Annotated in this window: 50 protein-coding genes (2 of these 50 cut by a window edge); 18 read left to right on the top strand and 32 right to left on the bottom strand. The window is 61.7% G+C overall.

Features of this window, described 5'->3' with window-relative positions; translation table 11 throughout:
* The 3 genes from FDW84_RS03010 to FDW84_RS03000 all read right to left on the bottom strand — a co-directional run.
* Positions 1-1,159, bottom strand: partial view of an ATP-binding cassette domain-containing protein gene (locus tag FDW84_RS03010; protein WP_138606405.1) — the start only. 1,232 nt of this gene lie to the left of the window's left edge; only the first 1,159 of its 2,391 coding nucleotides appear in the window; it begins with the start codon at positions 1,157-1,159; the stop codon falls past the left edge of the window.
* 76 nt (positions 1,160-1,235) lie between these two features.
* Complete coding sequence (locus FDW84_RS03005) at positions 1,236-1,658, bottom strand: VOC family protein (RefSeq protein WP_138606403.1); 423 nt, start codon at positions 1,656-1,658, stop codon at positions 1,236-1,238.
* Complete coding sequence (locus FDW84_RS03000; RefSeq protein ID WP_138606401.1) at positions 1,646-2,104, bottom strand: helix-turn-helix transcriptional regulator; 459 nt, start codon at positions 2,102-2,104, stop codon at positions 1,646-1,648. Before FDW84_RS03000 ends, FDW84_RS03005 begins: the two co-directional genes overlap by 13 nt.
* Positions 2,105-2,346: 242 nt before the next feature.
* Between FDW84_RS03000 and FDW84_RS02995 the strand changes: the two genes are divergently transcribed.
* The 4 genes from FDW84_RS02995 to FDW84_RS02980 all read left to right on the top strand — a co-directional run bounded on the left by FDW84_RS02995 (position 2,347) and on the right by FDW84_RS02980 (position 5,663).
* On the top strand, positions 2,347-2,808 hold the full coding sequence (locus FDW84_RS02995; RefSeq protein WP_138606399.1) for a CBU_0592 family membrane protein: 462 nt from the start codon (positions 2,347-2,349) through the stop codon (positions 2,806-2,808).
* A 97-nt stretch (positions 2,809-2,905) separates the two neighbouring features.
* Positions 2,906-3,481 carry a hemerythrin domain-containing protein gene (locus FDW84_RS02990; RefSeq protein ID WP_138606397.1) on the top strand — a complete coding sequence of 192 codons (576 nt, stop codon included), beginning with the start codon at positions 2,906-2,908 and terminating at the stop codon, positions 3,479-3,481.
* A gap of 257 nt (positions 3,482-3,738) precedes the next feature.
* Positions 3,739-4,623, top strand: a complete 885-nt coding sequence (locus FDW84_RS02985) for an NAD-dependent epimerase/dehydratase family protein (RefSeq protein ID WP_138606395.1) — start codon at positions 3,739-3,741, stop codon at positions 4,621-4,623.
* 191 nt (positions 4,624-4,814) lie between these two features.
* Positions 4,815-5,663 carry an aldo/keto reductase gene (locus tag FDW84_RS02980; protein ID WP_171046629.1) on the top strand — a complete coding sequence of 283 codons (849 nt, stop codon included), beginning with the start codon at positions 4,815-4,817 and terminating at the stop codon, positions 5,661-5,663.
* 651 nt (positions 5,664-6,314) lie between these two features.
* On the opposite strand, the gene FDW84_RS02975 is transcribed toward FDW84_RS02980, so the two are convergent.
* The 6 genes from FDW84_RS02975 to FDW84_RS02950 all read right to left on the bottom strand — a co-directional run bounded on the left by FDW84_RS02975 (position 6,315) and on the right by FDW84_RS02950 (position 11,519).
* Positions 6,315-7,298, bottom strand: a complete 984-nt coding sequence (locus tag FDW84_RS02975; RefSeq protein WP_138606391.1) for a hydroxyacid dehydrogenase — start codon at positions 7,296-7,298, stop codon at positions 6,315-6,317.
* Complete coding sequence (locus tag FDW84_RS02970; RefSeq protein ID WP_138606388.1) at positions 7,291-7,899, bottom strand: RraA family protein; 609 nt, start codon at positions 7,897-7,899, stop codon at positions 7,291-7,293. The genes FDW84_RS02975 and FDW84_RS02970 overlap by 8 nt, the downstream gene beginning before the upstream one ends.
* Positions 7,896-8,378: a universal stress protein gene (locus FDW84_RS02965; protein WP_138606386.1), complete on the bottom strand. Its 483-nt coding sequence runs from the start codon at positions 8,376-8,378 to the stop codon at positions 7,896-7,898. The genes FDW84_RS02970 and FDW84_RS02965 overlap by 4 nt, the downstream gene beginning before the upstream one ends.
* 2 nt (positions 8,379-8,380) lie before the next feature.
* Positions 8,381-9,373, bottom strand: a complete 993-nt coding sequence (locus FDW84_RS02960; protein ID WP_138606384.1) for a tripartite tricarboxylate transporter substrate binding protein — start codon at positions 9,371-9,373, stop codon at positions 8,381-8,383.
* A gap of 65 nt (positions 9,374-9,438) precedes the next feature.
* Complete coding sequence (locus FDW84_RS02955) at positions 9,439-10,944, bottom strand: tripartite tricarboxylate transporter permease (protein ID WP_138606382.1); 1,506 nt, start codon at positions 10,942-10,944, stop codon at positions 9,439-9,441.
* An 8-nt stretch (positions 10,945-10,952) separates the two neighbouring features.
* Positions 10,953-11,519, bottom strand: coding sequence for a tripartite tricarboxylate transporter TctB family protein (locus FDW84_RS02950; RefSeq protein WP_138606380.1), 567 nt, complete (start codon positions 11,517-11,519; stop codon positions 10,953-10,955).
* 164 nt (positions 11,520-11,683) lie between these two features.
* On the opposite strand from FDW84_RS02950, the gene FDW84_RS02945 reads away from it, so the two are divergent.
* Entirely contained in the window at positions 11,684-12,439 is a 756-nt protein-coding gene (locus FDW84_RS02945) for an IclR family transcriptional regulator (protein ID WP_138606378.1), read from the top strand.
* Between the two features lie 282 nt (positions 12,440-12,721).
* Here the strand turns inward: FDW84_RS02945 and FDW84_RS02940 are convergent, their stop codons facing one another.
* The 3 genes from FDW84_RS02940 to FDW84_RS02930 all read right to left on the bottom strand — a co-directional run bounded on the left by FDW84_RS02940 (position 12,722) and on the right by FDW84_RS02930 (position 14,733).
* Positions 12,722-12,964, bottom strand: coding sequence for a hypothetical protein (locus tag FDW84_RS02940; protein ID WP_138606376.1), 243 nt, complete (start codon positions 12,962-12,964; stop codon positions 12,722-12,724).
* 59 nt (positions 12,965-13,023) lie between these two features.
* Positions 13,024-13,278 carry a hypothetical protein gene (locus FDW84_RS02935; protein ID WP_138606374.1) on the bottom strand — a complete coding sequence of 85 codons (255 nt, stop codon included), beginning with the start codon at positions 13,276-13,278 and terminating at the stop codon, positions 13,024-13,026.
* 150 nt (positions 13,279-13,428) lie between these two features.
* Positions 13,429-14,733: a DUF1479 domain-containing protein gene (locus tag FDW84_RS02930; RefSeq protein ID WP_138606372.1), complete on the bottom strand. Its 1,305-nt coding sequence runs from the start codon at positions 14,731-14,733 to the stop codon at positions 13,429-13,431.
* A 120-nt stretch (positions 14,734-14,853) separates the two neighbouring features.
* Here FDW84_RS02930 and FDW84_RS02925 point away from each other — a divergent pair, with 120 nt between their 5' ends.
* Together FDW84_RS02925 and FDW84_RS02920 are read left to right on the top strand one after the other, a co-directional pair.
* Entirely contained in the window at positions 14,854-15,954 is a 1,101-nt protein-coding gene (locus FDW84_RS02925; protein ID WP_138606370.1) for an ROK family transcriptional regulator, read from the top strand.
* Positions 15,955-15,965: 11 nt separating this feature from the next.
* Complete coding sequence (locus FDW84_RS02920; protein ID WP_138606368.1) at positions 15,966-17,843, top strand: AAA family ATPase; 1,878 nt, start codon at positions 15,966-15,968, stop codon at positions 17,841-17,843.
* A 43-nt stretch (positions 17,844-17,886) separates the two neighbouring features.
* Here the strand turns inward: FDW84_RS02920 and FDW84_RS02915 are convergent, their stop codons facing one another.
* The 11 genes from FDW84_RS02915 to FDW84_RS02865 form a co-directional block, all read right to left on the bottom strand.
* On the bottom strand, positions 17,887-18,441 hold the full coding sequence (locus tag FDW84_RS02915; protein WP_138606366.1) for a heme-degrading domain-containing protein: 555 nt from the start codon (positions 18,439-18,441) through the stop codon (positions 17,887-17,889).
* 51 nt (positions 18,442-18,492) lie between these two features.
* Positions 18,493-19,515 (bottom strand): LacI family DNA-binding transcriptional regulator, encoded by a 1,023-nt coding sequence (locus tag FDW84_RS02910; RefSeq protein ID WP_138606364.1) that lies wholly within the window; start codon positions 19,513-19,515, stop codon positions 18,493-18,495.
* Between the two features lie 82 nt (positions 19,516-19,597).
* Complete coding sequence (locus FDW84_RS02905) at positions 19,598-21,046, bottom strand: MFS transporter (RefSeq protein WP_171046608.1); 1,449 nt, start codon at positions 21,044-21,046, stop codon at positions 19,598-19,600.
* Positions 21,047-21,051: 5 nt separating this feature from the next.
* Positions 21,052-22,680, bottom strand: a complete 1,629-nt coding sequence (locus FDW84_RS02900) for a GMC oxidoreductase (RefSeq protein WP_138606360.1) — start codon at positions 22,678-22,680, stop codon at positions 21,052-21,054.
* A gap of 5 nt (positions 22,681-22,685) precedes the next feature.
* A complete protein-coding gene (locus FDW84_RS02895; protein ID WP_138606358.1) occupies positions 22,686-23,900 on the bottom strand; it encodes a glycoside hydrolase family 88 protein in 1,215 nt (404 codons plus the stop codon).
* A 32-nt stretch (positions 23,901-23,932) separates the two neighbouring features.
* Positions 23,933-25,453: an aldehyde dehydrogenase family protein gene (locus FDW84_RS02890; RefSeq protein ID WP_138606356.1), complete on the bottom strand. Its 1,521-nt coding sequence runs from the start codon at positions 25,451-25,453 to the stop codon at positions 23,933-23,935.
* A gap of 25 nt (positions 25,454-25,478) precedes the next feature.
* Entirely contained in the window at positions 25,479-26,291 is an 813-nt protein-coding gene (locus FDW84_RS02885) for an enoyl-CoA hydratase/isomerase family protein (RefSeq protein WP_138606354.1), read from the bottom strand.
* The gene (locus FDW84_RS02880; protein ID WP_138606352.1) at positions 26,288-28,555 is read right to left on the bottom strand and encodes a GMC family oxidoreductase; all 2,268 of its coding nucleotides are present in this window, start codon (positions 28,553-28,555) and stop codon (positions 26,288-26,290) included. The genes FDW84_RS02885 and FDW84_RS02880 overlap by 4 nt, the downstream gene beginning before the upstream one ends.
* 30 nt (positions 28,556-28,585) lie before the next feature.
* The gene (locus tag FDW84_RS02875; protein ID WP_138606350.1) at positions 28,586-30,220 is read right to left on the bottom strand and encodes an acyl CoA:acetate/3-ketoacid CoA transferase; all 1,635 of its coding nucleotides are present in this window, start codon (positions 30,218-30,220) and stop codon (positions 28,586-28,588) included.
* A 16-nt stretch (positions 30,221-30,236) separates the two neighbouring features.
* On the bottom strand, positions 30,237-31,247 hold the full coding sequence (locus FDW84_RS02870; RefSeq protein WP_138606348.1) for a Gfo/Idh/MocA family protein: 1,011 nt from the start codon (positions 31,245-31,247) through the stop codon (positions 30,237-30,239).
* 10 nt (positions 31,248-31,257) lie between these two features.
* Entirely contained in the window at positions 31,258-32,277 is a 1,020-nt protein-coding gene (locus tag FDW84_RS02865) for a LacI family DNA-binding transcriptional regulator (RefSeq protein WP_138606346.1), read from the bottom strand.
* A 274-nt stretch (positions 32,278-32,551) separates the two neighbouring features.
* Here FDW84_RS02865 and FDW84_RS02860 point away from each other — a divergent pair, with 274 nt between their 5' ends.
* The 6 genes from FDW84_RS02860 (at position 32,552) to FDW84_RS02835 (ending at position 39,605) form a co-directional block, all read left to right on the top strand.
* Complete coding sequence (locus FDW84_RS02860) at positions 32,552-33,844, top strand: ABC transporter substrate-binding protein (protein WP_171046628.1); 1,293 nt, start codon at positions 32,552-32,554, stop codon at positions 33,842-33,844.
* Positions 33,845-33,925: 81 nt separating this feature from the next.
* Complete coding sequence (locus tag FDW84_RS02855) at positions 33,926-34,927, top strand: carbohydrate ABC transporter permease (RefSeq protein WP_205754718.1); 1,002 nt, start codon at positions 33,926-33,928, stop codon at positions 34,925-34,927.
* A gap of 2 nt (positions 34,928-34,929) precedes the next feature.
* Complete coding sequence (locus FDW84_RS02850; protein WP_138606342.1) at positions 34,930-35,838, top strand: carbohydrate ABC transporter permease; 909 nt, start codon at positions 34,930-34,932, stop codon at positions 35,836-35,838.
* Positions 35,835-36,833: a sugar kinase gene (locus FDW84_RS02845; protein WP_138606340.1), complete on the top strand. Its 999-nt coding sequence runs from the start codon at positions 35,835-35,837 to the stop codon at positions 36,831-36,833. Before FDW84_RS02850 ends, FDW84_RS02845 begins: the two co-directional genes overlap by 4 nt.
* Positions 36,834-36,846: 13 nt before the next feature.
* The gene (locus tag FDW84_RS02840; protein WP_240721342.1) at positions 36,847-37,494 is read left to right on the top strand and encodes a bifunctional 4-hydroxy-2-oxoglutarate aldolase/2-dehydro-3-deoxy-phosphogluconate aldolase; all 648 of its coding nucleotides are present in this window, start codon (positions 36,847-36,849) and stop codon (positions 37,492-37,494) included.
* Positions 37,494-39,605: an FAD-binding protein gene (locus tag FDW84_RS02835; RefSeq protein WP_240721341.1), complete on the top strand. Its 2,112-nt coding sequence runs from the start codon at positions 37,494-37,496 to the stop codon at positions 39,603-39,605. Before FDW84_RS02840 ends, FDW84_RS02835 begins: the two co-directional genes overlap by 1 nt.
* Positions 39,606-39,946: 341 nt before the next feature.
* Here FDW84_RS02835 and FDW84_RS02830 read toward each other — a convergent pair whose 3' ends face one another.
* The 5 genes from FDW84_RS02830 to FDW84_RS02810 all read right to left on the bottom strand — a co-directional run bounded on the left by FDW84_RS02830 (position 39,947) and on the right by FDW84_RS02810 (position 44,153).
* Positions 39,947-40,159, bottom strand: a complete 213-nt coding sequence (locus tag FDW84_RS02830; RefSeq protein ID WP_138606336.1) for a hypothetical protein — start codon at positions 40,157-40,159, stop codon at positions 39,947-39,949.
* A gap of 291 nt (positions 40,160-40,450) precedes the next feature.
* Positions 40,451-41,875 (bottom strand): aspartate ammonia-lyase, encoded by a 1,425-nt coding sequence (locus FDW84_RS02825; RefSeq protein ID WP_138606334.1) that lies wholly within the window; start codon positions 41,873-41,875, stop codon positions 40,451-40,453.
* A 25-nt stretch (positions 41,876-41,900) separates the two neighbouring features.
* A complete protein-coding gene (locus tag FDW84_RS02820; RefSeq protein WP_240721340.1) occupies positions 41,901-43,073 on the bottom strand; it encodes a M20 family metallopeptidase in 1,173 nt (390 codons plus the stop codon).
* Positions 43,063-43,734, bottom strand: coding sequence for a DUF1028 domain-containing protein (locus FDW84_RS02815; RefSeq protein ID WP_138606332.1), 672 nt, complete (start codon positions 43,732-43,734; stop codon positions 43,063-43,065). Before FDW84_RS02815 ends, FDW84_RS02820 begins: the two co-directional genes overlap by 11 nt.
* A complete protein-coding gene (locus FDW84_RS02810; RefSeq protein WP_138606330.1) occupies positions 43,731-44,153 on the bottom strand; it encodes a RidA family protein in 423 nt (140 codons plus the stop codon). The genes FDW84_RS02815 and FDW84_RS02810 overlap by 4 nt, the downstream gene beginning before the upstream one ends.
* Positions 44,154-44,278: 125 nt before the next feature.
* Between FDW84_RS02810 and FDW84_RS02805 the strand changes: the two genes are divergently transcribed.
* The 3 genes from FDW84_RS02805 (at position 44,279) to FDW84_RS02795 (ending at position 49,583) form a co-directional block, all read left to right on the top strand.
* Entirely contained in the window at positions 44,279-45,193 is a 915-nt protein-coding gene (locus FDW84_RS02805) for a LysR substrate-binding domain-containing protein (RefSeq protein WP_138606328.1), read from the top strand.
* Between the two features lie 648 nt (positions 45,194-45,841).
* Complete coding sequence (locus tag FDW84_RS02800; protein WP_240721339.1) at positions 45,842-47,206, top strand: MFS transporter; 1,365 nt, start codon at positions 45,842-45,844, stop codon at positions 47,204-47,206.
* A 73-nt stretch (positions 47,207-47,279) separates the two neighbouring features.
* Positions 47,280-49,583 carry an FdhF/YdeP family oxidoreductase gene (locus tag FDW84_RS02795; protein WP_138606326.1) on the top strand — a complete coding sequence of 768 codons (2,304 nt, stop codon included), beginning with the start codon at positions 47,280-47,282 and terminating at the stop codon, positions 49,581-49,583.
* Between the two features lie 393 nt (positions 49,584-49,976).
* On the opposite strand, the gene FDW84_RS02790 is transcribed toward FDW84_RS02795, so the two are convergent.
* From FDW84_RS02790 to FDW84_RS02775, 4 genes are all read right to left on the bottom strand, one after another.
* A complete protein-coding gene (locus FDW84_RS02790) occupies positions 49,977-50,408 on the bottom strand; it encodes a sugar phosphate isomerase/epimerase family protein (protein ID WP_240721338.1) in 432 nt (143 codons plus the stop codon).
* A gap of 800 nt (positions 50,409-51,208) precedes the next feature.
* Positions 51,209-52,540 (bottom strand): flavin-containing monooxygenase, encoded by a 1,332-nt coding sequence (locus FDW84_RS02785; protein ID WP_138606324.1) that lies wholly within the window; start codon positions 52,538-52,540, stop codon positions 51,209-51,211.
* 348 nt (positions 52,541-52,888) lie between these two features.
* Entirely contained in the window at positions 52,889-53,515 is a 627-nt protein-coding gene (locus tag FDW84_RS02780) for a TetR/AcrR family transcriptional regulator (RefSeq protein WP_138606322.1), read from the bottom strand.
* 91 nt (positions 53,516-53,606) lie between these two features.
* Complete coding sequence (locus FDW84_RS02775; protein ID WP_138606319.1) at positions 53,607-55,589, bottom strand: primary-amine oxidase; 1,983 nt, start codon at positions 55,587-55,589, stop codon at positions 53,607-53,609.
* A 115-nt stretch (positions 55,590-55,704) separates the two neighbouring features.
* Here FDW84_RS02775 and FDW84_RS02770 point away from each other — a divergent pair, with 115 nt between their 5' ends.
* Positions 55,705-56,184 (top strand): hypothetical protein, encoded by a 480-nt coding sequence (locus FDW84_RS02770; protein WP_138606317.1) that lies wholly within the window; start codon positions 55,705-55,707, stop codon positions 56,182-56,184.
* A gap of 334 nt (positions 56,185-56,518) precedes the next feature.
* Positions 56,519-57,671 carry the 5' portion of an amidohydrolase gene (locus tag FDW84_RS02765; RefSeq protein WP_138606315.1) on the top strand. The gene runs 521 nt beyond the window's last position, so 1,153 of the gene's 1,674 nt are visible here — the first part of the coding sequence; it begins with the start codon at positions 56,519-56,521; the stop codon falls past the right edge of the window.

The following is a 57,671-nucleotide window of genomic DNA, read 5'->3' as shown; positions in this document are numbered from 1 at the left end:
TCATCTTGGTGCGCTGGGCCTCGCCGCCGGACAGCGTGCCGGCAGGCCGATCCAGGCTGAGGTAGCCCAGGCCGATGTCGGAGAAGGAATCGAGCAGGTGCTGCAGGCCCTTGAGCAGGGGAGCGACGGAGGGGTCCCTCAGGTCCCGCACCCATGCTGCGAGGTCACTGATCTGCATCTGGCACAGATCGGCGATGTTCTTGCCGTTGATCTTCGAGGACAGGGCCTGCTGGGTGAGCCGGGTCCCGTTGCACTCCGGGCAGGTCTGGAACGTCACCGCCCGCTCCACGAACCGGCGCACGTGCGGCTGCATCGCCTCCGGGTCCTTGGACAGCATGGACTTCTGGATCTTGGGGATGACGCCCTCGAAGGTGAGGTTGACGCCCTCCACCTTGATCTTGGTGGGCTCCGCGTACAGCATCGTGTCCAGCTGCTTCTTGGTGAACTTCGCGATCGGCTTGTCCATGGGCAGGCCCATGCCCTCGAACAACCGCCCGTACCAGCCGTCCATGGAGTAGCCCGGGACCAGCAGCGCGCCCTCGTTAAGGGACTTTTCGTCGTCGTATAGCGCCGTGCGGTCAATGTCGCTGACGTTCCCCATGCCCTCGCACCGGGGGCACATGCCGCCCAGGTACACGGCCTGCTGGACAACGGCCTTTTCCACGCGCCCGGCCTTTTCAGTGGACATGACGCCGCTGGCCTTGCGGGTGGGCACGTTGAACGAGTACGCGGTGGGCGGGCCGACGTAGGGGTCGCCGAGCCGGCTGAAGAGGATGCGCAGCATCGCGTGCGCGTCCGTGGCGGTCCCCACCGTGGAGCGGGGGTTGGCGCCCATGCGCTCCTGGTCCACGATGATCGCCGTGGTCAGGCCCTCGAGGAAATCCACTTCCGGGCGGGCGAGTGAGGGCATGAAGCCTTGGACGAACGCGCTGTAGGTTTCGTTGATCAGCCGCTGCGACTCTGCAGCTATGGTCGCGAACACCAGCGAGCTTTTGCCCGAGCCGGAGACGCCCGTGAAGACGGTGAGCCGGCGCTTGGGCAGCTCGACGCTGATGTCCTTGAGGTTGTTCTCGCGTGCGCCCTGCACGCGGATCAGGTCGTGGGAGTCGGCGACGTGCAGCCCCGCAGCCTGGGTGTCCGTGCTTGTGTCCGTGCTCATCTGGTCTCCATCTGTCGGGGCCGGGGCGGGAAGGTGGGCTGCCTCCGCAGCCCCTCCCGCCGTCGTCGTTCTTCTTTTAAGGCTGCTGGTTGATGCGGACGGTGTTGCCGGCTGGGTCGCGGAAGGCGCAGTCGCGGATGCCATAGGGCTGGTCGATGGGTTCCTGGACGACATCGGCCCCGCTTGCCTCCACCTTGGCGAAGGTCGCGTCGACGTCGGGGGAGGAGAGGACGACCGTGGCGAAGGTGCCTTTGGCCATCATCTCGGCGATGGTGCGGCGCTCGCCATCGGTGATGCCGGGGTCCGCGGCGGGTGGGTAGAGCACGATGGAGACGTCCTTCTGGCCGGCGGGGCCAACGGTGATCCAGCGCATGGTGCCACGGCCCACGTCGTTGCGGACCTCAAAGCCAAGGGCGTCGCGGTAGAACGCCAGCGAGGCGTCCGGATCGGTGTGCGGCAGGAAACTGGAGGAGATAGTGATGTTGTTCATGGCAGTGATGCTATTTGCGGCGCCGGAACGGGCGCTTCTCTATTCCTGACCGGTCTGCTCACCTGTTTTTCGACGCACGCGGGGATGCCCGCCGTCGACCTTTCTGCTTCCTGTTTGTAGTCGCTGGGCGGCATTCCCGCGAGTTCGGTGAAGCGGGTTCTAAAGGTTCCCAGTGAGGAGCAGCCGACGGCGAAGCACACCTCGGTGACGGAGAGGTCGCCTTTGCGGAGCAGCGCCATGGCGCGTTCTATGCGGCGGGTCATGAGGTAGCTGTAGGGCGATTCACCGTAGGCAAGCTTGAAGCGGCGGCTGAAGTGGCCGGCCGACATGTGGACGGCCTTGGCAAGTGATTCGACGTCGAGCGGCTGGGCGTACTCACGGTCAATCCGGTCCTTGACGCGCCTCCATTGGGTCAGTTCGCGCAAGTAAGGGTCGGAGGGCGGGCGGCTGGTCACAGCTTTGATCGTGCTATGCGGAGGGGTTCTTGTCCAGAGTTTCGAAGTGGGTTGGTGCACCGGGTTTCCGCGTCCGGTTTGCTGGTCCGGACGGCTCCTGCCGGCGGGGTATGATTATGCCGCTGGCCAGCATGAGGTCCTCGCCCGAACAGGGCTCGAGTCAACGCAGCATCCGGCAAAAACCCTTGAATCACTATCCAATCCCCTGCCCGGATACTGCGCGGGACCCTCGAAAGGACGCCATGGAACTGCTGTGGGAAATTGCCGGCTGGGCAGGGGCGGCTGCGATCCTCAGTGCCTACCTCTCCGTTTCCATGGGCTGGCTGAAGGCCGGCAAGGGCTTCCAGACCGCGAATCTGTTCGGGTCTGTCGCTTTTATTATTAACGGCACGGTCCATGGGGCCTGGCCGTCCGTAGTGACCAACGTGGCCTGGTTCCTTATTTCCGCGGTTGCCCTGGTGCGGATGCGGTCTGCCGAGGCTCCGCCGGCACCTGCTGATGCTTCCCACGTTCAGTACCCCGGAGTCCCTGACTCCACAGGCCAGCTGGCCGTCGTCGAGGTTCTTACCGGTTCCATCCCTGTGGTCCCTGCCAGGCCTGCCGTGTCTTCCGTGCATGGCCTTGCTTCCGTGCACTCGGTGGCGCCCATGCATGTCGTGGCTCCCGTGCATTCCATGGCGGACGGGCAGCGCCTGGCCCACTAAGGGCAGCTGCGAAAGTCTCTGGATCGGGCTGGTGGTGCGTGGTACTTTGACCGTCTTACGTCGCTCGCAGGGAGCGATCCAGCAGGAGGGACAGGTCATGAGTGATACCAATTCCGCCGGAACGAACGTGGACGTCGTGGACATCCTGACCAGTGACCACCAGGACATGGTGGTACTGATCGGGGAGATCAAGGGCGCGGCCGATGGGACCGAACGCAGGGATCTTGCCGACACCCTCATCGCCGAGGTAATGCGCCATGCCGTCGCCGAGGAGATGTACGTCTACCCCGCCATCGAGGACCACGTGCCCAACGGCAGCGAGGAAGTGGAGCATGACAAAAAGGAACACGACGAGATCGTCAAGCTGATGAAGCAGCTGGAAAAGGCGGAGCCTTCCGACCCGGCTTTCATGGCGACGGTCAATGAGCTTGAATCGCTGCTGACCCACCACGCGAACGACGAGGAGTCTGAGCAGTTCCCGAAGCTCCGTGCCCACATTCCCCGCGAAAAGCTGGTGGAGATCGGCGAGAAGGTGGAGAAGGCCAAGAAGCTGGCACCCACCAGGCCCCATCCCAGCGCCCCGCATTCTGAGCTGTTCCACAAGACTGTTGGGCCCGGCGTCGGGATGGTGGACCGCCTCCTGGACAAACTGCAGCACCGGCGGACCGACTGAGGCCGTCGGCACTCCTGGGCGCCAGGTGGCCCTTGCCGGAGTCGCACCTTGGTTGTGGGTTGTCCTGTTCTCCTCATGAAGCCTGCCTTGTCCGCAGGGCAGCTCCGGCGTTGACCCTGGCCCACTCCCCGCATATAGTTTAGCGAGTAAACTAATAGGCGCCGTGGGGCTCATAAGCTAGGCTGGCGGCGCGACCTGAAGTTGCCCGGTACCTGCTCATCCCTGTACCTGCACAGCAGTACCATCGAGGAGACATCATGAAGGTCCTTATCACCGGTGCCCACGGAAAGGTTGGTCGGGCCGCTACCCAGGCCATGATCGACGCCGGGCACGAAGTGTTCACCACCGACCTCACGCGTCCCGGCTTCGAGCGCAAGCCTGAAGGCACCCCGAGGTACATGATGGCCGACCTCACGGATGCAGGGGAAGCGTACTCCGTCGTCCGGGGAGTGGATGCCGTAGTACACATAGCTGCGATCCCGGAACCCACTGGGCATCCGCCTCACGTCGTCCTCCAAACCAATCTCATGGCGACTTTCAACGTTCTTGAGGCCGCCATTCGATTTGGCGTGGAGCGCTTCGTTTATATCTCCAGTGAGACTGTCCCCGGGTTTTTCTTTCCAGAGCGTGATTTCCTTCCTGACTATGCGCCGGTGGACGAGGAGCACTCGGTCCGCCCGCAGGACCCCTACGCGCTCTCCAAGCACTTTGGCGAGCAGCTTATGGACGCCGCAATCGCCCGCTCTGACATCCGTTGCATTTCCATTCGGCCCAGCTGGGTCCAGTTCGAGGGCAACTACGAGACAAACCTCGGACCGCAGGTCCGTGACGCGTCGGTCCTGAGCCCCAATCTATGGAGCTACGTCGATGTTTACGACCTCGCTGACGCCATCGTGTTGGCCGCCGAGTCAGGCCTCCCCGGACACGAGGTCTTCTACATTGCTTCTCCTGATAATGTGGGCGGCCACGACTTCGCCGAGATCCTCAGCAAGTACTACGGTGACAAAATCGAATTACGCGGCCTTGACCGTGCCGACGCTTCGGGCATCTCCAGTGCGAAAGCCCAGCGGATGCTCGGCTGGACGCCGAAGCGCTCCTGGCGCGACTACCTTGACGCCGAAGGACATATGATCAACCGCTAACCTGCTCAGCGGGAGACCGGGAGTCTCCAGAGACTCTTCCGCCGCTCTTTTTCGGGCAGCATTCACCGGGAATTAGGTGGGGCTGGAGTACAGGTGGACCGGTCATTGCGTCCTGCGCTGCCCGTCGGGCCGTCGCGATGTTTTTGGGGCAGCCGCACAACGAAAACCAACCCAACCAACGGAAGAAATCGATGACGTCCCGCACCCAAGCCACAAACGTGCCGACCGTAACCCTCAACAACGGCGTCCGGATCCCGCAACTTGGATTCGGCGTATTCCAGGTTCCACCGGAAGAGACCCAGCGCATTGTTGAGGATGCTTTGGAAGCTGGCTACCGGCACATAGACACAGCTGCCGCCTATCGAAACGAGGCTGGCGTCGGGGCAGCAATTGCCGCATCGGGGATCCCTAGGGAGGAGATCTTCATAACGACCAAGCTGCGCAACGGCGAGCAGGGCAACGCAAAAGAAGCGTTTCACAGCAGTGCCCGGGCTCTGGAGGTCGACTACGTCGACCTCTACCTGATCCACTGGCCCGTACCGTCCCAGGGGCTCTTCGTTGAGGCGTGGAAGCAATTGGAAAAGCTGTACGCTGACGGCGAGGTCCGTGCCATCGGCGTCTCTAACTTCCTAGCCGACCACCTGGACACGCTCCTGGCAGCGTCGGACGTTGTTCCGGCCGTCAACCAGATCGAAATTCACCCCACATTCCAGCAGGAGGAACTGTACGGAAGGAACCGCTCCCTCGGCATCGCGGTGGAGGCGTACAGCCCCCTGGGTCAGGGAGCGGACCTCATGGCAGCTCCAGTGCAGTCACTTGCGGGTAAGTATGGGGCCAGCCCGGCCCAGATATTGCTGGGATGGCACCTCGCGCAGGGCACAATCGTCATCCCGAAATCAGCGGATTCCACACGCATGCGGGAAAACTTGGCAGCCGTGCGTCTCACGCTCACCCCGGCCGAAATGGCGGACATAACAGCCTTGGAGTCAGGCTCCCGTGTCGGCGCGGACCCAGCCTTAGCCGCGCACAGCCAAATGTAGGCGGCGGAAAGAGGGTCAGAAAGCCGCATGGCAATGAGGAGCGCCGGCCAGCGAGACGCGAGGACAGCGCCAGGACCGGGCGGCTGGGCCGGCAACTGTCCCAAAGCTTCATGGCACCCGGCCACCACGTCGACCGGGTGGTGACGGAAGGCGATGAAGTCGAAGGAAGAAGCAATTGTCTAAAGGTCCTTGGAAATTTGCTCCACAGGCTGCGGGACAAATGCCAAGCACACTACGCCAGCTCCCGCGGCGCTGGGCTGTCAGGTTGAAATCTAAGACTGTTCCGTGGGCATGTGCAGGAACCGGTTTTCGCACTCTATTCTGACGGTCTTTCCAATGCTGTCTGACGTCAGGTTGGGGTGTACTGAATTGGACAAGAGGGGGATTAGCGCAGGCTTGGCATCACATCGGCGGTTCGCTTTGACTGCTGATCATGGCCCGGGGGCTGCCGCCTTCACCTGTATGTGCGGATCGCCTTCGCGGCCGTAGCCTCCGGCACGGTCAGCGGTTACAAGCTGTAGCGTCCTGACCGTTGCCGGAGGCGTTTTTGTCTTACTGCCCGTACCCTTAATTTGGCCCACGGACGCGATCCCGTCCCAATAGTGCTAGCGCCCAGGATCACTTAACCTCGGCGTTTCGGGACCACTGTGGTTATGCGGCCAACCTTGAGTGCTCCGGTGCGTTGACTGATGCGGTGGGGATTTCTCCGCTTAGGGCCTGGCAGACGCATTCTGCAGCGTCCATGGCGACTCGGAGGAGGGATTCCTCGGTCTGGCCGCCGATGTGCGGGGTGATGATAACGTCAGGCCGGCCGTAGAAGGGGTGCCCAGCCGGGAGCGGCTCGGTTTCGGTCACGTCCAGGGCTGCGCCGCCAAGGTGAGACTTTTCCAGGCTTCGAAGGAGCGCCTCTTCGTCGATGATGCCGCCCCGGGCAGTGTTGATTATTACCGCGCCCTTCTTCATCGCCCTGAGCTCGTTTTCACCGATGAGGTGGCGTGTTTGCGGCAGCAGGGGAACATGCAGGCTGACGGCATCCGAGATGGCCAGCAGGTCCTTCAGGGACATCGGTGTCGCGCCCTTTTGCCGGATGTCGTCATCGCCCAGGACCGGGTCGTAGGCGATGACATTAATCCCGAATCCGTCAATGGCCACACGGGCCAGGGCTGTGGCAATCCTTCCGAAGCCGACGAGCCCAAGGGTGCTGCCCTGCAGTTCGTGCCCGATCAGCTGCGGCCTGGATTCGGCACCACGGCCAAGCTGGTTTGCGCGGTCGGCGATGACCAGCTTGCGGCGCAGCGCGAGGAGCAGCGCGATGGCATGCTCAGCCACGGAGACCAGGTTCGAATTTGGCGTATTTGTTACCACGACTCCCGCAGCTGTTGCAGCGTCCACGTCAACGCTGTCAACGCCCACGCCGTGACGGGCGATGATCTTCAGCCGGGGGGCAGACGCGATTTGTTCGGCGGTAATTTTGCCGGTGCGGATCAGGATTCCTTCGACGCGTGCTGCCACATCCTTGAAGGGAACCGCTGCTTCCCCGTAGCCGAACACGACCTCGGCCTTACGGCCGAGCCTTGCGATAGCCAAGTCGTGGATGGGGTAGGGAATCCAGACGAGCGGTTTGTGATCAGTCATTCGGCTTCAGTTCCTTGTACTTGGCGCGTGAGGCTTCTTCCTGGGCTAGGCGGTCGTGGCATGTGGCCAGGACTTCCTCTGCCCTCGCCGGGGAAATGACGGCAAGCCCGTCGGTATCGCCGACAATGAGGTCACCGGGGGAGACAACCACACCTCCCACGGAGACCGGCGCACCTACACGGAACGGGCCGTTCTTCCAGGGGCCAGCGGGAATTACTGAACGGGCGTAGACAGGTACGCCAATCTTGGCGATGTCCAGTACGTCGCGGATGGCACCATCGATGATGAGTGCCGCTACCCGCAATGCCCTGGCTTTTTCGGCTACCAGGTCACCGATCAGGGCGCGGGCTTCATAGCCGCCCCCGTCGACGACAAGGACTTGCCCCGGGCGGATGTGGGAGAGGGCCTGGTGGATGCCGAGGTTGTCCCCGGGAACGGTGAGGACGGTGAAGGCCTCTCCGGCGAATGGCTCGCTGTTCCACATCGGGTGCAGGCCAGCGGGCAGGCCAAACCGCTCCTGGGAGTCTCCGATGATTGTCGTGGGAATAGCCCGGAAGCTTGTGGCCAGGTCAGCGGACCCGGCAGAAACCGTTGTAGTCATTGTGAGTCCTTTGCGGAGGGTAGTGGATGCTTGAGGTCGTTCCCGGGACGGGCTTTAACGGCCAGGACCGGGATATGACTGTGCAAGAGCAGTGATTGTGCCGTACTGCCCAGAAATAGCTTGCCGACCGGTGACCTCCGGCGCAGACCGATGACGAGCATGCTGGCTCCGCATTCATCGATGGTTTCAAGGACGGCGTCCACAGGGTCCGCGCCGCGGGCGAACTGGCGTACGGTGACAGTTACGCCCTTCTCTGAAGCGTCCTTGACGAGCGACTCCAGGTCTTGGTCTGAGGCGACTTGGGAGTCCATGTAGGCTCCGCCGTGGGAGGAATTGACCAGCACCAGTTCGCTGTTGGTTTTCTTCGCTTCGGTGATGGCCGCGTTGAATGCGGCCCTTCCCTCGTCCGTTGGAACATAACCGACGACGATTGGGGTGCCCTGCCTTTCCTGGCCGGCAGATGCAGTATCAGTGGTCATGGCTACAGGTCCGCCTTGACGCGCTCCAGTACGCCTGAGAAGGAGCTTTCCGTTTCGTCCCACAGCTTCTTGAACTCCGCATGTCCGAGGAAATCCGGGGTGAGGTTCATGTCGCGCAGCTGCTTGATGGTTTCTTCGTCATCCATGACGTCCCCGATGGCGTCGGAGATTTTGGCGACGACATCGTCGGGGGTGCCGCCGGGAACGACGAAGCCTCGGCTGGATGCCAGTTCGAAGTCGTAGCCCTGTTCCTTGAAGGTCGGCGCATCGGGGAGGAAATCGTTGCGCTCGGCGGAGGCGACGCCAAGTACCCGTGCCTGGTTGTTGGCCACCATGTCCTTTACGTCGCCGACGTTGGTGATGAGGATTTCGACGTTGTTCCCCAGGAAGGCGGTCGTGGCCGGGGCCGCGCCGTCGCTGAAGTGAACGGGAGCGAACTTAGTTCCCGACATTTCTTCGAAGAGAACCTTGGCAACGTGGTCCTGGGTCGCGATGCCTGAGGTTGCGACGCGAAGTTTACCTGGGTCTGCTTTGGCAGCGGCCACTAGTTCCTCGAGCGACTTATAGGGACTGTTGGGGGAGACGACGAACACCTGGGGGTCCTGGACGTAAAGGGCTACGGGTTTGAAGCTGTCGCCCTTGTAGGAGGCTCCGCGGTCCGGGTCGAGGTAGGAAAGGAGGGTGCCGGCAAGGCTGACCGTTCCGACGGTGTAGCCGTCGGCCTTTGCGGACACCAGTGCGGAGTTCCCGACCTGCCCACTGGCACCTGCCTTGTTTTCGGCGACGACCGGTTGCCCGAGCTTGTCTTCCAGTCCTTTAGCGATCAGACGGGCGCCGACGTCGGTGGAGCCGCCTGCGGCGAAGCTGATGACCATGTTCATCGGCTTAGTGGGGAACTCGCTGGCCCCTGTGGTGGTTGTCTGGGGCTGTGCGCAGGAGCTCACGAGCAGTGCTGCGACGAGCGCCGTTGCTGCCGCTGCGATCTTTTTCTTCATGGGAGGGTTTCCTTTGCTGGTTGTACTGAGGTGTGCTTTGAGGTGGAGAGGGCGGACAGGGTGGCTTATGCTGCTGCGTCCATGGGCAGATGTGCTTTGCGTTTGAACTTCGAGCCGAAGATCGATCCGGTGAGGATGACCGCGGCAATGATGAGGAAGATCAGGGCGATGGGACGGGTGGTGAAGACCGAGAAATCGCCGCCGGATATCTGCAGGGACTCCCTCAGGGCGCTTTCCATGACCGGGCCAAGGACGAGTGTCAGGACCAGGGGTGCAAGTGGTATGTCCAGGCGGCGGAATATGAGTCCGACAATGCCGAAGAAGATCATGATGAAGACGTCGATGATGCTGTTGTTTACCGCGTACGAGCCGATCACGATGAAGCCAAAAATCAATGCGCTCAGTACCGAGTAGGGAATGGCCAGCAGCCTGGTCCACAGGCCTACCAGCGGTACGTTCAGGAGCAGCAGGAGAGCATTGCCGATGAACAGGCTGGCGATCACGGTCCAAATGAGGGCCGAGTTGTCCACGAACAGCCGGGGCCCGGGGGTGATTCCGTTCTGCAGAAAGGCACCGGCGAGAACTGCAATGGCCGGGGATGCGGGGATGCCGAGCGTGAACAAGGGAACGAATGCTGCGTTGGAGTGTGAGTTGTTCGCCGTTTCCGGCGCTGCCACACCTTCAATGGCACCAGTGCCCAGTTCGTGGCGGAAGCGGGAAACTTTGCGTTCCGTACTGTAGGCCAGCAACGATGAGATCGCCGATGTCACTCCCGGGACGAGCCCGATAACCGAGCCGATGAGAGTGCCCCTGCCAATTGCCGGCGCAGCTCGGCGGATGTCTGTTCCTGTAGGGACAAGTTGACGGAGGCGGGGCGCGGCTGGCCGTGCAGCGGTTCCGCCGGCGTTATAGAGCATTTCTCCTAGCCCGAAAATCCCGACGAGAACAGGAACGATGCTGATGCCGTCCAGCAGGTGTTCACTGCCGAAGGTGAACCTGGGGGCACCGGCCACCGGGTCGATGCCGATCATGGCAATGAGGAGGCCCAGAACGGCGGAGATCAGTCCCTTGACCAGTGACCGTCCAACTAAACCGGCCAGCAACGCGATGCCGACGAGGATGAGGCAGAAGAACTCCGGTGGGCCGATCATCAGGCCGAGCTGTGACAGGGGCGCGGCGGCAATCACCAAGGCGAGGGTCGCGGCCGTACCGCCGATGAATGATCCGATGCCTGCTGTGGTCAGCGCGACGCCTGCCCGGCCCTGCCGGGTCATCTGGTAGCCGTCGATGCAGGTGATCGCCGACTCCCCTTCACCCGGAATGTTCAGCAGGACGCTGGTGATCGTTCCACCGTAGGCCGTGCCATAGAAGATCGCAGCGAGCATGATAATCGCCGAAGCTGGCTCCATGCCTACGGTCAAGGGCAGCAGGATGGCGATACCTGCGGTGGCGCCAATGCCGGGCAGGATCCCCAGTGCCGTGCCGATCAGACACCCGATCAGTGCGTAGAGCAAATTTTCCGGCGTCATTGCAAAACTGAAGCCCTGCATGAGGGAGTCGAAAGTATTCACGGCTGCTCCTAGAAGCCCAGGGACTGCAGGAAGCCGATGGAGGCCGCCGGCAGGTTCACTGTCAGAACTCGGGTGAAGAGAACAAATACGCCGAAGCTTCCGACGACTGACACCAGGGCGGTCAGCAACCACCGCCTGCGGCCCATGACCCGAAGGTGAAAGACGAGGAAGAACAGCATGCTCAACTGAAAACCGACAAGGGGCATCAGCGCGGCCAGCACCGCGAGGCTGACAACGATGGCCGCGATGTTCTTCGGGCGCAGAGGCTCGTGAGGCTCTTCAGGGATGATCAGGTCAGCAACCGAGGACGTGTCCGGCTCTTCCGAGGTAGCCCCGTGCCGCCCACCGCGAATTTCCTGACCGATCCAGAGAAGCGACAACAACACGAGCAGGCTGCCCAGGACGAGTGGGAAGAAGCCAGGGCCGGGCCCCAGGCGCACCCAGAATCCCATCCCCGTGGAGCTGACAACCACCCAGGCGCCCAATGCCGCCAGGACAGCGGGAAACAGCAGCCGGGGCAAGGCCTGACCTGTCGGCGTCCGCAAAGCGCTTTCAGAGTTCTGGGTTATAGACATAAAGCACTTCCTGCAATCGTCATTGACGCGCTTCCTGAATTCTCATAGGATGATATAACTTCTCAAAGAATGACTAAACAAGAGTATGAGTGACTCGTCTCACTGTCAACGTGAGTCGGTGGGCGGGTGATCTACTCTTGACGCAGGGAGCAGAAGGTTAAGGGATGAGCGAGCAAAAAGAGCCGGTAACAATGAGGTCCTTGGAACGGGCCATTGACGTGCTTGAAGTCCTCGAAGACGCAGGCAGGGCTCTTCGGCTGGTGGATATAGCTGACCGCGCTGGCCTCCACGTCGCCACAACACAGCGGCTGCTTGGGGTTCTTGAAGGACGTGGCCGCGTCGAGAGAGACGGCAAAAACTATCGCGCAGGCGTAAACCTCATCTTCGGAGCCCACGCTTATCTAACGACAAGCCCCCTTGTTGCCGCTTCCCGGCCGGTGCTCCAGGAACTAGCCGAGAGAACGGGATTAACCGCCTCGCTCTTTGTCCGGACAGGGGCGCACCGCGCTGTTGTGGCACGGGTGCACGGATTACGTCCCTTGCGCTACGAACTACCTATCGGAGCCAAACTTCCTCTTCATCTCGGTGCCGGGAAAACACTCGCAGCTGACCTAACTCCGGCAGAACTGACACACCTTTTGGACCAGGTAGGTCCAATGACGGACGCGGAAGGGAGAACCATCAGCCCAGAAGCCTTCCTTGCAGACTTGGGAAACATCAAACACCAGGGGTTTCAGGTCGCAGTTAACGAACGGCAGCTCGGATCGCTTTCCGTTTCGGCACCAGTCCGCAGCAGTCAAAGCGGCGCCGTGGTTGCCGCAATCACCATCGGCGCGGCAAGCGAAGATGTCTCGGACGATGAGATCAGCGGATTGAGCATCGAAGTCCGACGAGCCGCATCAGCCGTGATCGTCCCATAAAGAGCTCTCAGCAAATCACGGAGGCCGTCTGGCGGCCTGCCAGGCCAATTTATGGAAGAGTCTCGCAGCCAGATGCAGGACCGCCCCGTTAGTGGTTAAGAGAGCGGGTGGGGGCGGTTGCAGCCTGCCTCCCGGTCGGAGCAGCCCCTGATGCACCGGTTGAGGTGCACTCATCGTGATCATGCTGAGGCAGCTTGATCCTCAAAGGCGCGACGGGAGTGGCGTTCATTCCCGTACACAGGGGGCTAACCAGCGCAGTCGTGGTGCTCGTCGGGTTGTAGATCAGGCGAATGCGCTGTCGAGGGCAATGATGACTGATCCAAGCGCCATGATGCACCATACGGCGAGTCCAATTTGCTCGAACACCAGAGTCATGTGGCGCTCAGTGGGCAATGTATCCGGCAGGACCCGTCGGATAACCGCTATCTGGCGGATCATAAAGCTTTTGGCCTGCAGCCGGGCGATTGAACGCCTGAAGACGAGGCCGGTTGCGGCAGTGAGGGCAATAATCAGTGCCAGTTCCATCGAGAACTCTTTTCTAAGGGGGTCGTGCAACCCTCCCGGTCGGTCATTCCGCCCGACACTCAGGCTGCGAGTTGCCCCTCATGCGAAAGTGTCTGTGTGTGATGAGCCTGGTCCCGTTCCTGAATCGTGCCGTACGGGACATCGGCAGTGAGTGCGACCGAGAAACGGCAGAAGTCATGTCGTGTGAGGACAATGCCTAGTTTTCGGTCCATTGACGCCCGGAACTTTGCTGTGGTCAGTGCCCGGTCCAGTTCGTAGTCCCGCTCTCGAACAGTCGTCACAACGAAGTCTGCGATGAGCATGTCGTTCGTCATCTTCAAAACCTTCTTTTACTTTGGTGTCCTGTGCAGCGGACGGACGAGACCTTCCTGGGACCGCTGCGCCAGAACGAGGTGCTGGTGAAGCCTGGAGCGTCCAGCCGGGGTTTGGCTGGACGCTCCGTTAGTGCTCAGTCAAGCCTGCTGCTACGGGCGGACGGACGCTGCCTGCTCAGACTGGCGGGCCTTCCGGGTAATTCCAAGGCCACGGGCGCCAATTTCATTAAGGTCTTCTTCTTTGAACCGGTTGGCCCACTCAACCTCGTAGTCTTCCTTCGGAAAGTCCGTCGGGCTTTCGCCGAGGCGGAACCGCTCAGCAACATCGGCGGCGTACTTGGCATTCTTTTCGCACATTGGGGCGGCGGGAATGTAAATGACATTTCCCCAGCCCTTCTGGTTGGTTACGGGCTCGACGCTGTGGATGACGTCGGAGTGCCACCAGACGGAGTCGCCGGGCTTCACGTCCGGAATGCCCGAGACGGCGTCCATGAGCAGCGGGTGCCACTTCTCGTCAACACCCAGGGCCTTGCCTTGTTCGGCCCCACAGAGGGAGTCTTCCGGAACGTCGGAGAGCAGCGGGCGGATGAGCATGTACGCCATGGCCGCGGGAATGGGTACCACGTGGAGTACGCCCTGGTCGTGTTGCATTTCAGACATTGCCAGCCAGCCCTGGAAGCTGCGGAACACGCTGCACATGGTGGATGAGGGGTACTCGTCCACTTCGGTGCGGTAGGCGGCGTCCCACGGATCGTAGGACTCAAAGTCGCCGTGGAAGAGGCTGGAGAACACCTGCTGGTAGGCCGGCGTGAGCCAACGCTCCACCGAGCCGGAGTCGGTGTGGGCGCCGAGTCCGTTGGAGTTGGCTCCCGGCGGGCGTCGGCGGATCCGGTCCGGGTACATGGCGTCCTGGTCCGGGTCGAACCAGGTCACGCCCTGGGATTCGCTCTTCCACTGGGCGTTCATGAAGCTCTGCACTTTGGCGGTGTGTTCGTGCTGGCGTGCTTCCATCTGCGCAGGGGACCAGTAGATGGGATAGATCTCCGGCTTCGAGGCCTTGAGGTTGCCGAAGAAATTGTCGGCCGGCCCGCGGTACTTCTTGTCGAAGTCGTTGCTGTCTACGTAGTCCACCAGGGACTGGTCCCATCCGGTAGCAGTCTCCTCGGATACCTGGCCGCGGATCACGGCACAGCCACGGCGGTGAATGAGGTCGAGTGTTTCCTGCGGGACTGTGCCGTTTTCGATGTCCGAGTACTGGACGATGGGCCAGACGCTCTCGCCGCGGGCCCTGGTCTTCACGATGTCCTCGACTTCGGCGCGGACAAAGGTTTCGATTTTCGCGAACAGCGCGTCAACGTCGCCGATCTGCGCGCGGAGTTTTTTCTTGACTGCCTTGATAGCTGCAGGGTAGTCCGCCGGTGGATTTACCCAGCTGGTCTGCTCCGTCTCAGTCATGTCTTTTTCTTCCTCTAGTGCTTGCGTGGGATCAGTAAGGATTGATTACTGAAAGACTATGGATCAACTGTAACCCCAAAGGTATGATTCAGTAAAGGTCCCTAACTGAGAGAATTTCTGATGGTCACAGTTCAAGAGTTGCCACGGCACGGGGTGCTTGCCTCTATCACCGAGGGGCAGTTTCTTTCCGCTCTTGCCAGCGCCCCCGAACCGCTGTCCCGGGCGGAGATTGCAGAGCAGACGCGTATCTCCAAGCCTGCGATTTCCGAGGCTGCCAAGAGGCTGACCGAACACGGAATCATTTCGACTACCGGAACGCGCAGAGGTGGCAGGGGAGGGGTAGCGACGCTCTTCGAGATCAACGGCCGCCGTGCACACTCGGTCGCGTTGGCGCTGGCACCGAGTAAAATCTCGGTCCGTGCCGTCGGAATGGACAACAAGCCCGTATTCGATGCCGAACACGAAGTGAATCTGGACATCGCCCGTTCTGATGTCATCGCCATCGCCAAGGATCTGCTGGCGAAAGCGTCTGAGGCGGCCGACTCACCGTTGGAGGCCATTTGTGTATCAGTCGCCAACCCGGTCGATCCCAGGACCGGAGATACGGTGTCGCTGGAGAATTCGGCATTCGCGGCCGGGCGCTTCAATGCCGTCCAGGAACTTGGTATTCGAGCTCCCAGCATCGTTGTGGACAACGATGTTAATTGGGCCACCCTTGCTGAGCGCCACCTGGGTGCAATGGCGGGGGAAGACAACTTTGTGTACATCTATATGGGCGACGGCCTGGGTGCTGGTCTGTTCCTGGGTGGCGCTCTACAGCGCGGACACCGCGGACTGGCTGGTGAAATCGGCTACCTGCGCGACCTGGATGGACTGGACCTGACCCAGGGGCTGGCAGCACACGGATTCGGGCGGGGGGCCTCCTACGGCTTGGATTCCAGGGCTGTAACCGGACCTCCCGCGTCTCGTCCCAGCGCTGACCTGGAGCTGGCAATGCAAAGGGTCGCCCACCACGTGGCCAACATCGTCACTCTGCTCAATCCCCGGGCAGTGGTGCTGGGCGGTCCCCTGACCAAGCAAAAGGCCGTTCCAAAGCTCATCGAAGCGCAGGTCGCCAGGTTGGTCATTAGCCCCGTTGAAGTGACCACGGGAAGTTTCGCTCCACTCGACGGAGCTGGCTTTGAGGCGCACCGGTTGGCCCGGCGTGCATTCGGGTTTTGAAAGAAGACGACATGGAATTGCCTCTGACGCCCTCTCGGCACGGTAAGACCGGGCGCGGTATCCGTGACGCCCTTCCCCCGTGGGTGCGCGAGGTGAGGGTCCTGCTTCCCGTGACGCGGCAGTTCATCCTGACCGGGAACATTGAGGACTTCCATGTCGTCACCTCGGCCGGGCAAACCCAGTTGCAACCCGCTGCAGCCCTCGTCATCGATTGCTGTAAGGCCAACGGTTTCGACCTGATCTACTCTTACGACCCGGTCGACGGCATTGCCTTGGAATTCGAACGATCCGAAGGAACAGCGGAGAAGTTTTTCAGCCCGACCCACCTGGAACGCTCGACTTCAGCCACCCTGGGAAAAATGGCCGATTTGATGCGAAAGGCCATGCTCGGCAATGAACAGCGGGTGGCGATTCTGATGCGTTTCGCCGCCAGGACGTGGCGGGACGAGCAGCACGCCGGCCCTGATCTTCGTGTGCTCTTGACCTTGGCCGAAAAGCTGGCCCATGCTGAGCCGGAGGTGCAGCCGCCGCTGTGCCGGCCCGAGAGTGTCGCCGGCACTGTCTTTTGGCTTGCGGGACAGGACGTGCCGGCCCCACGGTGGCTGACCGAGGGCGACCAGGTGCAAACCGTCAGCGTACCCAAACCCGAACTTGGCCTCCGGCGCGCAGCCGCACTTGCCCTCCTTCCCAACCTGAGGGGCTTCGGAGAGCTCCCGCCGGAACAGGTCGCCGCGGCGGCGAATACCTTCGCCAGGCTCACTGACGGTATGAGGCTCAGGGACTTGAACCATATTGTCCGGCTTGCTGTTGACGCTGACGTGCCCGCGGCGAACATCGAGGAATCTATTCGAAGTCTCCGCTTCGGAGTCTCCGAAAGCCCCTGGAGGGATCCGGATCTGTTGCGGCGCATTGCCGATGGGGAGGCTTTGGTCAGTTCGCGGGTCTTGGGCCAGCCCGCCGCGGTGCGACGGTCACTGGACGTGCTCGTCCGGGCCGCGACGGGGCTGACTGGCGCCCATACCGGCGGGGCGACGGTAAATCGGCCTCAAGGCATCTTGTTCTTCGCTGGACCTACCGGTGTCGGTAAGACGGAGCTGGCTAAGGCTCTGGCCGAACTGCTGTTCGGCGTGGAGGATGCCTATACGCGCTTTGATATGAGTGAGTTCTCGGCCGAGCATTCGGAGGCACGGCTTATCGGTGCACCGCCGGGCTATGTGGGGTTTGGTGCCGGTGGCGAGCTGACGAACGCGGTCCGGCAGAAGCCCTTTTCGATCCTCCTGTTCGACGAGATCGAAAAGGCGCATCCGCGGATCCTGGATAAGTTCCTGCAGATTCTTGAAGACGGCCGCTTGACCGATGGCGCCGGGGATACCGTGTATTTCAGCGAGACGGTGATTATCTTTACGTCCAATCTCGGCACCTACCGGGCGGCCGGGGCCGAACCGGCCACTCATGCACGTGTCGCACGCCGCGGCGACCCCTACGAAGTCACCCAGGACCGGGTGCATGAAGCCATCACGCATCACTTCACGGAGGAACTGCAGCGCCCGGAGATCCTCAACCGGATCGGGAACAACATCGTCGTTTTCGACTTCATTTCCGAACCTGTTGCCCGGACGCTTGCCGCGAAGTACGTAGAGGCGGTCATGAATACGATGGATGCACGGTTCGGGCACCGGCTTTCCGTGGCCCCGGCCGTTGCTCAGACCGTCACGGAGGCGGCGGTAGCCAACCTGGATTTTGGAGGCCGGGGGGTCAGCTCAGCGGTGGAGACAACCTTGGTCAATCCTCTGGCCCGGGCCTTGGTCCAGGTCCCCCCGGGGGAAACAGTTTCGCAGGTTGCTGACCTCCGACGAGGGGCGCACGGGTGGGAAATAACATTGTCCTAACGGCCTGCGCGGTGGCTGCTGCGCAGCATGTGACCGCGCTGGCCTAAGGGTTTTGGTTCAGGAAGACCCGCAGCGCCTCCACGACGAGATCGTGGTCTTCTTGCTGTGGCAGGCCGGAGACCGTGACCGTTGCGACAAACCCGGTTCCGTTCACGTGAATCGGGAAGGCACCGCCATGGGAGGCGAAGAGCGTCTGGTTGAACCAGCCATGGTCTTCCAACCGCCCACCGCCAAGGCGACCGCGGAGTCCTACCAGCAGGGACGGTTCGCAGTAGCGTTCCGTTGTTCTGCTTTTCCGCTCGATCCACGCGTCGTTGTCCGGTGTCGCTCCGGGAAGAGAGACGTGAAAGAGGATGTGCTGGGGTTTGCGGATGTCGATGGCAACGGGCAGCGCCCGTGATGTGGCCAGATTAACAAGCAGCAGGCCCAAGGCAAGGGCTTCGCCCTGGCCAAATTTGCTGAAACGCAGCATCTGCTTTTCAATTTCTATCTGTTTAATGAGGCCACGGAGCGCCGCCTCTGGCTGTTCGCCCGGGAAGTCGGGATCAAATGCGGGCGTCGGTGTCGGCTCTGAGGTGGTGCTGACCTGTGTGTTCATGGGCTGTCCTTTAATGTCAGGGCGCCCACTATTGCCCTGACTGGGCAGGGGCTAACTTCGGGGGCGCCAGGTTGCTGTGGAGGATCGGATTTTAAGTTGCGGTTCGATGAGTGCCAGCTGCGCGGGGATGTCGGCGTTGCCGTCCGCCAACCGGGTCAGGAGCATTTCGGTACCTTTCGTTCCGACCTGCTGGGGGAACCCTGCCACGGACGTCATGGGCGGCACCTGACCGGCAGCAATCCGGGTGTCGTCGAAGGATGCGACCGCGATGTCACGGCCGGGTTCGAGACCTCTGCGCCGCATCTCGTCGTAAACGCCTTGGGCGACGATATCGCTGTAGGCAACGACGGCGTCGGGCAGGCTTCCCTGGTCAAAGAGTCGGCCAAGGGCTGCGGCGCCGCCTTCGGGGCTGACCGTACTGCGAAGCTCCTCGGTGCTCCATAGTTGGACTCCGCGCTCTTCGAGCGAAGTGCGAAGGCCTTTTTCCCGTTCAATGAAGGAGGGAGCCAAGCGCCCGCCCAGGAATGCCACGGTTTTGCTGCCCAGGGCAGCGAGGTGATCTCCGAGTATTCCCGCTCCCTTGACGTTGTCGCTGCCAACGTAGTCGAACCCTGTGAAGTGGCGGGCGAGAAGGACGATGGGAACGTTGGCAGCGTTGACTTGCTTGCGGAGGCGGTCAGGGTCGGTATCCAGGGCGGGAAGGATCAGGAGGCCGTCGACTTGGCGTTCAATCATGGAGGCCACTATTTCGTGCTGCCGTTCCTGAAGGTCGCGGCTGTAGCCGATGAAAATCGTGTAGCCGGCATCGTGGGTGATCTGGTCTACGGCCATGGCCAGTTCAGCGAAGTAGGGGTTGATGATTTCGGTGACGATCAGGCCGATCGTCATTGTCCTGCTCTGGCGAAGGTTTGCTGCTTGCCGGTTGTACACGTATCCGAGCTCATGCATGGCTTCGCGGACCTTTTCCGCAGTTGATTCGGGGATCCGGGAGCTGCCGCGCAGGACGAGCGATGCGGTTGAACGGGAGACGCCGGCGGCTTTGCTCACGTCTTCGAGGGTGATGCGCGGGGCCATGCTGTTCCTGCCGTGAATGTCGATAGGCGGAGGAGGAAGTCTCCGCCTATCGACATTATCAACCGTGCGGCCGGTTGAAGTTTTACCTTGCCGCCGGTGCTGCTATTTCGGAGTGGAGGGCGTCACGTGGGTCTTCGAGGTTCCGTCCGCCGGTCTCCGGGGTGAAGAAGGTCGCGATGATGGTGATTACCGTCAGCAGTGAGAGGTACCCGGCAATGGGGAGCCATGCGCCGGACCCGGCGTGCGGGACAGCCGATCCGCCTTCGGCGGTGACAGCGAATGACATCAGCCAGGCTCCGATCATGGGAGCAATGCCGCCAGCTATAACTGCTGAGCCTTCCCTTGCGACAGATACGCCCAGGTAGCGCTGGCGAGATCCGAAGAGTTCACACATGAGGGCGCTTTGGGATCCAAACATGCCCCAGGTGCCCACACCCAGCCCGATGGAGACGACGACAATTGTCAGCAAAGTGTCGCCGAAGCTGAGCGCGTACCAGATGGGAAACGCAGCAAGCAGTTGGAAGATGGCGAACGCCCGGTAGGTGCGCACGCGCCCGTACCTGTCGGTGAGCCAGCCTGCCAGAGGCACGACTGCTGCGCCGACGGCTGCAGCGAAGACCAACGAGAGGGCTCCAATGGGTCCCTTGATACCGATGGCTGCGCTGGAAACAAAGGCGACGGCGAGGGCTTGGTAGATGGAGGAACCTCCGTTTTCGGCCATGCGGAGCCCGATGCCCAGCAGCACCGACTTGCCTGAACGTTTCAGGAGGTTCCGGAGGGGTTTGTCGGTGACCTGTTCGTGGGGTTCGAGCTTCGCAAAGGTGGGAGATTCCTTGAGCCGCAGTCGGATGTAGATGGCGACGACAAGGATGACGACGCTGGCCAGGAAGGGTACGCGCCAGAGCCAGGTGTCAGTGATTTTGACTGCCTGGTTTGTATTGAGCAGCAGGAAGTAGACCAGAGCGGCGGTGACTGTTCCCATTTGGACACCGAGGAAGGGTAGGGAGGCGATGAATCCGCGGCGCCGGACGGGAGCATATTCGGTCATCAGGATTGAGGCGCCCGCCATTTCTGCGCCTGCTCCGAGTCCCTGCAGCAGGCGCAGGACGATGAGGAGGACGGGCGCGAGGATCCCTACGCCGCCGCTGTACCAGTCACCGGGGGAGCCGTTGTAGGTCGGCAGCACCCCGATGAGGGTGCTGGCTCCGCCCATGAGCAGGATGGTGGTCAGCAGGACGAATTTGCGGCCGAGCCGGTCGCCCAGTCGGCCGAAGATGATTCCGCCCAGCGGGCGGACCGCGAAGCCGAGGAAGTAGGTGCCGAAGCTGAGGATCAGACCGGTGGCCGGGTTGCTGCCGGGAAAGAACAGGGGGCTGAATACCAAGGCTGATGCGAGGCTGTAGAGGGCGAAGTCGTAGTATTCGAGGGCGCTGCCGAGCGAGCTTGCCCAGGCGGCTCTGGCAAGGTCGCGGTTTGAGACTTGGGGTGATTCGTCCGCTTGGGCGAGTGTTTGTTGGTGTTGGGGGGTCACGCGTATTACCTGTCGTTGGTTGTTGGCTGCCTGTTGTCGGCGGTCATCGTTGTGGGGGAGGTCGTGCCGGTGGCGAGGAGGCTGTCGGCGACTCGGAGAGCGTTGGCTGCGATGGTCAAGGCGGGGTTCAAAGCTGCTGAGGAGGGGAAGAAGGAGCTGTCCACGATCCATAGGTTGTTCAGGTCATGGGCGCGGCAGTCCGGGGTGAGGACACTGGTGTGGGGGTCGTGCCCGGCCACGGCAGTGCCGCACTGGTGGGAGTTGGTTTCGATGCCCATCCGCTCTGTGAAGATCACCGGATAGCCGGCCTTCCTGACGGCCTTGCTGATTCTTTTCACCAGTTCTTTGTGTGGCCCGAGGTTGTTTGGTTCCCACCAGACATGGATTTTGCCGTCGATGACGCTGATTCCGTTGTCCCGTCGCGGCAGGTCCTCGGTGGTGAGGTAGATATCTATGCTGCGGTCCGACATCGCCTTCAGGATGGGATTGGGCGCCCAGCTGCGGGCCATCTTGAGCATGCTGGCCCGGAGTTTACCGAGCATTTGCAGGTTTCCCAGGGGGTACTTGTTGGACGGGCCTGCTTCGTACCAGTCGTTCAGCCCCAGGGTTTTCTGCCACAGTGTGCGGTTGACTTTAAAAGGGTTGATGCCGATAAAGAAGGTGCTGTTGTGCACCATGTAGTTCCGGCCCACCAGCCCGGACGAATTGGCCAGCCCGCGCGGGTTCTCCGGGGTTGCTGAGCGCAGCAGCAGGGCGGCCGAATTCACGGCTCCAGCGGCGAGGATGAACTTGTCGGCTTCGATGCGGATGACCCGGCCGTTGTTCTCGGCCAGCGCAGCGAGAATTGTCTGTCCGTCGGGTGAAGCGACCAGGCGGGTGACCTTGGTGTCGGTCATCAAGGTGACATTGCCGCTTGCGAGAGCCGGATCAACGGTGACCTTCTCGGCGTCAGCTTTTAGCCCGGCCTCGTTGGGTGCACCGTCGCTCGTGGCGCATAGGGCACGCTTTTCGGGTGTGTCGGCGTCCAGGCCGTTGGCCATCCGGAACGGGTGCAGGCCCTGCCTTCGGAAGGAGTCCGCGAGGTCCTGGATTGCCGGTTCGTGATCCAGGGCGGGGTAGGGGTAGGCCTTTGAATGCGGCGGCTCAGTGGGGTCTTCGCCGATCTGCCCGTGAACCTGGAACAGTTCCTCTGCACGGGTGTAGTAGGGCTCGAGGTCCGCGTAGCTGAAGGGCCAGGCTGGGGATGTCCCGTCCTGGTGCTGCGTTTCTTCGAAGTCGCTGGCTCGAAACCTGGGCAGGCAGGCTCCGTACACTTTCGTGTTTCCGCCGACCCAGTAGTAGACGCCCGGCTTGAATCCGGCTCCTGTGCGCCCGTTGTACCAGGTGTCGGCGTTCTTGTAGCGGCCCTTGAGGTAGACCTCGTTCAGGTCGGAGTTTTCCGGTTCGGATGGAAGCCGGTGGCCGCGTTCGATGACGAGGATCTTAGCCCCGGAATCCTTCAGGGCGTAGGCCATCGTTCCTCCGCCCATTCCGGAACCGATGATGGCGACATCGGTGCGAATTACCTCGTTAGGGGTAACCGGTTCTGCCGGAGGTTGAGGCATCGGCGCCTCATCAATAGTTGTGTATCCCATAGCAATCACGGGCTCCTGTGTGTTTCATCGAACTGCTGTATCTGGTCAATGGCGTCGAGGAACCAGTAGTCACCCCACATGACCGATTCGTCGACGCCGAGGTTTTTACCCTCGTGGTAGCTGCCGTGTTTGAGGACGCCTTCCCATTCCTCCTCGGGAGAGGCCAGGAAGTCCTCCCCGGTCAGGCGGTGGAGGATGCGGATGGCGTAATCGGCGTAGTGCGTGGCTTTCGTACGGTCCTGGACGAGGCCGGCGAGTTGCCACATACCGCCGGCTGCGGCTGCCGCGGCCGACGTTTCGTACGGCCGATCTGGCGCCGGCTCTTCCCAATCGTTTGGTGGAATGAGGCGGTCGCCGGTTTTATCGATGTAAAAGTCGGCGGCGGCGACGGCCGTTTGGAGGAAGCGGCGGTCCCCGGTGAAGCGGTAGACGGTACCGAAGCCGTAAAGCGCCCAGGCTTGCCCGCGGGCCCAGGATCCGTCGTCCGAGAACCCCTGCTGGGTGGTCTGTTTGAGGAATGCCCCGGTCTGGAGGTCGAACATGCCTTCGTGCGAGGCGGATCCGTCACCGCGGATCAGGTACCTGCGGGTCGTAAGGCAGTGGTTCACGGCCTTACGGGCCATGTCCTGGTCGCCGGTCTGCTGTGCGGCGTAGAGGGCCATGTGAATGTTCATCATGATGTCAATAAACAGACTGTCCGGCTGCCGGAAGCTGGGCATGTAGCGCCCGACCTCACGGTAGCGGCTGGCCGTGGTGCGTCCTGCCTCGACGACAACATCGCTCTTGGTGGTGTCGCCGGTGGCTTCGAACCAGCGCCGGTAGGTGGACCAGAACAGGAAGCCCAAGTCATGGACGGTGTCATCGGTCTTTCGGTGTTCGATCAGTTCCGAGTAGTGTTCAGCAGCAGCGCGGAAGCGGCCCTGTTCGCTGGCGTCGGCCCGGCGTGAAAGCATCCACAGCTGGCCTCCGAGGAACCCTTCGCACCAGTTTGTCCACGCTTCTCCGTCCACTACCCATTTTCCGGCTTCGGTGTAGAGGGGGAACCGGTCGGGATGCTTAGCGGTCAGGCCGGCGAGTTTGGCCGAAGCGGTCTTCCATGCCCGGCCCGCGGAGCTTCGAAACTCCGCGGGCACTCCATATCCTGTCGGCAGGATCAGCGGCAGCATGGCAGGCAGGACGGTACCGGCTTGCGCGGTGGAGGATGCGGCAATCGCGGTCATGTCATTGTCCTGTGATACGCGAAGTGGGAGTTTTACCGGCGGGGAGCGTCCGGTGCGTCTACCCAGCGGCTGTCCCGGGCACCGACCTGAAGCTGAATGGTTTTCAGTTCACTGAATTCGGCCAGCGCCTGGCGCCCCAGTTCACGCCCGATGCCGCTCTGCCCGTACCCGCCGAACGGCACCTCGGGGTAGCCGTCCATCCAGCGGTTGACCCAAACGGTACCTGCGCGCAGGTCCCGGGCGGCGGTGAGGGCTTCATTGATGTCGTTGCTCCAGATTCCTGCGGACAGGCCGAAGGATGTGGAGTTGGCGATGCCAATGGCTTCTTCGAGGGTGTCAAAGGGAAGGACGGACAGTACAGGGCCGAAGATCTCGTCAGTGGCAATGGACATTTTGGCAGTGACGTCGGTGAAGACCGTCGGCTGGTAGAAGCGCCCACCACCCAGTCCGTTGTCGAGGCGTCCACCGCCGGTGAGCAGGTTTGCTCCTGCTTCGCGGCCCTCGGCAACGTAACGTTCGACGACAGCCAGCTGGGCGTCGTTGACGAGGGATCCAACCAGGGTGTCGGACTTGAGGGGGTCTCCCACCCGCATGTGCTGGGCACGGTCGACCACGGCAGCGGCGAATTCATCGGCGATCGACCGGTGCACGATCAGGCGGCTGCCGGAGTTGCAGCACTGCCCGACGTTGAAGTAGCCGCCGAAAACGCCCGCGTCGACCGCGGCGTTGAAGTCCGCGTTGGCCGTGACGATCTGCGGGTTCTTGCCGCCCAGTTCCAGTTCGACCTTTTTCAGGTCGCGGCCGGCGGCCGCGGCGATGCCTTTGCCGACACCCGTGGAGCCGGTGAAGCTGATCATGTCGATTCCGGGGTGCTCCGCGATGGCAGCACCGACGACCCGGTTGCCGGTCACAATGTTGACCACGCCTGCCGGGAACCCGGCTTCCCGAATGAGCTGGCCGAGCATGACGGTGGTTGCGGAGGTGCTTTCGCTGGGCTTGATCACTGCAGTGTTGCCGGCGGCGAGTGCGAAGGGCAGCTTCTGGCTGATGATGAGCAGCGGGAAGTTCCACGGTGTGATCATGCCGATCACACCGATGGGTTCGTGGACGACCAGGGCCAGGGTGTCCGGTCCCAGGGCGTTGTGCGCGTCTCCCTGGGTGTTGCGGGCCAGACTGGCGGCGTATTCCCACAGCTCAGCTGTGCTGGCGACCTCATTGCGGGACTGGGTGATGGGCTTGCCGGTTTCGAGGGTTTCGGCCAGGGCGAGCTGTTCGGCGTCACGGCGGACCAGGTCGGCGACCTTCAGCAGCAGCTTGGAGCGCTGGGCTCCGGTGGACTGGCGCCATCCGTGATCTAGGGCCTGCCGGGCGGAGGTGACGGCGCGGTCGACGTCCTCCTGGGTGCCCTTCGGGAAGGAAGTGACTTCGATTTCATGGGCGGGGCTGAGGCGGGTGAACGTCTCACCGGAGCTTGCCTGGGCGTCCTCGCCGTTGATGATCATGGGACGGTAGGTGGGTTCCACGTCCGCGAGGGTGTAGTTCTTGGTTTCCATGTCGGTGTGTCCTTAGTCCGTTGTTCTAGTTATCGGTGAACTGTGCGGGGCGCTTGTCGCGGAATGCCGCAACGCCCTCTGCGAGGTCCTGTGTTGCCGCGGCCAGGCCTCCGGCCAGGGCTTCCAGCACGCGGGAGGGGGCGCCGTCGGCCGCAGCGTCAATCAGCTGCTTACCCAGCTGCACCGCCAAGGGCGCGCCGGTGAGCAACTCCTCGCTCAGGCGTGCAACGGTGTCCTCGAGTTCGGCCTTGGGGGCCGCCGCCGTGGCCAGTCCCCAGGAGACTGCCTCGTCGCCGGTGAGTTGCCGCCGGGTCAGGACGAGCTCCTTGGCCCGTGCCCTGCCGGTCAGCTCGGTGGCCCGTTCGGTGCCGCCCCATCCGGGGACAGTGCCCAGGCCCGTTTCGGGAAGTGCGACCTTCGCTTCTGCGGCGATGACGCGGAAGTCGCAGGCCAGAGCAAGTTCCAGGCCCCCGCCGAAGGCAAGACCATCAATGACTGCGATGCTGGGCTGGCGCAGGCGGGCCAGGGCATCAAATGCCCTGTGCCCGGTGGCGATCCAGTCCCGCCACATCCCGGCCGCTGACAGGTCGGCGAAATGGTTGATGTCGGCGCCGACGCAGAAGACCTTGTCCCCAGCGGTACGGACGATGACCAGCCGGGCTTTTGAGGCGCCCACTTCACGGACGGCCGTGTCGAGGTCGTTCAGGAGTTGCAGGGTGAGGGCGTTCAATTTGGACGCCCGGTCGATCAAGATCGTGGCGGTGTTTCCGTCAGGGGAGTATTCGACGGTGACCTGGCCGAGGTTCGGGCCGGCAGTGGTTGCGGTGGTGGTGCTCATGACTGGTCCTTTCGCTTGCCGCCGAGTTCACCGGCGAGGTGTTCGGCGGCCCGCATCACCACGGCCCAGATGGTCAGGGTCGGGTTGATTCCGGGGCAGCTGGGGAAAGCGGCACCGGAATACATGAACAGGTTGGGGGTGTCGTGCACGGCGAGGTGCTCGTCCAGGACCGAGCCTGCGGGGTCATTGCCGAAGCGTGCGCCGCCGAGGTCGTGGCTGGAGCCCACACCGGTGAAGTACGGCCCCTGCCAGGTCTTAGTGGCGCCCATGTCCTTCAGGAGCCCGGTGGCCTTGTCAGCCATCCAGGACGCCAGCCGGCGCTCGTTCTCACGCAGCCGGTAGGTCACCCTGACCAGTGGCATGCCCAGACCGGATGAGTCCCGGTGCCGCGGGTCAAGCTCGAGCCGGTGTGAGGCGTAGGGCAGCGCGTCAGGCTGGATCCGGATCACTCCCTGCTGTGACCAGAGCTTGAGGTGGTCGCGGTACTTCGCGCCCCAGCGGGGGACGTCCTGGGGCAGGGTTTCGCGGGAGATCTGCAGGGGCAGGGCCTGCTGTTCGGCGCCCAGGGTGGCCCCTCCGATGAAGCCGTGGTTCAGGGACCGGAACTCGGGGGAGAGGAAGTCATCGAGTACGACGCCTTGGGCGGCCGGGCCGGTGTGGCGGTTGAACTCGGTGCCGGGGAAGAGGGCGTCGACGTGGCCGAACATTTTGGTCATGTAGTGCATGCCCAGCTGTCCGCTGTTGTTGCCGAGGCCGTTTTCATGTCGGGAGTCTGCCGAGAGGTACATGAGGCGCAGATTCTCGTAGGTGTAGGCGGAGAGTATGACGGCGCGCGCGTACTGCCGGCGCACCCTCCCCAGGGGATCGACCCATTCGACGCCGCGGGCGGCGCCGGATTCGTCCATGATGATGCGGGTGACCCGGGAGTGGGTGCGCAGCTCGAAGTTGCCGGTGGTGATGGCGGCGGGCACGGGCCCAAGGCCGGGGTGCCAGCGGTCGCCGCGGAAGGATCCGAGCCCGTTGTTCCAGGCGCTGTAACCGGTGGCAGGGTGGCCTCCGTAGGATTCGGTGGTGTAGCCGACGGGAACGGGATGCGGGTGGAGTCCCGCGGCGCGGGTGGCGTCGGTGAACTTGTTGCCGAGGATGAACGGCCGGGTCGCCGGCAGCGGCAGCGGCTTGCTGCGTTTGATGAAGGGGTTGGATTCGTCTCCGGCGATACCGATCAGGTGCTCGAGCTTGGTGTAGAAGGGTTCGAGGTCGTCATAGCTGACCGGCCAGTCCGCCAGGGTGCAGTCTTCGGGCAGGGCGCCGGGCCCGTAGAGGCCGTCGTAGTGGCTCTTGGGCGCGAACTGCCAAGGGTGGAAGCGGCGCAGCCAGGACCCGTAGTGCCCTGCGGACCCCCCGACCCCGTTGACCATGCGGCCCAGGGAGAAGGTAGCTTCGCGGCTGTCCTCTTCTTCTGCGCTTTCGCGCCAGCGGGGGGTTTCCTGCTGGAATTTCGGCCCGAGACCGCCGCGCGTGTAGTAGGCGTGCTCGAGCTCGTCGGGGAGGAATTCGTCCAGGGGCCGGAAGGGGCCCGCTTCCAGGCCGACAACGCTGAGCCCGGCTTCGGCGAAGACCTGGGCGCTGAGTCCGCCCATGGCGCCCACGCCGACGAGGAGGACATCAACCTCGTCGGTCATCTGCGGGTTGACCGCGTTCTCATAACCCAGCTGCTTGAGCTTGTGCCCTTCGGTGTCGCGGGGAATTTCCTTCATCGCGTCGGCGAGGGTTTTGATGACCCCGCCCTTGGTGACATGTTCGGTGCTGAGATTTTCCTCGGCAGAGTTTTCAAGCCACACGCCAGGGTGCTTGAGGAACTTCCAGCCCGCGGCGTCCTTGTTACCGCCGTGGGCGGGGTCGGCGAACAGGCCTTCCTGAGTGTGGGCGATCACCAGTCCGAAGAGATCCCGCTGTTCCTTCACCGGCAGCTGGTCGCTGAGCTCGCCCTGTTCCAGCAAAGCCAGCATGTCGGTACGTTCCTCGAGGGTCAGGGAGGCGAAGTTCCGCCCGTGCTTGTCCTCGGCATAGCGGTCCAGCGCGCCGAAGAGCCACTGGTACTTGGGCAGCTCCTTTCGGCCGTAGCCTTCCAGGGTCAGGTCGAGGTATTCGGTGACTCCTGCGTCGCGGACGTCCGGGCTGTTCCCGTCGGAGGGGAACATGGCCTCGAACAGGGCATCGGCGAGTTCGGTTTCGTAGGGGGTCAGGATGCGGAAGCTTCTCATCGCGGTAGGTCCTTTCAGGGGTGCCGGGCGTCAGTGCACGGCCAGTGACGAGGCGCGCTGTTCGATCCGCTCGTGCAGCGGCAGCGTCGGAAGATGGATGCCGGCGGGGGCGTCGGCGAAGAGGGCGAGGTCCATGGTGCGCAGGTCATCCGCGACGATGAGTGGGAACTCGCTGCGGTCCAGGACGTCCTTTTGGAGGTCCACACCGGGGGCGATCTCAGTGACGACAAGCCCGGCTTCTGTCAGTTTCAAGACGGCGCGTTCGGTGATGTATGTGACCTTTTGGCCCCGGGCCAGGGCCCGGGGGCCGGAGAACGTTACGGCCGAGACGTCGTTGACAAGCTTCGTGAAGGGCCCGTCGGCCCGGATGTCCAGGCCGTTCGGGCCGGCGGCGATGTCCCGCCGCCCCGCGGTAAAGGCTCCCATGAAGACAATTTCGGGGGCCGATGAAGTGATGTCGGCGAAGCCCCCGACTCCGGCAGTGACGTGCCGCTTTTTCGGCAGGTGGTGGACGTTGACGTTTCCGTGGCGGTCGATTTCCAGGAAGGAAAGCAGTGAACGGTTGAAACCTCCGCCCTGGAGGAGGGTGAACTGGTCGATGCTGGGCATGATCGCGTCCGGGTTCTGTGCGCAGCCGAACGCGAAGTCCAGCAGCGGGACGCCGCCGACGGCGCCTTGCTCGATGACCCAGCTGACTTCCCGGCCCTGGTTTTCCTCGACCAGGATGTGCGGGACGAGAGCGGAAACACCGAACCCAAGGTTGACGATTTCGCCTGCTTTGAGCTCCTGCGCGGCCCGGCGGGCGGTGATCTTTTCAATCGAGAAGCCGACGTGCGGCAGTGAACTCAGCGGCTTACGGAGTTGTCCGGAGATGGCCGGGTCGTTGAAGGTAAGGGTGGTCTGCAGCTGATCTTCGGCGATCACGATGGCGTCGACGAGGATGCCGGGAACCTTTACCTGCTGCGGGTGCAGGCTGCCGGCTTCGGCCACGCGCTTGACCTGGGCGATCACGATTCCGTCGTTGTTGTGGGCGGCGTAGGCGAGATCCAGTGCTCCCAGCGGGGATCCTTCGTCTTCAAAGGTCAGGTTGCCGTATTCGTCGGCTGTGGTGGCACGGATGATGGCCACGTTGGGGACGACTGCCGGGAAGAACAGCCATTCCTGTCCGGCGACGGTGGCCGTTTCGACGTGCGCGGCCGGGGTTGTGGTGTTCATTCGTCCGCCCTGAAGGCGCGGATCGATAAAGGTGTCCACCCCTACTTGGGTGAAGACGCCCGGCTGGCGTGCCGCGGCGGTGCGGTGCATCTGGTAGATGACGCCGGAGGGGAAGTTGTAGGCCTCCACCTGTTCACCCTCGATCATCTGCCAGATTCGGGGCGGCTCGGCGCTGGAGGGGCCGGACGGGTAGGACCCGGCAATGACTTTGTGCAGCAGCCCTGGCTTTGCGATGTGGTCGATTCCTTTGACCCCGTACATGTCCCCTGCGGCGATCGGGTGGATGGAGGTGAGGTTGGACGGGTGGCTGGTCTCTTCGAACCGCTGACCGATCCCTGCCAGGACGCTGTCCGGGCAGCCCAGGGCGCTGGAGGAGCTGACGGTGATGACGTCGTCGTCATTGATGAGGTCCGCTGCTTCGCGGGCCGAGAGGAGCTGTACCTTCTGCATGGTGTTCTTCCTGGTCTTAGTTGATGTGGACTGTGCGTCCGGTAGTGGCTGATTCCTCGGCGGCGAGGGCAACCTTGAGAGCCACCAGGCCGTCCCGGCCGGTGGCGGTAGGGGTCCCGGTGCCTTCGACCGCAGCGGTGAAGGCGCGCAGGCCGATCACATAGAGGTCATCGGAGCAGTCGACTTCGACGTCGCGGATGCCGGTCTTGGTGGTCAGCAGGACCTGTCCTTTGGTGTCCTGGGTCATGGCGTCGATGACTTTGATAGTGCCGTCGGTGCCGTGGACTTCCAGGCAGGTTTCGGCGTAACCCACGGTGAAGGAGTCATGGGTCTGCGCCAGGACAGGAGGCTTGCCGTCCTGCTCGTAGCGGATGACGGTCATGGCCGCGTCCGCCTGACCTCCGGTGTTCCACTCGGCCTGCTGCACGGCGACAGCGGTGACGGCGACCGGGTTTCCCAACAGGGGGTTCAGCACGGATGCGTCGTGGCAGGTGATGTCCAGGATCACGCCGCTGCCCGGGGTGCTTTGTCCGAGCCTCCAGCCGCGAAGCCGTTGGGGCAACAGGACGGCGTGGGCTACCTTCGCCGACAGGACAGTCCCAATGGCACCGTCGGTGACAAGCTCGCGGACCTTGGCGTGCAGGGGACTGCCCGGAAGGTGATGGTTGGCCGCCAGGACCAGGCCCAGTTCCTCAGCCAGCTTCACCATTGTTTCCGCTTCGTCTGCAGTCAATGCCAGCGGCTTTTCGCACAGCACGTGTTTGCCGGCGCGCAGGGCCCGACATGCCTGGTCGAAGTGCTTGTCATTGGTGGAGGAGATGTAGACGGCGTCGATGTCCCAGCCCAGCAGCTCGTCAAGGTCAGTCGTTGCGTAGTGCAGGCCGTGGACTGCAGCGAACTCGTCAGCCCTTCCTGCGGATCCGCTGACGACCCCCTCGACGTGTCCGCCGCTGGAGCGGATAGCGTCGATGACGCGTGTTGCGGCGATGTCGCTGGCGCCGATCAGGCCCCATTTCAGTGTTGACATGGTCTTTCTCCTAAGTTCGTGGTCGCCATTGGGCGGTGGAGGCGCGGACCTTCAGCGCCGGTTCTATGAGGGATCGCTGAGGTGGCAAGGAAGAATCACGGATCCGGTTCAGCAACAGCTCCGCCGCCTCCCGGCCGATCAGTTCGGGGTAGGTGGACACGGATGTCAGCGGAGGCAAAAGAAGTTCGGCCATGGCGATGTCGTCAAAACTCGCCACTGCGACGTCACGGCCCGGTTCAAGGTTTCGGCGGCGCAGTTCGGCGTAGATGCCCAACGCGACCGCGTCACTGTAGGCGACGATGCAGTCAGGCCACATCCCCTGATCAAGGATGCGGGCGACGCCCAGAGACCCACCGGCAGCATTGTTGGTCGTGGCCGCGTTGACCGTCGCGTCAAAATCGACTCCGGTCCCGGTAAATCCCGTTTCCAGACCTTTGACGCGTTCCTTCCTAGCCGAGGAGTGCTCGGGCCCGCCGACGAGCACTGCGGAGGTGACGCCGAGAAACCCCAGATGTTGAGCGAGTTGTTGTCCTGCGCCAAGGTTGTCGGTCCCGACGTAGTCCAGTTCTTCCGAAAAATAACGAGCCAGCTGAAGGACCGGAACATCGGACCGGTCGACGATGCCGCAAACTGGCGTCAGTTCGGACCCGGTGGCCGGCAGAAGAAAAATGCCGTCCACCTGCTGCTGCACCATGGTTTCGATCTGCACGTACTGGCGTTCGACATCGTCGCGGCTGTAGCCCACGAACAGGGTGTACCCGGCATCGTGTGCTGCTTCCTCGATGGCCATGGTCAGTCCCGCGAAGTAGGGGTTGCGGATGTCCGTGACTATGAGGCCAAGTGTCATCGATTCGTTGCGCCGCATGTTAGCGGCGTGACGGTTGTACACGTATCCCAGTTCAGCCATCGCCAGCCGTACCCGGTCTGCGGTGGCTTCCGGGATGCGGGAGCTCCCTCGGAGGACTAGCGAAGCGGTAGATCGAGATACTCCCGCTGCCCTGCTGACATCATCAAGGGTTACCTTTTTCACTAGTTTCCACCTCCTTGGGGCCGCTTTCGCGATGTCTCTAACATGTCGCAGGTCACAATGCTACACCGATCTACTAACGTTTCAAGAGCGAGATAACCGCAGGAAGACGACGCTAGACGCGTCAGGCGCGGAATTTGCTAGTCACCGGCCGGGCGTTACAGCAATATCTACAAGAAGTTGTTGCATCGATCTACTGGATTATGTAATCTGGACCACAACGCAGGCTGACGCTGACCCTGTGCGGCGGCGTCTCATAACCCAAAGGAGAGTAGTCATGCGTGTACAGAACAAACTCAAGGTCTCAATGGCAGTCACGGCCGCAGTCAGCCTCATCGCTGTTACCGGGTGCTCCGCCAACCAGCCCGCCGGCGGCGGTGGGGGAGACGGGACCAACAAGCTGGAAATCACGTCGTGGTGGACCTCCGGGTCCGAGGCGGAGGCGCTGAATGTGCTGATCGACGGTGTCAAGAGCTCATCCCCGGGACTGTCTGTTGATAATGCGGCAGTCTCCGGCGGTGGCGGCGCGAACGCCCGTCAGGCACTGGCGGCCCGGCTTCAGGCCGGCAGCCCCCCGGACGCCTGGCAGCTGCACCCGGCCGGACAGCTGAAAAGCTATGTCGACGGCGGCCAGGTCGCCGATCTCACCGAGTTGTGGACCCAAAATGACTGGGCGTCCAAGCTGCCCAAGGACGTGGCTGAAGCGCAGCAGGTAGACGGCAAGTACTACACCGTGCCGATTGGGGTCCACCGCGGTAACGTCCTGTGGACCAACCCCGCAGTTCTGTCCAAGGCCAATGCGGCCATTGACCCTGCCGCTGGCGTGGATGGCCTGATCAGCACGCTCAAGCAGGTCGAGGCCTCGGGCACCACACCGGTCTGCTTGGGCGATAAGGACATCTTCGCTTCCGCCCAGCTGCTCGAATCCATCATCATGTCCCGGGTTGGTGCGGATAACTGGAAGAAGCTTTTCACCAACGAGTATTCGTTTGATGCCCCGGAAGTGAAGCAGGCCCTGGAGGACTACAAGACGATCCTCGCCCTCTCGAACAAGGACCACTCCGCCATCACCTGGGATGAAGCAGTAAAGAAGATGGCCAACGGTGACTGCGCTGTCAGCCTCATGGGTGACTGGGCTTACGGCGAGCTCCTGAACGCGGACAAGAAGCCCGGCACTGACTTTGCCTGGGTGACCTTCCCCGGAAAGGAAGACATCTTTGACTACGTGGGTGACGGATTCTCCATTGCCGCCAAGAACACCCCGAACCCGGAGGCTGCCAACGCTTGGCTGAAGACTCTCATGGACCCGAAGGTTCAGACGGAGTTCGCCGCCAAGAAGGGCTCCATCCCTGCAGTCACAAATGCTGACATCTCCACGTTGTCCGAATACCAGCAGGAAGCGGCCAAGAGCTTCGCCGAAGCATCGGTTGTTTCATCCTTGGCTCACGGACAGGTCACCACGGCTGAATTCGCCCAGACCTACGCCGACGCCGTGTCCACCTTCAACGGCAGCGGCAACGTCGAGGCCTTCCTCGCCAGCATGACCCAGGCGCAGAAGACCCAGCTGTAGCAGCCGGTCATACAAACCAAGCCGCAAAAGGGTGTGGCTGCAGGTTCCTGCAGCCACCACCCCCGGACAGGATCAGTTCACATGACAACGTCAACAGCACAGCCGCCGGCGCCGGTCGGCCCCCGGTTCAAAAAACAAGTCCCCCATAACGTCAAGACGTCCCGCCGCGCAGCATGGATGTTTGCCCCCAGCCTGCTGGTCAGCTTCATCTTCGTGTACGTCTTCATCGGCATCACGGTCTACATCTCCCTCTCGAACTGGAAGCTCGGCACAAGCCCGGACCTGACACTTCGCCAGCCCTTTGGTGGGACCTACGCAGAACTTTTCCAGGAACAGCGCTTCCAGGCGGACATCCGAAACGTCGTAATCTTCACGATCATCTTCCTGGTCCTGGCCATCGTGGGCGGACTCGTCGCGGCGCTGTTCATCCACCACGTCACCGTCGGCAAGGGCCTCTTTCGGACGGTTTTTCTTCTTCCCTACGCACTTTCCTTCATCGTCACTGGCGTGGCGTGGCGCTGGATCTTCGCTCCGTCTACCGGAGTGAACGAAATCCTGCGGAGCATCGGTATTGAAAACCCCCCGGGATGGACCACCGATACGACCATTCTTGGTGCCCTGAATGATCCTTCAGGGACCGACTTTCTCAAGATTCAGTTTGGTATACCCGTTGCGCTGTTGCCGATCATTTTTGCAGCCGCCTGGCAGCTCGTCGGTTTCGCTATGGCGATGTACCTGGCCGGCCTGGCATCCATCCCTGAAGAGCACCTCGAAGCCGCGAACGTCGACGGCGCCAACACCTGGCAGCGGTTGCGCCACATCGTGCTGCCCCAGCTATGGCCCTCCACCATCACCTGCTTTGTGCTCCTGCTTCACGTTGCCCTGAAAATTTTCGACCTGGTCGTCGCTATGTCAGGCTCCGGACCGGGATTCGTCACCGACGTGCCGGGCATTTACATCTACAACTACCTCACCAGCCGGTACGACAAAGCATCAGCCATGGCAATAGTCCTGCTCCTGCTGACCCTCGCGGTAATCGTCCCGTACCTGATTCGCGGATACCGCAAAGAGCGAAAGGCATAGACATGGCCGTCGAAACTCTAGAAGCGACACCTTCCCGCCCCACGGAATCGGGCCGCCGGAAAACCGGCGACGTAACCCGCAAACCCCGGTCCTGGAACCTGCCCAAGACACTAGGCGGATGGCTTGTTCTGGCCGTGTGTGCCATCGCAACCCTCGGCATGCTCGTACCCGTGTACGTCATCATCGCGACAGCTCTCTCCGGAAGCAGCGGAGCACCCAACTTCTTCCTGGCCTTCCCGGACGCACCCAGCCTTGAAGCGTTCAAGGGAGCCTGGACTAAGTTGCACGGCTCATTGGCCAACTCGCTCCAGATCACCATCCCCGCCGCAGTTATCTCCTGCCTGCTCGGTTCCCTCAACGGCTACTTGCTCTCCAAGTTCCCGTTCCGCGGATCCAACGCCCTCTTCACGGTGCTGTTGGTTGGTATGTTCATCCCGTTCCAGGCCGTCATCATTCCCGTTTTCCAGTTCCTAAACATGCTCAACCTGCAGGGCAGTCTTATAGGCCTGATCGTGGTGCACATTATTTACGGCATTCCGATCACCACTTTGGTCTTCCGTAACTACTACGAGGGCATCCCCAGCGCGATCATCGAAGCGGCGGCCATCGACGGCGCAGGAATCTGGACCACGTACACCCGGGTAATGCTGCCCCTGTCAGTGCCAGGCTTTGTCGTTGCAGGAATCTTCCAGTGCACCAACATCTGGAACGACTTCCTCTTCGGATTCATTCTTGCCTCCCCGGCAGCATGGCCGGCGACAGTGACCCTGAACAACCTCATCGGGACAACAACCGTCGACTACTCCGAGCTGATGGCCGGGGCGGTGCTTGTCGCGGCACCCACCGTCCTGCTGTACCTCGTCCTGGGCAAGTTCTTCGTCAGCGGCCTGACCGCAGGAGCAGTGAAATGACATCCACCGATGTCCTGTGCGTGGGGGAAACGATGGCCGTCGTTACCCCCACGCGCGCCCAGTCCCTCACCACAGCCGAGGAATGCATCCTCGGCTACGGAGGAGCGGAATCCAACGTTGCTGCCCACCTGGCCGAGTTCGGCTACCGTGTCGCCTGGGCAAGCCGCCTCGGCCAAGACCCCTTCGGCAACCGGATAACCGACGGCCTGGCCTCGCGTGGGGTTGACGTCAGCCTCGTCATCCGTGACGAAAAAAATCCCACAGGGGTCTACTTCAAGGACCCGGACCTGGGCCAGGGAGCCAAGACTCTTTACTACCGGTCCGGGTCCGCCGCTTCCCGCATGTCACCCTGGGACTTCGGGGCATGGTCCATGGAGCAGACGGGCTGGGTCCACACCAGCGGGATCAACCCTGCGCTGTCCGAAACCTGCGCGGCCCTGACCAAGTACCTGCTCACTCAAGCCAATACCAAGGGCTATAAAGTTTCGTTCGACGTCAACTACCGCCCCGCGCTGTGGACCCCGGAGATCGCCGGCCCCCGGCTGCTCGCCCTGGCAGACATGGCCACCGTCGTGTTAGTCGGTCTGGACGAAGCAGAAACCCTGTGGGGCTGTACGACCGCAGAAGACGTCGCCGCCATTCTTCCGAGCCCCCGGCACCTGGTTGTCAAAGACGCATCACTGGAAGCGGTGGAATTCGTCCGCGACGTAACAGGCGAGCACACCGCCCGCGTCCCAGCCAATAAGGTCGAAGTGATCGAGCCCGTGGGCGCCGGCGACGCGTTCGCCGCCGGCTACCTTGCAGCGCTCCTGCGCGGAGACAAACCAGAGGACCGGCTCGCTCTCGGTCACTCCTACGCGGCCTGGACCCTCGGTACCCGGGGAGATTTCCGGCCCGGCCATGGCACCCGGCCCCGCACCTACGACCCCCCACCACGTACGCCGCGTCTGGCTAACGGACAGCTCGCCGCCAAAGCATCCACACCATCAACCTGAGAAAGACACCACCTTGACACACGACCTACCCCTCGACTGGTTCCGCGAAGACTTCTTCCGGATCCCGGTCATCGCCGTCCTTCGCGGACTCACCCCTGACGAAGCCGTCAAACGAGCGACCCGGGCGTGGGACGCGGGAGTAGAACACGTCGAGGTCACCATCGAAACGCCCCAGGCAGTAAGTTCACTCGCCGCCGTCGCCAGCGCCGCAGCCGAACGCGGCGTAGCCGTCGGTGGCGGCACCGTCATCAGCAGCGAACAACTCGACGCGGCCACGGCCGCCAACGCCTCATTTACGGTCTCGCCAGGCCTGGACGAAAACATCATTGCCGAAAGCATCAAGCGCAACCTGCCCCACCTTCCCGGAGTTGCCACCGCCAGCGAAATCCTCCGGGCCAAGGCGCTCGGCCTGACATGGCTCAAGGCCTTCCCCGCATCTGTGCTTGGTCCGGACTGGGCCAAAGCCATGAAAGGCCCCTTCCCCGACGTCCACTTCGTGGCAACGGGAGGCATGCAGGTCACGACCGCGCCCGGCTACTTGGCATCGGGAATCAGCGTCGTAGGACTGAGCTCTGACTTCGCCTCAGACGAAGGCACCCTTGCCGTTCAACAATTCCTGACCACCACAGGAACGACAGCTGACAAGCAGGTGCTGCAGTAGTGACAACCTCAACGCCCCCACCAATGACCTTCGGCAACGAGCAGGTGCCGGTAGTGGCCGTATCTACCGTCGTCGTGGGAACGGGGTCGGCCGGCTACTGCGCAGCAGACCGGCTGTGGGAACTAGGCCACGACGACATCGTGATGGTGGCCGACAAAGTTCGGGCAGGTGCCTCCCGTAACGCTGGCTCGGACAAGCAGACCTACTACAAACTCACACTCTCAGGAAGTGAACCAGACTCTGTCCGAGAGATGGCCGAAACGCTCTTTTCCGGTGGGGCAATGGACGGCGATAACGCCCTGGCAGAGGCAGCACTCAGCGCCAGGGGCTTCATCCGGCTCTGCGATCTGGGCGTGCCATTCCCGCAGAACCGCTACGGGGAATTCGTCGGCTACAAAACAGACCACGATCCCCGGCAGCGGGCGACGTCCGTCGGCCCCTACACCAGCCGGACTATGGTGGAACAGCTTGAAAAAAAGGTTCGCCGGAACGGTACCCAGGTCCTTGACGAGTGCCGCGTCGTCGACATCGTCGTGCACCCTGATGGTCACGGAGGAAGCCGGGTAGCCGGGCTCCTGGTCCTGCGCACCAACATCTCCAGCGGCTCCAGCGAAAGCCCGTTCCTCTTCTTTAGGTGCCAAAACATCGTCTACGCAACAGGCGGACCGGCAGGCATCTACGCGAAGAGAGTCTTTCCCAACGGCCAATGGGGAGCATCCGGGGCGGCCCTCCGTGCAGGAGTAATAGGCAAGAACCTGACCGAATGGCAATTCGGGCTGGGCTCTATCAAGCCGCGATGGAATGTCTCGGGTACCTACATGCAGGCCATTCCTCGCTTTGTCTCAACAGATGCCGAGGGGAATGACGAACGCGAATTCCTCACAGAAGCGATTGAGGACTACGGAAGACTGATATCGCTGGTCTTCCTCAAGGGCTACCAGTGGCCCTTTGACGCGAGGAAAGCAGCTGACGGATCATCACTGATAGATCTCCTCGTCTACCAGGAAACCGCGCTGCGGGGCCGCCGTGTATTCCTCGACTTCAGGAGCAACCCCGTCCGCACGTCCTTCGACCACGCAGAACTGCAACCCGAAGCCCATGAATACCTCAACCGGGCCGGCGCGCTCTTCGGAACGCCCATCGAACGCCTGCGTCACATGAATGAACCGGCGTATCGCTTCTACCTCGACAGAAACCCCTACATCGATCTCGAAAAGCAAATGCTCGAAGTTGACGTCTGTGCCCAGCACAACAATGGGGGACTTACGGTCGATGCCTGGTGGCAGTCCAACGTACGCGGGTTTTTTCCAGTAGGTGAAGCGGCAGGTTCCCACGGCGTCTATCGCCCTGGAGGTGCCGCACTCAACAGTGGGCAGGTAGGTGCAACCAGAGCCGCTCAATTCATAGCTGCCAGCGATGCCACCCCTGCTCACAGCGAGAAAGAATTCATCGAAGCGGGAACTCCGATACTCCGTGCGGCCCTTGACCTCCTGGCCAGCGCGACTAATCGCGCAGAACAGGGCACCCCTGATAACACAGGAGAGATGCTCTCACGAGTCCAAGAACTCATGAGCGAAAAAGCCGGGCCAGTACGTTCTAGACACTCGATTCTCGAAGCTCTACAACAAGTCTCCCTATGGGCGGATGAATATTCGGAAGTTGTATCAGCGGACCGAGAGTCAAGGCGCTCCATCAACCGAACTTTCCTCGTCAGGGACATTCTCACGACCGCACACGTCTACCTGTCCGCCATGGCCGACTACATTGCCCACGACGGCAAATCACGGGGGTCAGTTATCTATTCCGACCCCTCAGGCTCGCTCCCGCGCAGGGGATACGGTTCTGAACCAGGCAAAGAACTCGCATTGCCGGACATCTTCAAATTCAGCCTCGATAACGGTGCCCTCGATGACGAAGTGCAAGAAACGACCCTAACGAGTCCTCTGCCCCTCCAAGCACTCGAGACCTCGGGCACAACCACTGATCGTGGCGCGAAGCCATTACCCAGCAAAGTTGAGTTCAACTGGCGGCGCCGGCGGCCAATCCCGCAGGACGACGAATTCTTCGAGAACGTATGGAGAGACTTCAGAGCCAACGGCAACATCTACTAAGAGCGGAATTCGCTCCTTACAGTTGAAGTCGGCGCTGCCCTGGAGGGCACCACGCTTTACCTCCCGAGCAACGCCGAATTTCTTGACTGCAATAGACCCAAGCCTCCGGGTCTGGACGACGGTGCAGTAGCGGCGAATGTTCACCGCTCGCCAGTGACCGCAGGCCGAGGCGCCGTGTGTCAGCTTGAGGTGTGCCTTAAGGGGACATCTCCGCCTTAAACGGCACGATGAGTTGAAACCGAATGCGCACGCTCACCACTAAGAGTCAGGGGAGTAGCTGCAACGCTGCGGCATCAAGGTTTCGATTAGCTCCTACATGCCAGCTGCGGGTCCTGGTGTGGTTACCGCTGGTACAGCTCTATTGGGTCCTCAGCCAAGTGAAGCGTTCGTTGTCCGGTCGCTTCGCTTAGTAACCAGACTATTTCTCCGGACTCTGCAACGGTGTCGACGGACGCGTAAGACAAACTTGTGTCTTGCACCAGTTCGACGCGGTCGCCGGGGGAGAGCCTGGTCCAGTCCCTGATGTACTCGCCCTGGGGCAGGAGCATGTTCATCTGGTCATCCTCATAGTGTGGGAGTCGAGGTTTTGTGGTGGCCTTTGCTATCCGATTCCTTCTCAAGGCACTGGTTGAGGTTGACATCGGCTCTCCTGTAAGGGATTTAGGGGATATTTGCGAGTGGACAGTGTTTCGACGAGAAGGGAAAGGGGAGGCGGGCAACCTCCCCTGTCCCTTCGCCTGCTGTCGTGAAATGGCAGCAGCTCTTTCCGTCCGGATGCTTACTAGTTGCACGCCGGTGCATCAGTCCACTTCCGGGTTCACAACGCGGATTTTCAAACTCGGCGGTCATTTGAGCCCGGCGAGGACAGCCGGCGAAAGTGCTTCTGCGAGTTCTTGTTCGTTCAATAGGCCGCGGGATAAGACGAGTTCGGCAATGCTGCGGTTGTAGATGAGGGCTTCCTTGGCCAGCTCGGCAGCGGTCGTGTAACCAAGCAGGGGAGACAGGCCCGTGACCACGCTGATGGATTCCGCCATACGCTGTGCGAGAAGGGGCGTGTTCGCGGCGATGCCCTTCACGCAATGTGTACGCAGCTGTCTACATGCGGCGGTGAGCCAGGCAAGTGACTCAAGCAGCGCATCCGCCATGACCGGTTCAAAAGCGTTGAGCTGCAGTTGCCCTGCCTCTACGGCCATGGTCACCGTTGCGTCCGCGCCGACTATGCGGAACGCCACCTGATTCACCATCTCCGGGATGACCGGGTTCACCTTTCCCGGCATAATTGAGGACCCGGCCTGAACAGCAGGTAGCGATATTTCACCGAACCCTGACTGCGGGCCGGAGGACAGCAGTCGAAGGTCGTTGCAGACTTTAGAGAGCTTTACCGCTGCCCGCTTCATGACTCCTGAAACGAGGAGGAAAACACCCGTGTCTCCGGTTGCTTCTACGAGATTCGTGGCAGAGACCACTTCCAACCCGGTCACGTCAGCAAGTTCGGCAATGACAGCCTCGCGGTACCCCGGGGGAGCCGTGATGCCAGTGCCGATAGCCGTCGCGCCGAGATTCGACTCGCGAAGATGGGTCAGCATCTCCTGGAGCCTGTACCTGTCCTCCCGCAGTGTGTCAGCGAAAGCACCGAATTCCTGGCCGAGGGTCATCGGCACAGCATCCTGAAGTTGCGTGCGGCCGACCTTTACGATGCCTGCAAATTCTTCTGCTTTGTCATCGAACGCATCACTGAGCTTCGAATGCTCGGAGCAGAGCTCTATGAGATCCCGCTGCAGCGCCAGCTTAACTGCGGTGGGGTACACATCGTTTGTGCTTTGGCTGCGGTTTACGTGATCGATAGGGTGGAGCTGAGTGTAATCACCTTTGCTGAAACCGAGGATTTCCAGCGCGCGGTTGGCAATAACTTCGTTGGCGTTCATGTTGGTGCTGGTGCCCGCACCGCCCTGAATCCTGTCAACGAGAAAGTCGGGGTCGAACCGTCCCTCCATCACTTCGAGGGAGGCCTTCTGGATAGCTTCGGATTTGTCCGGAGGAAGAAGGCCCAGCGTCTCGTTGGCCCGGGCGGCAGCATACTTGATCGAGCCTAGAGCCCACACCAGCGACCGAAAGCTGCCGATAGTGCGGCCGCTTACCGGGAAGTTGTCGATGGCGCGCATAGTGCTGATGCCCCAATAGGCGTCCCCGGGAACCTCCTTTTCCCCTAAACTGTCGCGTTCTGACCGGGGTAGGACGCTGGGGGCAGGAAGGGTCGGTTCGTACGTCATTTGTGTTGTCCTTGGTGTAAGGCTGCTAGTGAGGCGGTCCGAAATAGTCGAGCGCGGTCATTGCCAACGCCGCCGCACCATCCTGGATTGCGAGGTTGGCCGCGTCGCCCACGCAGAATGCTGCAAACTCTGGTTGGTGATTCGCCGCGGGAAAGCACCCCAGCCCGATGTAGGGGTGGATGGCTGGGACGATCTGTGAGACGTTTCCCATGTCAGTGGATGCACGATTCATGGTGGCTTGTTCAGCAGGTGCATCGAACTTTCGTCCCAATGCCATCGCGTGGCGCTTGTAGAGTTCAAGTGCGCGCGTTTCGGTTCGGAACTCGGAATATGGCTCGGATTCCGGAGTTATGGACACTTCGCAGCCTGAGGCAAGGGCGCCGGCTTCGAAGCACTGGTAGACACGCTGTTCAAGGGGTTCGAGGGCGGCCAGCGTTTCTGCTCGGATGTACCAGCGGCCTTCGGTTTTTTCGGGGATTGCATTCGGTGCTTCCCCTCCCCGGGTTTGAATGCCGTGAACGCGGGTTCCCGCCGGCAGCTGCTGGCGGAGCAGACCGAGTGCCACCTGAGCGACGACGAAAGCGTCGTTGGCATTGACTCCCTGTTCTGGGTAGGCAGCTGCGTGGGCGGACTTGCCTTTGTACTCGATATGGCTGTGGGCTACAGCGTACGGCCGGGCTTCGGCGGAATCGACGGGGCTCGGGTGTACCATCATAGCCAAACCCAAACCTGCGAAGGCTCCCCGCTTAAGCAATTCGATTTTGCCTCCGCCGCCTTCCTCTGCAGGTGTCCCGTAGAGCTCTACCGTAAGGTCCCATTCCTTAGCGAATTCCTTGAGCGCCAAGGCAGCACCACACGAGATCGCAGTAATGATGTTGTGCCCGCAGGCGTGGCCGAGCCCTGGAAGCGCGTCGTACTCGGCCATGAGGCCAATGCGCCGCTTTCCGCTGCCGTAAATGGCCCTGATCGCCGTGGGAAAGCCAAGGTACCCGCGTTCAACGGTAAAACCGCTGGCTTCCAGGTACCCTGCGGTCAGGGCCGCGGCCTGATGCTCCTGCCAGCCGAGCTCGGGGTTTGCGTGCAGCTGTTCAGACAACCGCACCAAGGCCGGCCGATTGTAGGCAACCGAAGCGAGCACCCGCGTCCGTTCTTCGGTAAGCTCCACGAACGTTCCGGCAGTCATCGGTTCAGCGGTCATCGCCTGGGACCCCATATCCAACGGAGGCCGCGGGATCAAGGCCACGGACGACGTAGTCTTCACGCTGAGGAAGCCACACCTGCAGCAGCCTCTTCAGCTCCGCGATGGGATCTTCATGCCAGTCAACGCGCAAGTCGGTATCCCGCCAGCCGTGGCCGGAAACGACTGAGATTCCGGCCGAGCGGATAGGCCCCTCCTCCCCGCCGGCATCCAGTGCCGCCTGCAATGCTGCCAAAAGCCTAGTTTCCAGCTCACCCGTCGATGCCTCAAAGGCATCGCAAAGCGCTTGGGGTACCTGTGCGTTGGCAAGCATGTTTCCGGCAGCAACGCTATTAGGACCTCGCCCGTCAGCGTAGTTACCAAGAGTATGTGCACCGCTGAATACCGCCGAGCGACCGTGGGCGTCCAGGACCACCAGCTGACGGTAATCCACGGACGGAGCCTCAAGCACGACGCTGTCGAGAGCTTCCTGCGCGGACGCACCGGTCTGGAGCCGGTCCAGCAGGGCGGTGCCCAGCCTGGGATCAGTGATGTTCTGCGAGCTGACGGCGCCGACGCCGTCCCGCAAATGGGCGCACCTCGCTGCTACAGCCGGCGAGGACGAGCTAACCGCGATACCGAACCGGCCGTGCTGGTCGGTGGCGGCGATGCTGAAAGTCACCGCTGCGCTCCAGAGGAAAGCACAGCGGTCGCGTCAATTTCAACAAGCCATTCCGGACGCGCCAAGGCTTGGACGACGATTCCTGTGGAGACAGGGAAAACGCCCTTCAGCCATCGACCCATCGTCCGGTAAACAATCTCGCGGTACCGGGGGTCGATGATGTAGACCGTCACCTTTACGATGTCTTCAAGGCTGCTGCCGGCTTCCTTCAGAAGCATGTCGATGTTGGCCATCGCCTTTTCGGTCTGAGCCTCGACGTCACCGATGCCGACTGATTCGCGGGTCTCCAGATCCTGTCCAATTTGTCCCCGGAGGTACACGACCCCATTTGCGATGACTGCCTGGCAGAGGTCGTTGTCCAGATCCTGCTCCGGGTAGGTTTCCTTGGTGTTGAAGGTACGAAGGCGCTGGTGCTTCACTTTGCGTTTCCTAACTCGTCTTTGAACGGGCTTTTTTCTAGCTTCCCGCCCGCAGAATCATCTGTCCAACAGTCATTTTTGGTCTTTCGGATCGCTTTTTTCGATGCACAAGTAGGATGTGGTGCATGGATGTAACGCTTACTCAGCTGAGGTACTTCAAGGAAGCGGCCGCGCAGCTCTCAATGACCGCCGCAGCAGGCCGCCTCAACGTGGCGCAGTCCGCCGTGTCAGCGGCAATAGCGCAGCTGGAGCGTACGGTCGGCGCCCAGTTTTTCATCCGCCAACGCTCTAAAGGCCTGGTCCTGACGTCGGCCGGCGAGCTTTTCCTCCGGGATGCCCAATCGATTCTGGCGCACGTCGAGGAGAGCCTTGACCATGCCCGCGGTGAGCAGAAGAGCGTTACCGGACGCATCCGGATGGCGTGCTTCAGCACCTTGGCGCCGTTTTTGCTGCCCGGTCTGCTGACGCGCTTGAGCGAAGAGCATCCTGGACTGGAGCTGGAAGTTATGGAGGCAGATACCGCCGGATGCGCAACTGCACTGCTGACGGGTCAAGTGGAACTGGCCCTGTGTTATGACATGGGCCTGCCGGAGGGTATCGCTACCACCGTCGTTGACAGATCCAGGCCGTACCTTGCGCTCCCTCCTCAGCACGAGCTCGCCGACCGTGAAAGCGTGGCTTTCGCCCAGCTCCGGGACGAACCGTTTGTACTCCTGGATTTGCCTTACACCCGCGATCTCATGCTTTCCTTGGTGCGGAAGGGGGGCCACGACCCGCAGGTTAGATTTCGTTCGGCAAGTTATGAAACGGTGCGAACATTTGTCGCGCACGGTCACGGCTATTCAATCCTCCATCAACGCCCCCACCACGCCATGACTTATGACGGCGGGCAGATCGCGATGGTGGAAATCAAGGACGATGTTCCCCAACTGCGAACTGTCCTCGCGCATCTCGAGGCCCAACGCCCGACTGCCAGGTTGCGCGCGGTGGGACAGGCCGTGAGGCAGCAAATCGTCGCGGCTCACGCCAGCTGCGACTAAAGCTAAAGCTGCAGAAAGACGGCGGCGTCGGCACGATGCCAGTGGCGAGGGAGGGAGCCGTCGTTTGGTGCTGGCGGCCAGCGTCGGACCTGCTCCGGCGGGCCAGCCGAGTGGGCGTTGCGGACAGGGTTTTTTGCTGCCGCCGTCATTCCCGTTCATGAACTAGATAGCCGCACTGGCGACTCGCCCCCTTCTACGCAGGAGTAGACGGCAGTAGATGAAGCACCAAAATAACGGAACCGGACCCTACCTCCCCTTGCGCCGGCCCTCCGCGGGGGCTTTCAGCCGGCCCCGTGTTTTCGGCTAGCGAGCACGGGCGACCCCGGTAGCACCTCAATCCACACGTTCTTGAAGGTCTTAACACTTTGGCTTTGACGGCGCAGCCCCAGTCTTCCTCTGAAGGAATAGCCGAAGAATCCGGGGATGTCTTGTGCCTCGCAGCTGAAAACCTTCCACAGCGACGCATCTGATTTTTAGATGCAATGCACGCGATAAAAGAATTGGACAGATGCGGGCCGGAAGCGTGGAATGAATACTGCTTCATCAGAAGTGATGAGGGAACACCACCGATTTGAGGCGCGGCCAGACGAAGACGTCAGCCGCTGCTTCCACTTGGCACCAGTTTTAGGACTTCCCCAGGAGAAAACCGTGACCATCAATCATCCGGAGACACCGGTCAGCCAGAAAGGCCTGCGCAAAAGCGTCATGGCAGGCTCTATCGGTGTTTTTGTCCACTGGTTCGAGTGGGCGGTCTACGCCTACTTGGCTTCAACTATCGCCGTTATCTTCTTTCCGCAGCAAGATTCAACAGCCGCCCTGCTGTCCGTTTTTGCTGTATTCGCAATTTCATTCGGTGTTCGACCTCTTGGCGCGGTGATTTTTGGCACGCTTGGTGACCGCATCGGGCGAAAGAAGACGCTGTCCATTGTCATCCTCTCCATGTCGGGCGCGACGTTGGTCGTGGGCCTCCTTCCCACTTACGACGCCATCGGTATCTGGGCCCCGGTACTCCTCGTCGCCGCACGCGTGGTACAGGGGCTGGCGGCGGGTGGCGAATTCGGCAGCGCGGCAGCATTCCTCGCAGAATACTCACCCCGCAAGCACCGCGGCTTTGGAGTCAGCTGGCTCGAATTTGGCAGTCTTCTTGGCTTCCTCGCAGCGTCCCTCGTTGTCCTCGTGCTGACCACCCTCGTGGACGCTCGAGCCATTGAAAATGGTGCCTGGCGCATCCCGTTCCTGCTTGCCGTACCGATGGGGCTCATCGGTTTCTACATCCGTACAAAGATCGAGGACACTCCGGAATTCCGGTCGCTTGAACAGCTGGAAAACGTGCCCCAGAGTCCGGTGAAGGAAGTCTTCCGGCTACACCGCAAGCAGTTGCTGCAGATGAGCGGGCTGGAGATCATGATGCACGTGACGTTCTACGTCGTACTCGTTTACCTGCTCACGTATCAGGAAAAGGTCTTGGGCTTCGACGCCGGCACCGCCGCCTTGCTGTCCACGGTCGCCTCAATCGCAGGCTTGATCCTCGTGCCTATTTGCGGGGCTGTCTCCGATCGCATCGGACGGCGTCCGCTGCTGATCGTGGCGGCGATCTCCCTGATTGTCCTGTCGGTTCCCCTCTTCCTGGTCATGGGCTCCGGAACACCCTGGGCCGGAACTGTCGGAACGCTCGGGCTCGGCATCATCCTTGCTCTCATTCTTGGGGTCCACGCGGCTGCAGCTGCAGAACTCTTCCCCACCCGCACCCGGCAGACCGGGCTTTCCGTGGCGTACAGCGTCACGGCCGCAATATTCGCCGGCACCGTCCCCTACGTGCTGACCTGGCTTATCGCCCAAACGGGCAATGACCTGGTGCCCGCCTTCTACCTTATCCTCGTTGGAGTCATCGGCCTCGCGGCCGTGCTGAGCATGAAGGAAACCAAGGGCATCGAATTGCTTACCGGCGAGGACGTTGCCCCGGCCAAAGCTATGGTCTCCGGCGGCAGCGGCAAACAGAGCCTGCAACAGTAGACCTTTCCAGCAGGGGCCGGATCCGGCGCCCTGCTGCAAGGTGAAGAACCGAACAAACGAGCCAGGAGAGAGCGTGGACTTCCTCATCCAAGGCGCCCCCGTCGAAGACATCGATGAAAACAGCCTTGAAATACATCCCCCGAAAAAGGCAGCAGCTGGCGTCAAAGCCGTGACAGTGGCCTTGGAGCGCGGGATCGCGCAAGCAGGCGTGACGCGTACAGCCCGTTCTCTCCTTAGGTTGAACCAACGTGGCGGTTTCGACTGTCCCGGCTGCGCCTGGCCCGAATCCGATGGCAAACGCAAAGCAGCTGAGTTCTGTGAGAACGGCGCCAAAGCAGTAGCGGAAGAAAATACCCTTCGCGTTGCCGGGCCGGAGTTCTGGGCAGCGCACTCGATCGCCGAGCTCTCGGAAAAGACAGAGTACTGGCTGGGAAACCAGGGCAGGATCAGTGAGCCCATGATTATCCGGGAAGGCCAGACTCACTACTCGCCTATTCCTTGGGCGGAAGCTTTCGACCTAATCGGCGAACACATGCGGTCCACCGCTGCCGACAAGTGTGTCTTTTACACCTCCGGCAGGACGGCCAACGAAACAGCATTCATGTACCAACTTTTCGCGCGGTCGCTGGGAACGAACAACCTTCCTGATTGTTCAAACATGTGCCACGAGTCGTCAGGGTCGGCCCTCAACCCCACCATCGGTGTTGGCAAAGGCACGGTCTCCCTTGAGGACCTGCACAATTCAGAACTGATTTTTGTGGTGGGACAGAACCCAGGCACCAACCATCCCCGCATGCTCTCTGCCCTGCGGGAATGCAAGCTCAACGGCGGCAATATCGTAGCCATCAATCCACTTCCTGAAGCTGGTCTGTTCAATTTCAAGGACCCTCAGACCGTCTCCGGAGTAGTAGGTTCCGGCTCCCCGCTCACCGACGAATACCTGCAAATAAAAGTCGGGGGCGACCTTGCCCTTTTCCAAGCTCTCGGTCACCTACTCCTCGCAGAAGAGGAGCGGAAGCCAGGAACCGTCGTCGACGAAGAATTCGTCACCAAGAACACTGATGGCTTCGATGCCTACCAGCAGGCCAGACAGACCCTGGACTGGAACGAAACGACCAGGGCAACGGGCCTTAGCCGGGAACAAATAACTACTGTTGCCGAGATGCTCATCCGGTCCAAGGCAACCATCTTCTGCTGGGCACTGGGGATCACCCAGCAACCCCACTCCGTGAATACCATCAAGGAGATCGTCAACCTCCTTCTCATGCAAGGCAACTTCGGTAAACCCGGGGCCGGAGCCTGCCCCGTACGAGGCCACTCCAACGTTCAAGGGGACAGGACGATGGGCATCTGGGAGAAGCCAAAGGAATCCTTCCTTCAAGCCATTGACGAAGAATTCGGTATCAAATCCCCCCGCCATCACGGCTACGACGCCGTAGAGGCAATGGAAGCGTTCATTGACGACGAAGTGGACGTCTTCGTTTCCATGGGCGGCAACTTTTCACTCGCCTGCTCCGACACGGGCCAACTGGAAGTTGCGATGAAACGCATAGGCCTTACCGTACACATCTCCACCAAACCAAACCGCTCACATATAGTTCATGGCCGCACATCCCTCATACTGCCAACACTTGGGCGCACTGACCTGGACGACAAGCATCCCGGAGGGTCACAGTTCCTCTCCGTTGAAGACTCCATGTCCTGCGTACACTCGACCAAAGGCAGACTGAAGCCCGTCTCTGAGCACCTGTTAGCCGAACCGGTTATCGTGGCCCGCATGGCAGAAGCAGCCCTGGGTGCCGCCCACCCAGTGAATTGGAAGGCGATGGCTGAGGACTACGACGTCATCCGCGACCACATCGAGCGGGTCATCCCGGGATTCGATGATTTTAATAGCCGGATCCGAACCAAGAACGGTTTCGTGCTGCCGAACCAGGCCAGGGACAACCGCTCCTTCGATACGCCTCTGGGACGCGGACAATTTTCGGTGAGCCCCATCGAATACCTGACTGCCCCCGCCGGACACCTGGTCCTCCAAACGGTGCGCAGCCACGACCAATACAACACCACGTCCTACGGGGTAGATGACCGCTACCGCGGAATCTCCAATGGTCGACGGGTTATCCTCATTGACGAAGAAGACCTCCGCGAACTCGGCTTTCAAAATCTGGAACTGGTCGACGTGATCAGTGTCTTCCGCGGCCAGGAACGCCGCGCAGAAAACTTCACGCTCGTCGCCTACCCAACCACCAAGGGATGTGCCGCTGCCTACATGCCGGAAGCAAATGTGCTCGTCCACAAGGAAAACGTCTCCAGGGAATCCAACACACCAGGGTATAAAGCCATGTTCGTCAGGTTTACCCGCGCACAGGACTGATACCTGCCCTTGTGACGTGGGCTTAGCCGCTGGGAGCGCAGCAACCATCCCCGCCCCCAGCGGCATAGAGACCCGTCTAAAATCCCTAAGCGGCACCACTACCGCAGGGGACAGTCGGGCCGGCGACCCGCTTTGCCGGGAAGATGCGCCCCCAACGGCCCGACAAGCAGCTGCTGCAGCCGCCAGGAGCAATGACGTGGTTATTCGGTGCGGACGAACCACCGCCCCTTCAAAGCACGCGACGAACGTGAACAGGTGTACTCACGGCAAAGAAGGCTTTTCCGCGCATTCGGCCAGGCTCTGACGGTGAACCGTGAGAGCGCAAGCAGAAGCCATCTCAGGCTTCGTGAACTGTCATGGTCTCTGCCACGCCCGTTAGCACGAGGAGCCGGGTTAGGACCGGGCAATCAGTTTAAGCGATACCGCCCACGACGTCCGCTCAGTTGTGTTTGAATGCGGCGTCGAGGCCGATGCGGGAGGCGGGGGAGTCATATTTTTTCGAGGGCGGCGAGGGCTACCGGGGGCACCGTGGGGACGGTCCATCTCGGCGTCTTCCCATTCGATGCTGATAGGGCCTTCATAGCCGATCGCGGCCAGGGCGCGGAAGAACGCTTCCCAGGGGACGTCGCCGCGCTGCGGAAACGAAGTCCCAGCCGCGCCGGGGGGGTGCCCAGACCAGGTGGGAGTTAGTACGGTATTGCGGCCGGTCTGGCGGATCTTGGTGTCCTTGCAGTCCACGTAGATCCGGTCCTTGAAGTCCCAGATAAAGGAGACGGGGTCGATGCCCTGCCACATCATGTGGGAGGGGTCCCAGTTTAGGCCCAACGCTTCGCGGTGGCCGATCGCTTCGAGGGTGCGGACGGTGGTCCGTAGTCGTAGGTGATTTCGGCGGGTGCACCTCGTAGGCGAACCGGACCCCGCGTTCGTCGAAGACGTCCAGGTTCGGGTTACAGCGGCCGGCGAAGTCCTGGCAGCCGACCACCAGCTTCACACCTTCCTCAGCGCCCTCAAGCACCAACCCCCCTGGCCTGTGCTGACGAAGGTCTTCAGGTCCAGCATATGGTCCGCAGAGCGAGGAACAACCAGATGCGCCCGTTCATCCGCTTCACCGGGTGAACCGACCCCCTGTGTAGGTTAACCAGCCAGGGCAGGTGACACAGCTGCAACTGCAGAACCCAGGAGGCGGCACACCGGCCAAACCGGCTTCGTCTGACAGGTTGTCGCAGGAGACTGCGATTTCCAGGCCTTGAGGGTTAGCCGAAGCCGAGGCGTGAGTCTTCCGTAAAAGGGCCGACTTGGAGACGCCTGTCACCGTTGATCTTGGATCTATAGTCTGGGCACGTTAAGTGCCGTGGTTTTCCCCTGTTCGCAGCCGGAACCTCCTCGTCGCGTAAGGAGGTTCCGGCTGTCCAAGGAGCGGGCCGAAGGGCTTGTCTTGGAATCTGTGGCGTCCGTTGTTCACGTTTTACTGGCTGGTGCTACTCCAAGATCTGGTGCTTCGCTCAGTTCAAGTCCCGCCTGGTTAGCCAGGCCAAGGGCGCCACATTTATCCCGGATCATAACGAGTCCGATCTCATGTAGCGCCCCTGCTTCCCTGGCACTGGTGAGCGAAACGCTTATCGGCGTCAGACGCTCTGAGGCACTGCGATTTCCTGTTCCAACACACCGGCGGGGGATTGGGGCGTTACGGCGTGCTGGAGTGGCTTATCGGCCACATGGGCCGCGTAGCCGCGCTGGATCATGATCTGGTCTGCGATGTAGCCGGCATCGTGCCATACACCCCAGATGAAGCTTGATCCCCGGCGTGACTGCCAGGGCAGGCCCAGGAAGTAGATTCCAGGCTCGGCTGCCACACCGCGCTGGTGTTTTGGCTTCCCCGCTTCGTCCACGGCATTCTCAACCTGCAGCCAGCTGTATTCGACGGCAAAACCCGTCGCCCACACAATCGATGTAACACCGGCCGCGGCGAGGTCGAGCTCGAGAAGGGGGTTGGCCACGCATTCAGGGTCTTCCCCGAGGATCCGGGCTTCGGGCTCCTCAGGAAAGTCGAGGCCGTTGCGTGCGATGTAAAGATCGGCTTCGTCCAGAACGGACAGGTAGTTGGCGTCCCCGGCGGCGATATTGCGGGCGAGGTCCGGCGCGAAGTGCATGGTTCCGCTGTCGAAGGAATTCGTTCGCCCGACGAGCGTGATGCCCCCTGCGGCAAGAGCGCGGAAGTCGACGGTGTGGCCGCCGTTGGCCCCGCTGACGGCGATGGTGACGTGCTCTGCTCCCTTGGGTGGGGCTGCCATTTCCCACTTGCCGAGGACTCCAAGCCACCAGCAGAAGTCTTTTCCACGGTACTGCCGCGGCGGACGGTCATGGGGTCCCACTGAAAGGAAGACCTGGCGCCCCGACCTCTGCAGTTCTTCAGCAATTTGCACGCCGGAGGAACCGGCGCCGACGACCAGGACGGCACCGTCGGGCAACTGCTGCGGGTTGCGGTAGGAACTGGAGTGCATCTGCAGCAGTCCCGGGGTGTCGGGGACGACGGCGGGGATGACCGGTCGCTGGAAGGGGCCGGTAGCGGCGACGACGTAACGGGCCTCGACGGCTCCGTCAGACGTTTCTACGCGGAAGCCGGTTTCGCCGGCCTTGCGGCGTACCGAGGTGACCTCTACCCCTGTGCGGATGGGTGCGTTGAACTTTTTCGCGTACGCTTCAAAGTAGTCTGCAACCCTTTCCTTGGGGGCAAATGCGTTGGGGTCGACGTCGTCGAACTCCAGACCCGGAAAACGGTCGTGCCAGGCGGGGCCGTTGGCCACCAGGGAGTCCCAGCGTCCGGTGCGCCAGCGTTCGGCGATGCGGTCACGCTCCAGGACGAGGTGCGGAATTCCGCGCTCCGTCAGGTGCTGGCTCATGGCGACCCCGGCCTGGCCTGCGCCGACGACTAGAACTTCAGTCTCATGGCTGGACATACCAACCTCCAATACTTTAGGTAGTCTTATGCGATGCGACGATGCACTATCAAAGTGCTCTGTTGGAACCTCTTATCGGAGGTTGCTTCGTCCATCTCGATGTCTTCACGAAACCGTATTTTCGGCGGCCATTCAAACATCCGTTCTCGCACAACCGCATCGGTTTTCCTTATGATGCACTCTTCGATGCATCATAAAATGGAATTTCTAGTGAAAGCTCGCGGGCGTGTGCGCCCTGCCCCTTGGGGGCGAAGCGTGCGTTTTTGCGCTGTGCTCGGATCTTGGGCGCCGTTCGGGCATGCCGAAAAGGCCGTCGGCGTTTTTACGCCGACGGCCGCGGGGGACGATTCACGCCGTTAGTTTGTCGGGTTTCCTGGCATTGATGGGGATCAGGCGGGACAGGGCCCGCTCCATCAGGTAGCGCTGCCGGGAGCCGGTGACGGCGTCCGGGTCCAGCATGGACGTCACATGGAGACCCATCATGATGTTCAGAAGCTCGTCCGCTACGGAGTCGGGGTCCGTGAGTGGCGCACATTCGCCGTCGTGTTCTGCCTGGGCAAGGAATTCGAGCATCAGGTCCCGCCAATGCATCAGCGCTTGCCGGCCCACAGCGCGGAGGGAAGCCTCCGTTTGGGCGCGCTGCCAGAAAGACACCGCCACTCGCGCTTCGACGACGGTGAGCGGGTTTGCGGGGATGATTTCCAGGCAAAGACCTTGCAGCCCGGAGAGTCCCCGCCGGTCCTTCGTGCAGGCAGCTACCCGCTCATTTGTCCGCTCGCAGATCAGTTCGTAGGCTGCAAGCAGGAGTGAGTCCTTGTTGGGAAAGTAATGGGCAAGGACTCCTGGCGCGGCGTAGCCGCATTCCCGGGCGATGTCCCTCATGCTGGCATTTTCAATGCCCTGCTCTGCGATGATCCGCCACGTCGTTACGATGATGGAACGGCGTCGTTCGCTGTGATCTACCAAGCGGGGCATGATGCTCCTTTATCCGTGTGCGGTAACCGTTCGCGCCTGTGCACCCTACCACCGCGGGAGCGCTTGCGCGCTCCCGCGGTTGATGGGGTTGTCAGTGACTGCAGGTACCGGAACCTGCGTTGCCGCTGGCGCCGTCTGCTCCGGCGCCTGATGTGCAGTGTCCTCCCGCCGAAGACGGAACGTTCAGCGTTGGGTTGCTGTCGAAGAAGCCGTGGGGCTTGAGCGTAAAGCCGGTGGTGTCTACGGGCATGATGGGCCAGTCCTCCGGGCGGGGGAAGTGGGTGAGGCCGAAGGAGTGCCACACCACGAGGTCTTGACCGTCAATGTCCCGGTCCTGGGCGATGTAGGCCGGAAGTCCGGCATCTCCCGGGTGCTGGTTGACGAAGTCCCCCGCGGCGTAGAGCTCGCCTTCCCCGTACTGGGTTACCCACAAGTGGTGCTTGGCGAACGCGGCCCGGGCTGCGATTGAGGAGTCGTCGGCCATGGCAAGGGTGGGGCTTCCTTCGGGGAACAGGGTGTAGCCGACGGGGTGGCCCAGTTGGTTTAGGGAGTCAGGGTTGCTGATGTGCCACACGCGCCCCTTTGCGCCGTCGGCGTCGCGCACAGCTTCGGATTCCCGAGCGAGAAGAGTGCGTTTTTGGGTGAACGCGTTGCCGTGCGGATTTGCCGGTCCCTTCGGCAGCCGGACAAGGTCCAGTTCCTCGACACGGTTCGAAGGTCCGTCAATCATCATGTCCAGACGGGCGCTGAACAGGTGCTGGTGGAAGGGGGCGCCAAGCCCGGGAGCAATTTCCGAGGCGTAAGCGTAGGTCTTGTCCGGGAGCGCTGCAGTGAACACGATGCCGGTTGCCTTGGCTTCAAACTCAATGGTGCCGTCCAGGTAGAGGTACCAGTAGAAGCCGTAGTCGTAGTTGCCCACCGTGGTGAAGAAGGACACCACCAGCCGGCGGTTGCGGCGCACCTCGTTCGAGCCGGCCCACTCATCGGTGTGCTTCCACAGGATGCCGGCGTCCTCTTCATGGATGCAGATGCCGTTCTCGATAGTGCGCGGGTTACCGAAGTCATCGGCTACTACCGGGGACATGTAGGTGATGTCGCCCAGGCAGTCGCAGCCAAGTTTCAGGGAGTTGGCGTCCCGCCCGACCAGGTACTCGCCGGAGTCGAAGTAGTTTTGCCAGCTGCGGTACGGGGAGGGGTCACCATAGGGAACGACCATTTCCGAGATTGATGCGCGGTGGATGAGGGGTCGCCTGCGGCCGTTGTGGGAGTGGTGGAGCTGGTGGAGGACAAGTCCTTCGCGGGCATCGAAGCCCACGCGCAGGTCCCAGCCTGCCCAGGACAGGAGGTTACCTTCCAGGGTGAAGCTGGGTCCTTCGGGCTGCGTGATCTCAATGGGCTTTAGGTCCGTGCGCAGTTCTCCGTGGATCGCCGGCTCTGTGTAGTTGCCGTTGACTTCCGGGACGGGAACCGGTCCGTCATCGATCAGGTGGTTCACGCACCGCTTCTCGACGTCTACGAAGGCGACCAGGCCGTCTATTGGGTGCGCCCAAGCGTGGTCGGCGGGGTGGTCCTGACGGAATCCAAGTCCACGCAGGAGCCGCTTTCCTTCTTCATTCTCATACTCGAAGACACCAGCCGAGAGCGGGGCGACCCGAACCTGCGCAGGCGTCAGTCCGCGTGAGGCCAGGGCGGCTTTCCATTGCGGGTCTTCAGCCAAAATTACCTCAATAATTTCGAACTCTTCGATCAGGACGGGGAGCTGGCCGTCGACCGCAGGGTCAAGTTCCCGCTGATCCAAGATGGTCCCGGTTGTAAGGGACAGCTGGATGTCCAGGGAGAGGGACCTGGCCGCATCCCACAGCATTGCCCGGACCCTGCGATCTGCCTCAGCGCCGTCCTGCTCAGCGAAGGCGGACTTCGGAGGCTCGATGAGGCCAAGGTAGGCGAAGCGGGTGGTGTCGGCCACCAGCCCGGCATCGGCCAGGATGCGGCGGGCAGTTGAGATTTCCTGGGAGTTGAGCTGTTCGAGGGGGTGCTGCTTTACGGCAGCCAGTGGGGTCGTCCCGAGAGTCATTGCACTTCCTGAAGTCGATTTTTGATGGTACAACTGTTCCATCAACAAGGATGTTACTCATCTCACAAGCCTGCGTAAAGCTCTATTTCGATAGCTGAAAAAGCCAAGGAGAACCATGAACGCTCGATTCCCCCCTTCAGGCTCCCGAACTCCTTATTGGCTTGTCAGCATCGCAGTCACGGTCAGCGCGTCCGCCCACGCGATCGCGGCAGCAACTGGCCCCGCCGGGCCGATGGGTTGGTGGATGGCGGTCATGGCTATCCTCTGCCTGACCTGCGCCGCGCCCCTGGCAGGCCGAACCAAGGCTGCTGCCCCGACATCGAGCCGGGCACCCCGGGCCGGTAAAGCTGCCGGGCACCTTTTCGCCATGAGCGGCGTCATGATCCTGATTCACCTGCTCGTCTTGACACTTCCGGATTCAGCTAGCCACCACCACGGAGCGGCTGCAAGCGACGCCAGCGCGGCATTCATGACCCACGAGACCGCCATGCTGGCCTTGATAGCAGTGGAGATTCTGTGCCTCATGGTCGCTTCCGCCGCGCTCCGGCTGTCCCGGGCTGATATCGGCGCAGCCGTTTCCGCGGCCTCAGCTTGAAAGACCGGACCGCCCGCCTCAAGACGGTCAGTGCAGGAACAAAACTAGTCCCGCGGCATTGGACAGGCTCGGGACCCTGATGATTCCGATGCGGCGAAAGCACGCCGTCGAAAAAATAGATGCCCTCCATCAGAAATGACTGCTTTACGTGATGCACTCACGGCCGTACCCTGAGGTGGATCACCCAATCGTTACAAGCACTTGAGTTCGGCCTCGGGCCAACCTGCACGAGGGTGGAGCGCCTGTGGCCGCGCAATCACAGTGGCCCTGAGGCTCCTGCATCCGCGCGGCACCGGAGACCTGTCCCGCACATCGACTTAGCTGAGAGTAGGCCATGAACCAGGCGGACTGGATTTTTAGCGGCGGACCTATCCACACGATGGATCCAACGCGTCGGAGCGCGGACGCCCTCGCGGTGGCAGGCGGCAAAGTTGTGGCCATAGGCGCTGAGGCCGACGCTTGGCGTGGGCCCGGCACGGAATGCATCGACCTTCGCGGCAAATCCCTAATCCCCGCTTTTCAAGATGCCCATGTTCACCCTCTGGCGGGAGGACTACAGATGCTGGGCTGCGATTTATCCGGCGTCCACTCTCTGGCTGGTTACCGCGAGCTGATCACCGATTACGCCAATGCAAACCCCGGGAACGAGTGGATTAAGGGCGCGGGCTGGTATGGGGATGTTTTTGATGGCGGCTTTCCGCACCGGGCCCTGCTCGATGAAATCGTCCCAGACCGACCGGTATTTCTTATAAGCCATGACGCCCACGGTGCATGGACGAATTCCTACGCCCTTGATCTGGCGGGGATCACCGACGATACGCCGAACCCTGACGGCGGAATCATCGCACGTGACGCTCACGGCAAGGCTACAGGAATGCTCATTGAGCACGCCGCTGATCTGGTCTCGTCCCTGATACCGGATCCCGACGAGGAGCATATCCGCCGGGCGCTCCTCACGGCCCAGACCTACCTTCACTCTTTGGGTGTTACGGCCTGGCAGGACGCAGCAGTGGGCCTCGCGCTAGGGATGCCTGATGCGTTCGAACATTATCTGGCCCTGGAATCCGACGGGCTGCTGACGGCGACTGTCACAGGAGCGCTTTGGTGGCACCGGGACCAGGGATTGGGACAGCTGGACCTGTTCAAGGACCGGAGGGCACAGGCGAAGGGACGTTTCCAAGCAACAGCTGTCAAAATCATGGTCGATGGTGTTTGCGAAAATCTGACCGCCGCCCTGTCCCGTCCCTACAAAGGACATCCACATGAATTCGGGATGACGCTGATCGAGCCGGAGGAGTTGGCCCACATAGCCAGGGCAATTGACAAGGCAGCTTTCGACCTGCATCTGCATGCCGTCGGAGACCAGGCCGTGCACGATTGCGTCAGCGCGCTCAACCTGCCCCGCAGGCCTGGCTGGGACCCCCGCCACCAGATTGCCCACCTTGACCTCGTCGACCCTGCCGACGTCGAGATGTTCGCGGCGACAG

Origin of the sequence: Pseudarthrobacter sp. NamE5 (assembly GCF_005796225.1) — a bacterium.
Classification (GTDB): Bacteria; Actinomycetota; Actinomycetes; order Actinomycetales; family Micrococcaceae; genus Arthrobacter.
Note: the sequence above shows the minus strand (reverse complement) of the source record. Positions and strands in the feature narration are given on the sequence as shown.

Coding starts and splice junctions, on each gene's coding strand:
- FDW84_RS02805 (WP_138606328.1), top strand. CDS start 44,279: ATGGATGTAACGCTTACTCAGCTGAGGTACTTCAAGGAAGCGGCCGCG.
- FDW84_RS02950 (WP_138606380.1), bottom strand. CDS start 11,519: ATGTCTATAACCCAGAACTCTGAAAGCGCTTTGCGGACGCCGACAGGT.
- FDW84_RS02970 (WP_138606388.1), bottom strand. CDS start 7,899: ATGACTACAACGGTTTCTGCCGGGTCCGCTGACCTGGCCACAAGCTTC.
- FDW84_RS02985 (WP_138606395.1), top strand. CDS start 3,739: ATGAAGGTCCTTATCACCGGTGCCCACGGAAAGGTTGGTCGGGCCGCT.
- FDW84_RS02995 (WP_138606399.1), top strand. CDS start 2,347: ATGGAACTGCTGTGGGAAATTGCCGGCTGGGCAGGGGCGGCTGCGATC.
- FDW84_RS02830 (WP_138606336.1), bottom strand. CDS start 40,159: ATGAACATGCTCCTGCCCCAGGGCGAGTACATCAGGGACTGGACCAGG.
- FDW84_RS02885 (WP_138606354.1), bottom strand. CDS start 26,291: ATGAGCACCACCACCGCAACCACTGCCGGCCCGAACCTCGGCCAGGTC.
- FDW84_RS02890 (WP_138606356.1), bottom strand. CDS start 25,453: ATGGAAACCAAGAACTACACCCTCGCGGACGTGGAACCCACCTACCGT.
- FDW84_RS02965 (WP_138606386.1), bottom strand. CDS start 8,378: ATGACCACTGATACTGCATCTGCCGGCCAGGAAAGGCAGGGCACCCCA.
- FDW84_RS02945 (WP_138606378.1), top strand. CDS start 11,684: ATGAGCGAGCAAAAAGAGCCGGTAACAATGAGGTCCTTGGAACGGGCC.
- FDW84_RS02845 (WP_138606340.1), top strand. CDS start 35,835: ATGACATCCACCGATGTCCTGTGCGTGGGGGAAACGATGGCCGTCGTT.
- FDW84_RS02900 (WP_138606360.1), bottom strand. CDS start 22,680: ATGGGATACACAACTATTGATGAGGCGCCGATGCCTCAACCTCCGGCA.
- FDW84_RS02980 (WP_171046629.1), top strand. CDS start 4,815: ATGACGTCCCGCACCCAAGCCACAAACGTGCCGACCGTAACCCTCAAC.
- FDW84_RS02775 (WP_138606319.1), bottom strand. CDS start 55,589: ATGACTCTCGGGACGACCCCACTGGCTGCCGTAAAGCAGCACCCCCTC.
- FDW84_RS02915 (WP_138606366.1), bottom strand. CDS start 18,441: ATGAACACACAGGTCAGCACCACCTCAGAGCCGACACCGACGCCCGCA.
- FDW84_RS02880 (WP_138606352.1), bottom strand. CDS start 28,555: ATGAGAAGCTTCCGCATCCTGACCCCCTACGAAACCGAACTCGCCGAT.
- FDW84_RS02960 (WP_138606384.1), bottom strand. CDS start 9,373: ATGAAGAAAAAGATCGCAGCGGCAGCAACGGCGCTCGTCGCAGCACTG.
- FDW84_RS02860 (WP_171046628.1), top strand. CDS start 32,552: ATGCGTGTACAGAACAAACTCAAGGTCTCAATGGCAGTCACGGCCGCA.
- FDW84_RS02820 (WP_240721340.1), bottom strand. CDS start 43,073: ATGACCGCTGAACCGATGACTGCCGGAACGTTCGTGGAGCTTACCGAA.
- FDW84_RS02990 (WP_138606397.1), top strand. CDS start 2,906: ATGAGTGATACCAATTCCGCCGGAACGAACGTGGACGTCGTGGACATC.
- FDW84_RS02855 (WP_205754718.1), top strand. CDS start 33,926: ATGACAACGTCAACAGCACAGCCGCCGGCGCCGGTCGGCCCCCGGTTC.
- FDW84_RS02825 (WP_138606334.1), bottom strand. CDS start 41,875: ATGACGTACGAACCGACCCTTCCTGCCCCCAGCGTCCTACCCCGGTCA.
- FDW84_RS02940 (WP_138606376.1), bottom strand. CDS start 12,964: ATGGAACTGGCACTGATTATTGCCCTCACTGCCGCAACCGGCCTCGTC.
- FDW84_RS02930 (WP_138606372.1), bottom strand. CDS start 14,733: ATGACTGAGACGGAGCAGACCAGCTGGGTAAATCCACCGGCGGACTAC.
- FDW84_RS02910 (WP_138606364.1), bottom strand. CDS start 19,515: ATGGCCCCGCGCATCACCCTCGAAGACGTGAGCAAAGCCGCCGGCGTC.
- FDW84_RS02935 (WP_138606374.1), bottom strand. CDS start 13,278: ATGACGAACGACATGCTCATCGCAGACTTCGTTGTGACGACTGTTCGA.
- FDW84_RS02780 (WP_138606322.1), bottom strand. CDS start 53,515: ATGCCCCGCTTGGTAGATCACAGCGAACGACGCCGTTCCATCATCGTA.
- FDW84_RS02975 (WP_138606391.1), bottom strand. CDS start 7,298: ATGACTGATCACAAACCGCTCGTCTGGATTCCCTACCCCATCCACGAC.
- FDW84_RS02895 (WP_138606358.1), bottom strand. CDS start 23,900: ATGACCGCGATTGCCGCATCCTCCACCGCGCAAGCCGGTACCGTCCTG.
- FDW84_RS02875 (WP_138606350.1), bottom strand. CDS start 30,220: ATGCAGAAGGTACAGCTCCTCTCGGCCCGCGAAGCAGCGGACCTCATC.
- FDW84_RS02850 (WP_138606342.1), top strand. CDS start 34,930: ATGGCCGTCGAAACTCTAGAAGCGACACCTTCCCGCCCCACGGAATCG.
- FDW84_RS02785 (WP_138606324.1), bottom strand. CDS start 52,540: ATGTCCAGCCATGAGACTGAAGTTCTAGTCGTCGGCGCAGGCCAGGCC.
- FDW84_RS02770 (WP_138606317.1), top strand. CDS start 55,705: ATGAACGCTCGATTCCCCCCTTCAGGCTCCCGAACTCCTTATTGGCTT.
- FDW84_RS02870 (WP_138606348.1), bottom strand. CDS start 31,247: ATGTCAACACTGAAATGGGGCCTGATCGGCGCCAGCGACATCGCCGCA.
- FDW84_RS02925 (WP_138606370.1), top strand. CDS start 14,854: ATGGTCACAGTTCAAGAGTTGCCACGGCACGGGGTGCTTGCCTCTATC.
- FDW84_RS02920 (WP_138606368.1), top strand. CDS start 15,966: ATGGAATTGCCTCTGACGCCCTCTCGGCACGGTAAGACCGGGCGCGGT.